Source organism: Sphingomonas sp. GC_Shp_3 (assembly GCF_026540945.1).
Lineage (GTDB): Bacteria > Pseudomonadota > Alphaproteobacteria > Sphingomonadales > Sphingomonadaceae > Sphingomonas.
Map to the genome: position 1 here is coordinate 1 of NZ_JALNUT010000009.1, position 57671 is coordinate 57671.

Annotated in this window: 41 protein-coding genes and 1 pseudogene; 19 read left to right on the top strand and 23 right to left on the bottom strand. The window is 67.8% G+C overall.

The genetic code is table 11. The features are described 5' to 3' along the window. Both OXR00_RS15300 and OXR00_RS15305 read right to left on the bottom strand, forming a co-directional pair. Positions 1-590 (bottom strand): annotated as a pseudogene (locus OXR00_RS15300) (transposase); the annotation flags it as partial. Positions 591-883: 293 nt separating this feature from the next. Continuing rightward, on the bottom strand, positions 884-1750 hold the full coding sequence (locus OXR00_RS15305; protein ID WP_267389143.1) for an NmrA family NAD(P)-binding protein: 867 nt from the start codon (positions 1748-1750) through the stop codon (positions 884-886). Between the two features lie 106 nt (positions 1751-1856). On the opposite strand from OXR00_RS15305, the gene OXR00_RS15310 reads away from it, so the two are divergent. Next, entirely contained in the window at positions 1857-2744 is an 888-nt protein-coding gene (locus tag OXR00_RS15310; protein WP_267389144.1) for a LysR substrate-binding domain-containing protein, read from the top strand. A 30-nt stretch (positions 2745-2774) separates the two neighbouring features. Here the strand turns inward: OXR00_RS15310 and OXR00_RS15315 are convergent, their stop codons facing one another. From OXR00_RS15315 to OXR00_RS15330, 4 genes are read right to left on the bottom strand one after another with little or no spacing between them, the layout of a single operon-like run. Beyond that, a complete protein-coding gene (locus OXR00_RS15315) occupies positions 2775-3641 on the bottom strand; it encodes a BadF/BadG/BcrA/BcrD ATPase family protein (protein ID WP_267389145.1) in 867 nt (288 codons plus the stop codon). After that, positions 3638-3805, bottom strand: a complete 168-nt coding sequence (locus tag OXR00_RS15320) for a hypothetical protein (protein ID WP_267389146.1) — start codon at positions 3803-3805, stop codon at positions 3638-3640. The genes OXR00_RS15315 and OXR00_RS15320 overlap by 4 nt, the downstream gene beginning before the upstream one ends. Further along, positions 3802-4947: an N-acetylglucosamine-6-phosphate deacetylase gene (gene nagA, locus OXR00_RS15325; protein ID WP_267389147.1), complete on the bottom strand. Its 1146-nt coding sequence runs from the start codon at positions 4945-4947 to the stop codon at positions 3802-3804. The genes OXR00_RS15320 and nagA overlap by 4 nt, the downstream gene beginning before the upstream one ends. Beyond that, complete coding sequence (locus tag OXR00_RS15330) at positions 4944-5993, bottom strand: SIS domain-containing protein (RefSeq protein ID WP_267389148.1); 1050 nt, start codon at positions 5991-5993, stop codon at positions 4944-4946. The genes nagA and OXR00_RS15330 overlap by 4 nt, the downstream gene beginning before the upstream one ends. Before the next feature lie 214 nt (positions 5994-6207). Here OXR00_RS15330 and OXR00_RS15335 point away from each other — a divergent pair, with 214 nt between their 5' ends. The 4 genes from OXR00_RS15335 (at position 6208) to OXR00_RS15350 (ending at position 12198) form a co-directional block, all read left to right on the top strand. Next, positions 6208-8919 carry a TonB-dependent receptor gene (locus OXR00_RS15335; RefSeq protein ID WP_267389149.1) on the top strand — a complete coding sequence of 904 codons (2712 nt, stop codon included), beginning with the start codon at positions 6208-6210 and terminating at the stop codon, positions 8917-8919. A gap of 73 nt (positions 8920-8992) precedes the next feature. Beyond that, positions 8993-10576 (top strand): sodium:solute symporter, encoded by a 1584-nt coding sequence (locus OXR00_RS15340; RefSeq protein WP_267389150.1) that lies wholly within the window; start codon positions 8993-8995, stop codon positions 10574-10576. Next, positions 10573-11463, top strand: coding sequence for an N-acetylmuramic acid 6-phosphate etherase (locus OXR00_RS15345; RefSeq protein ID WP_267389151.1), 891 nt, complete (start codon positions 10573-10575; stop codon positions 11461-11463). The genes OXR00_RS15340 and OXR00_RS15345 overlap by 4 nt, the downstream gene beginning before the upstream one ends. 6 nt (positions 11464-11469) lie before the next feature. Beyond that, on the top strand, positions 11470-12198 hold the full coding sequence (locus OXR00_RS15350) for a GntR family transcriptional regulator (RefSeq protein ID WP_267389152.1): 729 nt from the start codon (positions 11470-11472) through the stop codon (positions 12196-12198). Positions 12199-12204: 6 nt separating this feature from the next. On the opposite strand, the gene dacB is transcribed toward OXR00_RS15350, so the two are convergent. The 7 genes from dacB to OXR00_RS15385 form a co-directional block, all read right to left on the bottom strand. Then, entirely contained in the window at positions 12205-13632 is a 1428-nt protein-coding gene (dacB, locus tag OXR00_RS15355; protein ID WP_267389153.1) for a D-alanyl-D-alanine carboxypeptidase/D-alanyl-D-alanine-endopeptidase, read from the bottom strand. Then, entirely contained in the window at positions 13629-14513 is an 885-nt protein-coding gene (locus OXR00_RS15360; protein ID WP_267389154.1) for a LysR substrate-binding domain-containing protein, read from the bottom strand. The genes dacB and OXR00_RS15360 overlap by 4 nt, the downstream gene beginning before the upstream one ends. A 12-nt stretch (positions 14514-14525) precedes the next feature. After that, complete coding sequence (locus OXR00_RS15365; RefSeq protein WP_267389155.1) at positions 14526-15773, bottom strand: dicarboxylate/amino acid:cation symporter; 1248 nt, start codon at positions 15771-15773, stop codon at positions 14526-14528. Beyond that, positions 15770-16762 (bottom strand): N-acetyl-D-Glu racemase DgcA, encoded by a 993-nt coding sequence (gene dgcA, locus OXR00_RS15370; protein ID WP_267389156.1) that lies wholly within the window; start codon positions 16760-16762, stop codon positions 15770-15772. Before dgcA ends, OXR00_RS15365 begins: the two co-directional genes overlap by 4 nt. Further along, a complete protein-coding gene (gene dgcN, locus OXR00_RS15375; protein ID WP_267389157.1) occupies positions 16720-17757 on the bottom strand; it encodes an N-acetyltransferase DgcN in 1038 nt (345 codons plus the stop codon). Before dgcN ends, dgcA begins: the two co-directional genes overlap by 43 nt. Before the next feature lie 92 nt (positions 17758-17849). Beyond that, the gene (locus OXR00_RS15380) at positions 17850-19439 is read right to left on the bottom strand and encodes an amidohydrolase family protein (RefSeq protein WP_267389158.1); all 1590 of its coding nucleotides are present in this window, start codon (positions 19437-19439) and stop codon (positions 17850-17852) included. Beyond that, on the bottom strand, positions 19436-21817 hold the full coding sequence (locus tag OXR00_RS15385; protein WP_267389277.1) for a penicillin acylase family protein: 2382 nt from the start codon (positions 21815-21817) through the stop codon (positions 19436-19438). The genes OXR00_RS15380 and OXR00_RS15385 overlap by 4 nt, the downstream gene beginning before the upstream one ends. Positions 21818-22115: 298 nt before the next feature. On the opposite strand from OXR00_RS15385, the gene OXR00_RS15390 reads away from it, so the two are divergent. Genes OXR00_RS15390 through OXR00_RS15405 form a run of 4 tightly spaced genes read left to right on the top strand, consistent with a single transcriptional unit; the run spans position 22116 to position 28932 of the window. Then, on the top strand, positions 22116-25160 hold the full coding sequence (locus OXR00_RS15390; protein ID WP_267389159.1) for a TonB-dependent receptor: 3045 nt from the start codon (positions 22116-22118) through the stop codon (positions 25158-25160). After that, positions 25157-26413 carry a dipeptidase gene (locus OXR00_RS15395; protein WP_267389160.1) on the top strand — a complete coding sequence of 419 codons (1257 nt, stop codon included), beginning with the start codon at positions 25157-25159 and terminating at the stop codon, positions 26411-26413. The genes OXR00_RS15390 and OXR00_RS15395 overlap by 4 nt, the downstream gene beginning before the upstream one ends. A 9-nt stretch (positions 26414-26422) precedes the next feature. Further along, positions 26423-27931 (top strand): permease, encoded by a 1509-nt coding sequence (locus OXR00_RS15400; protein ID WP_267389161.1) that lies wholly within the window; start codon positions 26423-26425, stop codon positions 27929-27931. Further along, positions 27928-28932 carry a serine hydrolase domain-containing protein gene (locus OXR00_RS15405; RefSeq protein ID WP_267389162.1) on the top strand — a complete coding sequence of 335 codons (1005 nt, stop codon included), beginning with the start codon at positions 27928-27930 and terminating at the stop codon, positions 28930-28932. Before OXR00_RS15400 ends, OXR00_RS15405 begins: the two co-directional genes overlap by 4 nt. Here OXR00_RS15405 and OXR00_RS15410 read toward each other — a convergent pair. Both OXR00_RS15410 and OXR00_RS15415 read right to left on the bottom strand, forming a co-directional pair. Beyond that, positions 28929-29756: a protein phosphatase 2C domain-containing protein gene (locus OXR00_RS15410; protein WP_267389163.1), complete on the bottom strand. Its 828-nt coding sequence runs from the start codon at positions 29754-29756 to the stop codon at positions 28929-28931. The genes OXR00_RS15405 and OXR00_RS15410 overlap by 4 nt on opposite strands. Before the next feature lie 80 nt (positions 29757-29836). After that, on the bottom strand, positions 29837-32881 hold the full coding sequence (locus OXR00_RS15415; protein ID WP_267389164.1) for a diguanylate cyclase: 3045 nt from the start codon (positions 32879-32881) through the stop codon (positions 29837-29839). A 200-nt stretch (positions 32882-33081) separates the two neighbouring features. Between OXR00_RS15415 and OXR00_RS15420 the strand changes: the two genes are divergently transcribed. The 5 genes from OXR00_RS15420 (at position 33082) to OXR00_RS15440 (ending at position 38863) form a co-directional block, all read left to right on the top strand. Next, positions 33082-34089 (top strand): mechanosensitive ion channel family protein, encoded by a 1008-nt coding sequence (locus tag OXR00_RS15420; RefSeq protein WP_267389165.1) that lies wholly within the window; start codon positions 33082-33084, stop codon positions 34087-34089. Between the two features lie 28 nt (positions 34090-34117). Continuing rightward, the gene (locus OXR00_RS15425) at positions 34118-35677 is read left to right on the top strand and encodes a DUF389 domain-containing protein (RefSeq protein WP_267389278.1); all 1560 of its coding nucleotides are present in this window, start codon (positions 34118-34120) and stop codon (positions 35675-35677) included. A 196-nt stretch (positions 35678-35873) separates the two neighbouring features. Continuing rightward, complete coding sequence (locus OXR00_RS15430) at positions 35874-37082, top strand: hypothetical protein (protein WP_267389166.1); 1209 nt, start codon at positions 35874-35876, stop codon at positions 37080-37082. A 113-nt stretch (positions 37083-37195) separates the two neighbouring features. After that, positions 37196-37630 (top strand): pyridoxamine 5'-phosphate oxidase family protein, encoded by a 435-nt coding sequence (locus OXR00_RS15435; protein ID WP_267389167.1) that lies wholly within the window; start codon positions 37196-37198, stop codon positions 37628-37630. Between the two features lie 375 nt (positions 37631-38005). Next, positions 38006-38863: a serine hydrolase gene (locus tag OXR00_RS15440; RefSeq protein WP_267389168.1), complete on the top strand. Its 858-nt coding sequence runs from the start codon at positions 38006-38008 to the stop codon at positions 38861-38863. Between the two features lie 127 nt (positions 38864-38990). Here OXR00_RS15440 and OXR00_RS15445 read toward each other — a convergent pair whose 3' ends face one another. From OXR00_RS15445 to OXR00_RS15465, 5 genes are all read right to left on the bottom strand, one after another. After that, positions 38991-39257 (bottom strand): hypothetical protein, encoded by a 267-nt coding sequence (locus OXR00_RS15445; RefSeq protein ID WP_267389169.1) that lies wholly within the window; start codon positions 39255-39257, stop codon positions 38991-38993. Positions 39258-39502: 245 nt separating this feature from the next. Beyond that, a complete protein-coding gene (locus OXR00_RS15450; RefSeq protein WP_267389170.1) occupies positions 39503-40018 on the bottom strand; it encodes a DUF4142 domain-containing protein in 516 nt (171 codons plus the stop codon). 11 nt (positions 40019-40029) lie between these two features. Continuing rightward, a complete protein-coding gene (locus OXR00_RS15455; protein WP_242153922.1) occupies positions 40030-41016 on the bottom strand; it encodes an SDR family oxidoreductase in 987 nt (328 codons plus the stop codon). 159 nt (positions 41017-41175) lie between these two features. After that, a complete protein-coding gene (locus OXR00_RS15460) occupies positions 41176-42186 on the bottom strand; it encodes a glycosyltransferase family 4 protein (RefSeq protein ID WP_267389171.1) in 1011 nt (336 codons plus the stop codon). A 2-nt stretch (positions 42187-42188) separates the two neighbouring features. Next, entirely contained in the window at positions 42189-43790 is a 1602-nt protein-coding gene (locus OXR00_RS15465) for an alpha-amylase family glycosyl hydrolase (RefSeq protein ID WP_267389172.1), read from the bottom strand. A 115-nt stretch (positions 43791-43905) separates the two neighbouring features. On the opposite strand from OXR00_RS15465, the gene OXR00_RS15470 reads away from it, so the two are divergent. Beyond that, a complete protein-coding gene (locus tag OXR00_RS15470; protein ID WP_267389173.1) occupies positions 43906-45411 on the top strand; it encodes an NAD(P)/FAD-dependent oxidoreductase in 1506 nt (501 codons plus the stop codon). Beyond that, positions 45408-47153, top strand: coding sequence for a hypothetical protein (locus OXR00_RS15475; protein ID WP_267389174.1), 1746 nt, complete (start codon positions 45408-45410; stop codon positions 47151-47153). Before OXR00_RS15470 ends, OXR00_RS15475 begins: the two co-directional genes overlap by 4 nt. Positions 47154-47168: 15 nt before the next feature. Here the strand turns inward: OXR00_RS15475 and OXR00_RS15480 are convergent, their stop codons facing one another. Continuing rightward, entirely contained in the window at positions 47169-48482 is a 1314-nt protein-coding gene (locus OXR00_RS15480; RefSeq protein WP_267389175.1) for a HAMP domain-containing sensor histidine kinase, read from the bottom strand. Positions 48483-48492: 10 nt separating this feature from the next. Continuing rightward, positions 48493-49167, bottom strand: coding sequence for a response regulator (locus OXR00_RS15485; RefSeq protein WP_267389176.1), 675 nt, complete (start codon positions 49165-49167; stop codon positions 48493-48495). Positions 49168-49256: 89 nt separating this feature from the next. Here OXR00_RS15485 and OXR00_RS15490 point away from each other — a divergent pair, with 89 nt between their 5' ends. The 3 genes from OXR00_RS15490 to OXR00_RS15500 are packed head-to-tail and all read left to right on the top strand — an operon-like array spanning position 49257 to position 55125. Next, a complete protein-coding gene (locus tag OXR00_RS15490) occupies positions 49257-50519 on the top strand; it encodes an efflux RND transporter periplasmic adaptor subunit (RefSeq protein ID WP_267389177.1) in 1263 nt (420 codons plus the stop codon). Continuing rightward, positions 50516-53707 (top strand): CusA/CzcA family heavy metal efflux RND transporter, encoded by a 3192-nt coding sequence (locus OXR00_RS15495; protein ID WP_267389178.1) that lies wholly within the window; start codon positions 50516-50518, stop codon positions 53705-53707. The genes OXR00_RS15490 and OXR00_RS15495 overlap by 4 nt, the downstream gene beginning before the upstream one ends. Then, entirely contained in the window at positions 53704-55125 is a 1422-nt protein-coding gene (locus OXR00_RS15500; RefSeq protein WP_267389179.1) for an efflux transporter outer membrane subunit, read from the top strand. The genes OXR00_RS15495 and OXR00_RS15500 overlap by 4 nt, the downstream gene beginning before the upstream one ends. 97 nt (positions 55126-55222) lie before the next feature. On the opposite strand, the gene OXR00_RS15505 is transcribed toward OXR00_RS15500, so the two are convergent. Beyond that, positions 55223-57580 carry a glycoside hydrolase family 31 protein gene (locus OXR00_RS15505; RefSeq protein WP_267389180.1) on the bottom strand — a complete coding sequence of 786 codons (2358 nt, stop codon included), beginning with the start codon at positions 57578-57580 and terminating at the stop codon, positions 55223-55225. Between the last annotated feature and the right edge of the window lie 91 nt (positions 57581-57671).

Below are 57671 nucleotides of genomic sequence, written 5' to 3' on the forward strand. Positions count from 1 at the left end.
ATACGGAACCGCCGGCCGCAGGCCAGTGCATCCGATACGAAGTCGAGCGACCAGCGCTGGTTGGGTTCCTGCGGGATCGCGATCGGCGCTCGCGTCCCCAGCGCGCGCTTGCGGCCACCACGCTTGCGCAGGATCGCCACAGCCGCCGAGTAGCCGAACCGACGGCGCTCATTGGCGATCTCGCACATCCGCTCGCGGACAGCATCGTCCTTCCCGCGAAGCGGCTCATATTGCCACGCCGACCGATTGACCCCGATCAGCCTGCAGGCGCAACGCTCGGAGAAGCCGTGATCGGCCATCAACTTCTCCACCGCAGCGTAGCGCTCCATAGACCGGGTCAGTTTTTTCCCAGCAAATCCTTCAACGCCGACACGTCGAGCATCGACTCCGCCAGCAGCTTCTTCAGCCGCCGGTTCTCGTCCTCGAGCGCCCGCAACCGCGCAGCGTCGGACACCGTCAGGCCACCGTACTTAGACTTCCAGGTGTAAAAGGTCGCATCGCTGATCCCGTGCTTCCGACACAGATCGGCCGTCTTCATGCTCCCGCACCACCCCAATGATCTGATCTTCGGTAAATCGGCTTCGCCGAATCACTCGTCTCCATCTGACGAGCTAACTTACCAATGGCATGAATTCTGGGGAGCACGTCACTTGGCAACTGGTCATCGGGAGCAGAGACGAGGTAATGGCACACAAAGTCCGCGCCTCGCCGAACTGCCGATGTTCTGGCACTATGGCATGAGGCATCGCGAGATGTTTGTTGAAACGCGTGCGGCTTACAAGCGCTCGCAATCATCTCGATGAAATCTAAGCATATGGAGTTAGCCCACCTGTCGTCGGCCGTACCAAGCGATAGGTGGGCGTAGTGATGGGTGGCTGTTAGGTCACACGGCGACGATGCTTGCGGCGGTTTCGCGGTAGGTATGCAGCGGCCGGCCGAGCAATGTCGTCAGGCGCTCGCGGTCGCCGTCTTCAGGGACCATGCCGTCGCTCACGTAACGTTCGGCCATGATCCGCATTTCATACGCCATCCACTGCGGCATGAAGGTCGCCATGGTCTGCTCGAACCCACTGGGGTCATCGCCACCATAAACGACACGGCGCCCCAGCACGTCTGACCAGATTCGCGCCACGTCCTCACCGGTCAGCGTGTCGGGGCCGACGAGGTTGATCGTCTCGTTCGGCAGTTCGCCCGCTGCGCTGTCGCGCCGGATCAACTCGATCGCGGCCACCTCGGCGATGTCGCGCGTGTCCACCATCGCCACGCCCTTGCCGCCGATCGGCATGGGATAGACGCCGTGCTGAAGGATGACGTCCTTCACCATTACCTCGTTGTCGATGAAATAGGTCGGCCGCAGGATGGTCGCGCCAAAGCCCATCTGTTCCAGCATCCGTTCGGCGCCTGACTTTACCGCGAAGTGCGGAACGTTGACAGCGCGTTCGGCTCCGAACACCGACAGATAGACGACCCGGTCCACGCCTGCCTCCCGCGCCACGTTGAGCGTGATGATCGCCTGGGTAAATTCGTCACCCGTCACTGCGTTGAGCAGAAACAAAGTGCTGATGCCGGAGAAGGCGGCCCGCAGCGCGTCAATGTCGAGCAGGTCGCCCTGCACGACTTCGACCTCGGCGGGGAAGCCGGCCTTGGCGCGGTCCCGGGTCAACACCCGCACGCGTGCATCACGCTTCAGAAGTTGGTCGACGACATGGCGGCCGACGCGGCCGGTGGCTCCGATTACGAGAATGGTCATGGTGTTCACTCCTTCGTTTGCTCTTGCTGACGAGGAGAAGATGGTTGATCCACCGCGTTGCAAATAGACGCGCAATCTGGACGCCGCGTCTCACTGGTGGAACGGTATGGACCTGCTTGCGCTTGCCGATTTCGTGCTCGTCGCCCGCCACGGCGGCTTGGGGAAGGCGGCGCGGGCCGCGCGTCGACCCAAGGCGACACTGTCCCGACGTGTGGCGGACCTGGAAGCGGCGCTCGAACTGCGACTGTTCGAGCGTGGCCGGCGCGACCTCAAGCTGACCGAGGAGGGGCGCGCGTTGTTCGAGCGCGCCGGCGCGCTGCTGACCGAACTGGAGGAGACCGCTGCGGTGATCGCCTCGGGCAGCGAGCGGGTGCGTGGTCGACTTCGGATCAGCGCGCCGCTGCTGTTCGCGCAGATGGCGATGGGCCGACTGGCTGCCGAATTTTCGCGCCGCCATCCTGAAGTGCGGCTGGAGGTGACCGCAGACGATCGCGCGGTCGACATGATCGAAGAGGGGTATGATCTCGTGATCCGGGTCGATCCGGCGGCGGACGAGGCGCTGGTCGGCCGCCCGTTCCTGCACGATCGATTGGTGATCGTGGCCGCAACCGACAGGCCGCATCTGGAGGGTGGCCCCGTCGCTGCCGTCGTCCGTGGCGGTGACGGCGCGCAAGAATGGACGCTCACCGCGTCGGAAGCGACCATGGCACTCGCGGTCGATCCAGTGCTGCGTCTGTCGTCGCTCGTCATGATCCGCGATGCGGTGCGCGCAGGGGCGGGGGCGGCGCGGCTGCCGCTATCGCTCGTCAGCCGCGACATCGCTGGCGGGCGGCTGGTGCATTGGGGAGACGTTCCGGGATCGGAGGTCGCGCTGTGGGCGCTCTATCCGTCGCGCAGGTTGCTCAACGCCAGGGTATCCGCGTTCCTCGACCTGCTACGGCAATCCTTTCCACAAGCGGCGCCAGAGGAACTCGCCGCCTATCTTGACGCATAAGCGCATAAAGATGAGGCAATGCGGCGCGTCTCAACCGAGCGCCTGATATCCGGCCAGCCGCAACGCCCCGTCGAGCGGATCGCCGACCGCGTCGCTCAGCCGTTCGACGGTGCGCGCGCGCAGCCACGGGCGGATGCGCGGTGCAAGTCCGCCGACGAGCGAGCAGCGCGTCGCGCCACGTTCAAAGATCGTTTCGATGAACCGCTCGATATGGTTGGCGGCATGTTCGACGATGGAGCGGGCGATCACGTCGTCGGCCTCCGCATATTCCATCACGAGCGGGGCGAGCATGCCATAATCTCGCGGCGTGGCCTGATCCATCCAGGCGATCGCCTGCGCGGTATCGTGATCGAAGCGCTCCGTCACGGCGGCGCTCAAGGGCGTCTTGCGGGTACGACCGTCAAGCGCGCGCAAGGCATGCCGCATCGCCGACAGACCGAGCGCGGCGCCGCTGCCTTCGTCCGAAATCGGAAAGCCGTAGCCGCCGATCGTGAAGTCACGGCCTTGCACGCGAAGCTGCGCCGCGCTGCCGGTACCGATGATGAGGATCGCGCCGTCCTGCCCGGCGTGTGCGCCCAGGTTCGCGATCTGCGCATCGGTTGCGTAGGTCACGCTGGCAAACCCGAAGTCGAGGTCGGCAAGCGCGTCCAGAACGCCGGGGCGGCTGATCCCGGCGATCCCCATTCCGGCATGGATGGTGGCGCGCTGCTCCGCCGTAATGCCAGCGTGGGCGAGCGCTCGGCCAGCAGTCTCTTCCAGCGTTTCGTAAAGCGCCTCGATGCCTGCTCGTGCATTGGCCGGGCCGGAGCGACCTTCGCCGATCACCGTGCCACCCTCATCGATCAGCCGCGCCCGGCAATTGCTGCCGCCCGCGTCGATGCCGAGATAGTAGGTCATGCGGCATCTCCCGTCGCCAGCCTGCGATATACGGTGTTGCCATAGCGGTGAAAGCGGTGACCGGCGGTGGCCCACGTCGGCGCGGTCGGGCCGCGTTCCGTCACCTCCCGAAGGCCGAAGCGCGCTTCGATCAGGCCAGGTTCCGGGCAGCGGGGCACGCTCATTCGGGATGGTCCGCGCGCGCGCCGGCGATCCATGTCGCCGTGACCTTGCGTGCGTCGTCGAGGTGGACGAGATCGGCGCGCAGACCGGAGGCGATGGTGCCGGTGTGCTGGTCGAGGCGCAGGAATCTGGCCGGATTCCCGCTCGCCATGCGGGAGGCGGCAATGATGTCGCACCCCATCAGCTCCATCGCGTTACGGAACGCCTGCGCCATCGTCAGTGCCGAACCCGCCAGCGTGCCGTCCGGTCCGCGGCAGGTGCCACCGACGACGGAGATATCCTGCCCCATCAGCGTAAAGCGATCGCGCCGTCCGCCCACCGGCGGCATCGCATCGGTGACCAGCATGATCCCCTCGACCCCACGCGCCAGCATTGCGACGCGCAGCGTGGCGGGGTGGACGTGCAATCCGTCCGCGATCAGGCCGAAGTGGCTCGCCCGGTCCTCCAGTGCCGCGCCGACCATGCCGGGATCGCGGCTGAGGAACTGCGTCATCGCGTTGAACAGGTGGGTGAAGCCGGCCAAACCGTCCACCAGCGCGGCACGGGTCTGGTCGTAATCCGCCAGCGAATGGCCGGCACAGACCAGCACCCCTGCCTCGGCAAGCGCACGTACCGCACCGGCCGGCGCCAGTTCGGGGGCGAGCGTGACGATGCGGCGCCCGCGCGTGGGGGCGGTCAGCCGTGCCAGCGCTTCAGGATCGATGGCGCTGAAGCGCGCGGCATCGTGGATGCCCTTCTTGTCCGGGTTGAGGTGCGGCCCCTCGATGTGCACGCCGAGCACTCCCGGCACGCCGCCCGCTATCGCATCCTCACCCGCGGCGATCGCCGCTTCGACGACCGGCGCGCGGTCGCTGATGAGCGTCGGCAGCAGGCCGGTGGTGCCGTAACGCCGGTGCGCCTGCGCGATTGTCCGGATGCCGGCGACGCTCGGCATGTCGTTGAACAGCACGTCGCCGCCGCCGTTGACCTGCGTGTCGATGAACCCCGGCAACAACCAGCCGCCGCCAAGATCGTGTCGCTCGCAGGTTCCCGGTACGCTATCGGTGACGCCGACGATCCGCGCGCCATCGACGATCAGCGCCTGCCCATCGACGATCCGGTTGGCCAGCACGATGCGTGCGCCGGTCAGCGCGGTCATCGTCATAGCGTTCTCGTTACCTTGTTGAGATGGGGTGGGTAGTCCGGGTCGAGGCCACGCGCCAGCGCGACCGCTTCGGCAAGGCCGTAGAAACTCTGGATCTGCGCGATCGCGCCCAGCACCGGATGCACGTCGGTCTGGAAGGGCAGCACGGTCGCGGGCGACACCGCGTCCGGTACACCCGCCACGATCAACTCGGCGCCACGTTCCGCGAAGTCGGCAAGCCGCTCGACCAGCCCCGCGCGCGCCACGTCGAGCGGGGCGAGCACCAGCACCGGATCGCCCGCGCCGACCAGCCGCATCGGACCGTGCGCGACTTCGGCGCTGCTGAACGCCTCGGCATGAAGCCCGGAGGTCTCCTTCAGCTTCAGCGCCGCCTCGCCCGCGATCGGCAGCGTCGGGCCGCGGCCCAGCACCAGCATCGTTTTTGCGTCGCGCAGGAGCGGCACAGCCGACGTCCAGTCGGCGTTTGCCGCCTGTTCGAGTACGTCGCCGGTCGTTTGCAGCGCGCCGAGCAGCGCCGCATCGCCGCTCCACTCCGCCGCGAGATGGGTGAGTGCGACCAGCGTACACACGAAGCTCTTGGTCGCGGCGACGCTCGTCTCCGCACCGGCGTGGACCGGGATGACGATCTCGGCGAGATCGGCGAGCGGCGATGCGACGTCGTTCACCACCGCGATCACCACGGCGCCTTGCCGGCGCGCATCCTCGGCGGCGGCGAGCAAATCCGGGCTTCGGCCGGACTGCGAAATCGCGATGAGGGGCGCGCCGTCGAAACGCGGTGAGGTGGCATGGTAGAGTGAGCCGATCGACGGTGCATGGCTGAGCGTCGGCATCGCGACATGGGTTTCGAGCAGGAACTTGGCGAACGCCGCCGCCTGATCCGAACTGCCGCGCGCGAGGGTTGCGGCGAACGGTGGTGAAAGAGCGCGAAGACGTTGCCCTGCGGCACGAACCAGATCGGCATTGCGAAGGAGTTGCTCGGCGGCTCTGGAAGGAGCCTCGCGTGCTTCTTGCGCCATCTTGGTGGTGAGGCGATCCAGTATGGCCATGCGATTGAGATACCACCTCGGCCAAATTGTTCAACTGGTATTGGGGGCAATAGGTCGACGCCCCCTTACCAGCAGTAAACCGGCAAGAAAACCATACCACTAAGCTACCGGTGCTTTACAATGTGTTCCGTCTAAGGGCATCTAGTGCTGCATAAGACAACCACGGCGCTAGCCGGCGGAGCTGTTCAGGGACAAGGCGAACGGAGGGAACCCTATGGCTACATTATACAGAAGCACCGTGGCGTTTGCCGCGCTTGCCGCCGCTCTCCTCCACGCGCCCGCCTTTGCTCAGACCGCCGACGAAACGGCCGGGACTGGTGACATCGTCGTCACCGGCACCCGCATCGCCTTGCCCGGCCTGACGTCGAGCAGCCCGGTCGCCTCGACCAACGAGGAGCAGATCCGGCTTCAGTCGGCGCTGACCATCGAGGATTTCTCGACCAAGATCCCGCAGCTTTCCGGCGGCGTGCGGCAGGGGTCGCAGGGCAGCGATGCGTTCGGTGCACAGGTGCTGGAACTGCGCAACTTCGGCCAGAGCCGCTCGCTCGTGCTGATCGACGGCACGCGCGGCACGCCGTTCAGCTTCCGCAACTCGGTGGACGTCAACGCCATCCCCGCCTCGCTCATCAAGCGCGTCGACGTGCTGACCGGCGGTGCCGCCGCCGTGTACGGCGCGGACGCGGTGGCGGGCGTGGTCAACTTCATCCTCAACGACGATTTCAAGGGGCTGCGCGGCACCGCGTCGACGCGCCTGTCCGAACATGGCGGCGCGCAATATGGCGGCTCGCTGATGCTGGGCGCCGGCCTTGGCGATCGCGGCAACATCGTCATCGCCGCCGACTATACGCAACGCGACCTGATCCGCGCCGGCCAGCGCGACTGGGCGGCGACGCCGAACCAGACGATCCCGAGCATCGGCGGTGTCTTCACCGACGTTGCGAGCGGTCGCAGGTTCGGATTCTCCGATCAGGGCGTCTTCAGCACTAATCCGTCGGCGACCTCGAACATCTCGGACCGCTACCCGCTGGTTTCGCCGCTCAAGCGCATCAACGTGGCGGCGCTCTACAAGTACGAGATCACCCCCGCCGTCGAGATCTACGGCCGCGTGATGTACACCAACACGCGCACGCAGGAGACCGGGACGCCCGGCGCGACGCCCGCCTCGGTCAATCGGGTGGTGTCGATTGCACAGAACAACCCGTTCCTCACCAACGATATCCGCAACCAGCTCACCTTCGTCAACGGCGCGGCGCAGGTGAACGTGTCGCGTTCGCTCGCCGAGCTCGGCCTGATCAATTACGCGACCGAGCGCAACACCTTCCAGGCGCAGACGGGCCTGCGCGGCCCGCTGACCGACAAGATCAAGTGGAACATCTACGCGCAATATGGCCGGTCGACCGAGAACACCGTCATCAGCGGCGATGGCCTCGTCGCCAATGCGAGCGGCGCCAACAACTTCGCGTCGATCGTCAACACGGTGAACATCTTCGGGCCGAACCAGTCCGCGCTCGCCGGGGCACTCGGCAGTGACATCAACGGCTTCAACCGCAAGCGCGACCAGTTCGTCACCGCCGCCACGCTGAGCGGTTCGCTGGAGGAGCTGTTCTCACTGCCGGCCGGGCCGATCGGCTTTGCGGTAGGTGGCGAGTATCGCCGCGAAACCGCCGACATCCGCCAGGACAGCGCGCTGCTCACCGGCAACACCTACCGCGAGGGCGTACAGGCGGCGTATAGCGGCGAGTTCGACGTGAAGGAGCTGTACGGCGAAGTGCTGATCCCGGTGCTGCACAACCGGCCACTGATCCGCAAGCTCGACATCGGCGGCGCGTACCGGCTGTCCGATTACAACCTGTTCGGCACCCACGGCACCTGGAAGGTCGAGGGGAATTGGGAGGTCGACCGCAGCCTGCGCCTGCGCGGCACCTATCAGCGTGTGCTGCGCACCCCCAATTTCGGCGAATTCGCCGGTGGGGTGTCGTCGCTGCCGTTCAGCAACCTTGTCACCGTCGATCGGCTGCGCCCACGCTACGGTGGCGATCCCTGCGTTCTCGGCACCGGCGATGCGGCGCAGTGCGCCCGCTTCGGCGCGCCGGCGGCGGGATCGGCCAACTCGACCGCGCCGGGCTATCTGACCGGCAATTATTATTACGGCGGCAACCCCGATCTGAAGCCGGAGACCGGCTTCACCACCACCGCGGGCGCGGTGTTCACGCCGACGTTCGTGCCCGGCCTAAACGTGACGGTCGACTGGTATCAGCTCGACCTGAAGGGCGCGGTCGGCGTGATCCAGCCGATCGCGGCGATCACCAGTTGCTACGTCACCAACCCGACCGCCGGCAACCCGCTGTGCGCGCTCGTCACCCGCAACCCCAACGGCACCTTCGCCGACGCCTTCGTCAACAACCAAAACCTCGGCCGGCTGTTGCAGCGCGGCTTCGACATCACGGCAAGCTACACGCTGCGACGGGACTGGTTGCCGGGTGCGGGCGTTCGGTTGAGCTATCAGGGCAATATCGTCACCTCGTATGAGATCCAGGCGAACCCGACGGTCGGCGCGGTGCAGTGCAAGGGCACGTTCGGCGCGACCTGTTCGAGCGACGGCACCACGCTGGTGCAGCCCGATTACCGCCACACCGCCGGCATCGGCTGGCTGTTCGACAAGGGCGTGATCCAGTTCGACTGGAACCGCATCGGCAAGGTCCGCTCCAGCACGGTGGGGTCGACCGAAACGATCGCCGCACAGAACACCTTCGACCTGTCGGCGTCGTACACCTTCACCGATACGGTGACGATGAGCGCGGGCCTGTACAATCTGCTAGACAAGGACCCGCCGCGCGTTTCCAGCGGTGGCGTGTTCAACACCTTCCCCGATACCTACGATATCCTCGGCCGTACGATCGGCTTCACGCTGAGCGCGCACCTTTGAGGAACCCACCCCGCCAGACGTCGGTGCCGAAATGGCCGGCAAAGTATCGCCGACGATCCGGAGGCCGTGTGCGATGACGCTGCCTTTCTCGACGGCGGACTGGCTGGTGATCGCCGCCTATCTGCTGCTGCTGGTGGCGGGCGGCTGGATCTTCACGCCGCGCAAGACCACGTCCGCGCGCGAGTATTTCCTGGCCGGTGGCACCGTGCCGTCGTGGCTGGCGGCGATCTCGGTGCTGTCGGCCACGCAATCCGCCGCGACGTTCCTTGGCGGGCCGGATTACGGCTATCACGGCGACCTGACATATCTCAGCGGCACGATCGGCGGGCTGATCGGCGCGATCTTCGTGGCGCATGTGATGATCCCGCGCTTCTACGCGATCCGCGCGACCACGGCCTACGAACTGCTCACGCTGCGGTTCAGCGCGAAAGCGACCCGCTGGGCGGGGGGCATGTTCCTGGTGGGCCGTGTGTTCGCCGGCGGCGCGCGCGTGTACCTCGCGGCGATCGCGCTGGCGATGGTCATCACCGGCCGCGTCGATGCGGGAGGCATCATGATCGCGGCGGCGGTGCTGGTGGTGGCGAGCGTCCTGTTCACCTTCGTCGGCGGGCTGAAATCGGTGTTGTGGAACGACCTGATCCAGTTCGCCGTCTACCTCGGCTCCGCGATCGCGGTGCTGGTGTTCCTGCGGCTGTCGATCCCGGCCTCGAATGCGGCGATCCTCGCAGGGCTCGTGCATACGCCCGAGGGGGTCGACAAGCTGCGGCTGTTCGATCTCTCGCTCGATCTGTCGAAGCCGTTTTCGCTGCTGGCGATCATCACCGGCCTGGCGCTGCTCTACATAGCCAATGCCGGGATGGATCAGGACACCACGCAGCGCCTGCTGGCGTGCAAGGACGCCAGGGCCGGCGCGGGCAGCCTGTACCTGTCGGTGCTGGCGACGGTGCCGGTGGTGGGCATGTTCATCGTCATTGGGCTGCTGCTCTACGTGTTCTACGACCGGCCCGACCTGATGGGCGGCGCGACGGCGGTGGCGGGCAACCGCTTCGGGGATCAGAAGATCAGCATCTTCATGCACTATATCCTGACCCAGCTTCCCGGCGGCCTGCGCGGGCTGGTGACGGTCGGCATCTGCGCGGCGGCGGTGGCGACGACCAACTCGGCGCTGAACGCCATGTCGTCGGTGCTGGTGCAGGATTTCTATCGGCCCTGGCGGCAGCGGCGCGGCGATGCGGCCGAGCAGCATTACGTGCACGCCGGGCGAGTCGGCATGGGGGTGATCGGCGTGGCCATGTTCGCGATGGCAGTCGTGTCCTATTACTGGCAGCGCTACAGCAGCATGGGCCTGCTCGAGTTCGCGCTTCAGGTGATGGTGTTCAGCTATGCCGGGCTGCTCGGCGTGTATTTCACCGCGCTGTTTACCGGGCGCGGGACGCTGGGTTCGGTGATCGCCGCGCTGATCGTCGGGTTCGTCACGGTGCTGTCGCTTCAACCGGCTATTGCCACCGCGATCGGGCTGCCCACCGTGCTATGTGCGCTGTCGTTCCCGTTCCAGTTGTGCATCGCCACGGTGGTCGCCTTCATCGTGTGCGTCGCCCCGGGCGGGCCGGGGCGCGCGATCACGGCCACCGCGTTACCCCTCCAAGGACGACCATGAAGACCGAAGCGCTAGACCCCCGCTATCGCGATCTCGATCGCTGGCCGACCGAACTGACCGTGGAGGCCATGCTGGAAGGGCAGATGGCCGCCATCGCCGCGATCCAGTCGCAAACCCGCGCCATCGCGCAGGCTGCGGAGGCGGCGGCGGTGCGGCTCGGCGACGGCGGTCGGCTGGTCTTCGTCGGCGCGGGCACCTCGGGCCGGCTGGCGGTGCAGGACGGGGCGGAACTGCACCCGACCTTCGGTTGGCCGACGGACCGCCTCGTGTTCCTGATGGCCGGCGGCAGCAGCGCGCTGACGCAAGCGTATGAAGGCGCGGAGGACGACACGGCGGCCGCGCGCGCCGAAATCACCGCGGCGGGCGTCGGTGCCAGCGACGTCGTGATCGGCGTCGCGGCGAGTGGTCGCACACCCTATACGCTCGCCGCCATCGAGACTGCCCGCGCGGCGGGCGCGCTGACCATCGCGATCGCCAACAACGCGGGCTCCGCGCTGCTCGATGCGGCCGAACATCCGATCTGCGCGGTCACCGGCAGCGAGGTGCTGGCCGGATCGACCCGCATGAAGGCAGGCACCGCGCAGAAGGCGATCCTCAACATGCTCTCCACCGCGATCATGCTGCGGCGCGGGCTGGTGTACGATGGCCGCATGGTGGCGATGCGGATCTCGAACGCGAAGCTGCTTTCACGCGGGCGCGATATGGTCGCGCAGATCGCGCGCGTCGATGCCGACACGGCGGCGCGTGCGCTCGAAACCGCGCATAACGACATTCGTCTAGGCGTGCTCGTCGCGCTTGGCACGTCCATCGCCGATGCTAAGCTGCTGCTGGATGCGAGCGGCGGCGACTTGCGCCGCGCGCTTATGGCGCTGGAAGCGCGGGACTGAACGACGATGCGGGACATTGCCTGGACAACGTCCGAGGAGGGGACGCCGCTTTACCTGCAACTTGCGCGCAGCCTGCGCGAGCATATCCGCAGCGGCGGGATCGATCCGGGCAGCGCGCTCCCCTCCGAACGCGACCTCAGCGAGATGGCGGGCCTGTCGCGGGTGACGGTGCGCAAGGGGATCGAGCAACTCGTCGGCGAAGGCGTGCTGCTGCGCAAGCAAGGATCGGGCACGTTCGTTGCGGCGCGCATCGAGACCGCCGGCAGCAAGCTCAGCAGCTTCAGCGACGAGACGCGTGCACGCGGCGAAGCGCCGGGCGTGGTGTGGATCAACAAGACCTACGCGCAGCCGACCGAGGAGGAAGCGGCGGCGCTTCACATCGCCTCCACCGCGCAGGTCGCGCGGCTGGGCCGGGTGCGGCTGGCCGGCGGCGAGCCGCTGGCGATCGAACATGCCATCATCCCCGCCACGTTCCTGCCCGATCTAGAGAGCCTGGGCGACTCGCTGTATCAGGCGCTCGACACGCACGGCTTCCGCCCGACTGCAGGCACGCAGCGCGTCCGCGCCTCGCTGGCGACGCCCACCGAGGCCGGCATCCTGAGCGTGCGGCAGAACTCCGAGGTGCTGCGCATCGAGCGGCTGACGCGGATTGCGGACGGCCGGTTCGTCGAATTCACCCGCTCGGTCTATCGCGGCGACCGCTACGAGATCGTGACGCCGCTCGCCGACATCTAGCGCGGGCTAGTGCGACGCCGCCACCGCGAGCAGCGCCTGGTCAATCGCCGCCGTTGCCGAGGCATCGCCGGGCACGTCATTCGCGAAGGCGGCGAAGGTCAGCACGTGCCCGCTGGCGGCGGTGAGATAGCCCGATACCGCGCTGGTCGCGTTGAGCGAGCCGGTCTTGGCGAACAGCCGCCCGTCGAGCGGGGTGGCGTGGAAGCGCGACGCCAGCGTACCGTCGACACCGCCGACCGGCAGCGTCGCCCGCCACGCCGCGCCCCACGGCTGCGCGGCGATCCAGCGTAGCAGTGTGACGGTGGCACGCGGCGTGACCCGGTTGTAGCTCGACATGCCCGAACCGTCCGCGAACTCATACTGCCAGCGCGGAATGCCGATGCCACCCAGCATCCGCACGACGACGGCGCGCCCGTCTGCGACCGACCCGCTGCCGGTGGTGGCGCCGACGCGGCGCAGCAGCAGTTCGGCGTGGAGGTTCTGGCTCACCTTGTTGGTATGGCGCACGTCCTCGCCCAGCGGCGGCGGCGCGAGCCGGGCGAGCGCGGCGGGCGGGGCAGGGGCGTGCGGCGCGGGCGCCCCGCCGCGCTGGTCGGGATCGTCGGAAGGCGAGGGCGGACGGTGGCGGACGGACACGGTGCCGGTAACGCGCACGCCCTCGGCACGGAGTATCTGCGCCAGTCGCCACGCCGCGCGGTGGGCCGGATCATCGATGCCGACCAGCACGGTTCGTGCCGGCGCCCCGGCGGCGATCGTGCCGCCGATCCGCAGCACGTGGCTACCCGGCTGACGCGTCTCCTCCAGCGCGGTCTTGCCGCCCGCAACGGTGGTCGCCCGGTTCTCGAGTTCGTAATACCCGTCGCCGGTGATCGCGGGCGGCGCGCCTGCCGCGCCGGGCGTGACCGACAGCGCGACCACATTGTCGTCGATCGTCAACGCCGAAATCGCAGTGCCGTAGCGCCCGACCTGATTGTTCCAGCTCATGCCCTGTGGCCAGCGTTCGTCCGGAAGGGCGCTGTCGTCGCCGATCACGTCATGCACAATGCGGGTGCGCGCGGCGACCGCCCGGGCGAGATCGGCGAGGCAGTCGCTGCGGCAATCGGCGGCGCTCGACAGGCGGGCGTCACCATGGCCGCTCAGCACCACGTCGCGCCCCTCCAGCCGCACCTCCGCGCCGCCGCCGCCATCGGGCGCGGTCATGTCGAGCGTGGCGAAAGCGGCGGCGGTCGTGAAGATCTTGGTGTTCGAGGCCGGCACGAAGCGTTCGTCGGGCCGCACCGCGACGATCTCGCGGCCGGTCTCGTCGACCACCATCAGCCCGATCCGCGTGCCCGGTGCGGCGCGCGCGATCGCGGTGGCGACCGGATCGGATGGAGTCGGGGCTTGGGGCGCGGCGGGGGCGGCGAGCAGCAGCGCGAGCAGGATCGGCGTCATGGGGCCTCGATCACGGTGCCGAGCACCGCCAGGAAATCGCTCGCCAGCGCACTCGGCGGCCGGTCAAGCAGGTGCATCGCATTGATGTCGAACGTCAGCGAGGGTTTGAGCGGGCGCATCGCCATGCCGGGGGCAAGACACGCCTCGGCGGTGAGGTTGTCCACCACCGTCATCCCCACGCCCGTGCGCACCAGCGCCGCCGCGATGTAGAAGGTACGGGCAGAGACGATCTCGTCCAGCTCCAGCCCGATCCGCTCGACCTCGGTGGTGAACAGGTGGCCGACCGGGCCACTCGCGGCGAGCGTGATGAACGGCTTGCCGGCAAGCTCGCCCAGGTCCAGCCGGGGCGGCGCATCCGGTAGCTCGGATTCGTTGTAAAGCATCACCAGCTCGCCCTCGCCAAGCCAGATCTGTCCAAGCGGCGCGCCGCGCGGTGCCTGATAGCCGATCGCGATTTCGGTCTCCCGCTCGTACAGCTTGCGCAGCACATCGTCATGGTGGACCGTCTGGAGATCGAAGCGGACGTCCGGATGCGTTTTCAGGAAGCGCGACACGGCAGTAGGCAGCGCACTCAAGGCCAGGCTCGGCAACGCGGAAATGCGCAGCGTCGCACCGCCGCCGGTACGCAGGTTGCGCCCGGCCTCGCGCAGCGCGCGCACGCGTTCCTGAATGTCGGCGACGTCGCCGAACATAGCGTGCGCATCCTCGGTCGGCACCATGCGGCCGGCACTGCGCTGGAAGAGTTCGAAGCCGAGCAGCGATTCGGCGTGGCGCAGCGTCTTGGAAACGGACGGCTGCGAGACGTTCAACGCGCGGGCGGCGGCGCTGACCGAGCCGTTGACGTAGACGGCGTGGAAGATCTCGATATGGCGCAGGTTCATCAGCGCGCCACCCTAGCCGGGTGCCCGCGCGGCGAACACCGCCTTGTCGAGCGCGCCCGCGCGGCGCGCCACCAGCGTGGCGACGGTAAGGTTGGCGGAGACGGAGGGGGTGGTGCGCGTCATGTCGAGCAACCGGTCGAACGGCAGCACGAGGCCGACCACGAGCGCGGTCTGCTCGGGCGCGACGCCCACAGCCGACAGCATCGCCGCCAGCATGAACAGCGAGGCGGACGGCACCGGCGCGGTGCCGAACGCGGCGAGTGCGCCGGTCAGCAGCATGACGACGAGCATGCCGCCATCGGGCGCGATGCCGAGCGCCTGAAGCGCGAACTGGCCCATCAGGCCGACGTACATCGCGGTGCCGTCCTTGCCGATGCTCGCGCCGAGCGGCAGCACCGTGCCTGCAACCGAAGGCGCGATGCCGAGATTGTCCTCCGCCACGCGCAGGCCGACCGGCAGCGTCGCCGAGGAGGATGCGGTCGAGAAACCGACCACCAGCGCATCGAGGATACCGCGAAAGAAGCGCAGTGGCGACAGCCGTGCGACGAACGCGATCAGCGCGCCGTGGAACAGCATCTGCACCAGCGAAGCGATGACGACGCACAGCGCGAGCGCGCCGATGTTGACGAACACCGCAGCACCACCGCTCGCCACTGCGCGCGCGATCAGCGCGAGCACGCCGAACGGGGTCACCTCCATCACGATCCGCACGATGTGGAGCAGGACGGCGGCAAGCCCTTCGAACAGCGCCACCACCGGCCGCCCCGCTTCCCCCGCCGCCACCGCGCCGGTGCCGAGCAGGACGGCGGTGAAGATGACGGCGAGCATGTTGCCCTGCGCAAGCGCGTCGATGATGTTGACGGGGATGATGTCGCGCAACTGATCGGCGGCGGACACGGCGGGGCCGAGCGCATGCGGCGCGACGCCGGCCAGCACGACGCCCGCCCCGGGGCGGACGAGCAACCCGGTCGCCATGCCGATCGTCACGGCGACGATGGTGGTGAACGCGAACAGCAGCACCGTGCGCCCGCCGATCGCCCCGAGCCGGCGCGGATCGCCGAGGGCGGCGATGCCGGCGGCGATCGTCACCAGCACGACGGGGACGACCAGCATGCGGATCAGCCGGACGAACAGATCACCGACGATCGCGACCGCGTCCGCGCCGGCGGGCCATGCCGCACCGAGGATCACGCCCAGCACCAGCCCGCCGATCACGCGTTGCCACAATGGTACGGCAAACCAGCGGCGCACGATGCTCAAGCGGCTGCGCCCCAGAAGCCGGGCTGCGGGGGGTCGAGTACGCCGTCACGGTCAATCACCCCGCCTGGTCGGTCCGCGCTCAGCCACAGCGGGCCATCGAGATCGACGAACGCCGCGTCGCCAGCAAGCAGCATCGCCGGCGCGATGCCGAGCGAGGAACACACCATGCAGCCGACCATCAAACCAAAGCCGCGCGCGCGTGCCGCATCGGCGAGCGCGAGCGCCTCAGTCAGCCCGCCGGTCTTGTCGAGCTTGATGTTGACGTATTGGTATCGGTCGGCAAGCCCAGCCAGATCGGCGCGGGTGTGGAGCGACTCATCCGCGCACAGCGGCACCCGGCTGGCGAAGCCCGCCAGCGCTGCATCCTCGCCCGCCGGCAGCGGCTGTTCGAGCAGATCGACGCGGTGTTCGACCAGCAGATCGTGCCAGCGTTCCAGCTCGGCGATCGTCCAGCTTTCGTTGGGGTCGACGATCAGGCGCGGGTGCGGCGCGGCGGCGCGGACGGCGGCGATCTGATCGGCCGCGCCCGCGCGATCGACCTTCACCTTGAGGAGCGGGACATGCGCGACCCGCGCGGCAGCGGCGGCCATCGCCTCGGGCGTGTCGATCGCGATGGTGATGGCGGAGGCGATCGGCGCGGGTGCCGCGACCCCGGCGAGCGCGGCGACGGTGGTGCCGGCGAGCCGTGCCTCCAGATCCCACAGTGCGCAGTCCACCGCATTGCGCGCCGCGCCGGCCGTGAGCAGCGCGCCAAGATCATCCCGACCTGCACCCGCCTCGATCGCGTGCGTGGCGGCGGCGATCTGCGCGAGCGCATCCGCGATCGTCTCGCCATAGCGCGGGTATGGCACGCCTTCGCCGCGCCCGGTGAGGTCGCCCTGGCGCACGGTGACGGTGACGACGTCCGCCGCCGTCTTCACGCCCCGCGCAATGCGGAAGGGCGCGCTCAGGCCGAAGCGGTCGTGGCGGGCGTCGAGGGTGCGAAGCATTGCAGCAGCCTATCAACAATCGGCTCGGCGCCGAAGCGATATGGGTCGGTACAGGGCAGGCCGAGTGCGTCACCGGTCGTGGCACACAGCCGGCGCGCGGTATCCTCATCCAGCTTGACCGTGTTGAGCGCGATGCCGACCGCCTGCACATCCGGGCTGGTGAGCCGCGCGACCTGGAGGTTGGCGGCGAGGCATTCGGCCAGATCGGGAAGCTGGTAATGCGGCAGCCCGCGCATGTGCGCGCGCGAGGGATCGTGGCACAGCACGATCGCTGCGGCTTGCGCACCGTGGAGCAAGCCGGTAGATACGCCCGCGAATGACGGGTGGAATAGCGATCCCTGGCCTTCGATCAGATCCCAGCCATCGTCTTCGCGTGGCGGGGTGAGCATCTCGATCGCGCCCGAGATGAAATCGGCCACCACCGCATCGAGCGGCACGCCCTCGCCCGCGATCAGGATGCCGGTCTGCCCCGTCGCGCGGAAATCGGCGGTGACGCCCCGGCGTTGCAAGGCGTCGCGCATGCTCAGCGTGGCGTACATCTTGCCGACCGAACAATCGGTGCCGACGGTGAGTAGACGCTTACCCGCGCGGCGCTTGCCGGTGCCGACCGGGAGCGTCGCCGGGGGATCGCGCACGTCGAACAACTGCACGCCCGCTTGCGCTGCGGCAGCCACCAGCCGGGGTTCGTCGCGCAGCCGCTGATGAAGACCGGAAGCGACATGCATGCCCTCAGCGATGGCGATCAGCGCGTCCGCGATCAGCGCTTCCTCCAACCGACCGCCCGCATTGGCGATGCCGAGCACCAGCGTGCGCGCGCCTGCCGCACGTCCGGCGGCGGCATCCATACGCGGCAGGCCGAGCGTGAGCGGGCAATCGTCGTGTCGCCATTCGCCGACGCACTCATCACGGCGGAAGGCGGCGAGCCCGCGCGAGGTCTTGATGCCGACGTCATCGTCGGAGTGCCCGAGATAGAGCAGGAAGGGTCCGGGGATCATCGCGGTCCTGTGGGAAACGGGGTGGTGCGTCCGGTGTACACCCGCCCGCCGATCCGCCAACTAACACGCGCGCGGCAGGTCATAACCGCCGGCTATGCCCCGCAGCCGGCGGGGCGCGGGCGTAGCAGCACGCGGCCCGCCGCGACGCCGGTCGCGGCGCTGTCCCGCAACGCGAGCTTGCCGTTGACGAACAGCGCGGTCACCCCGACGCTCGTCACGCGCGGGTGGATATAATCGGCGCGGGGCGCGTAGTGGGCCGGGTCGATCACCACCACGTCGGCATAATAGCCGGGGCGCAGATAGCCGCGATGATCGAGCCGGTAGATGTCCGCCGTCAGCCCGCTCGATCGGCGGATGAAGTCGGCCAGCGTGATGACCTTACGCTGCTGCACGTACACCCGGTATTTCTGCGGCATGGTCGCATATTGGCGCGGGTGGCCGTCCGACCCGTCCGAACTGGTCACCACCCACGGCTGCTTCATGATGAGATCGACGTCGCGGTCCGCCATGTTGAAGCTGGCGACGCCGACGCCGGAGGGGCCGGTGCCTGCTGCGTCCGGCGTCTCGAGGATGCGGATCGCCGCGTCGATCGGCGAAACATGCCACTGCGTCGCCATCTGTGCGAGCGTGCGGCCGGTCCACGGTACGCCTTCCGAGGTAAGCAGCAGCGACGCCGCGCCGCCGCGACGGCGCAGGTTCTCCGTCATCTCGGTCTTGATCCGAGCAAGCGTCGGGGCGTCCGCAAACCGCGCGAGCATCGCCTTGTAACCCCCCGCGACCGCCCAATTCGGGACCAGCGACGCATCCACGCTGGAGCCCGACGCGAGCCAGGGATATTGATCCGCCGTCACGTCCTGTCCGGCGGCCCGCGCGGCCTCGATGGTGGCGATCAGCTCGGGGGCATGGCCTTGCAGATCGACGCCGAGCGCCTTCAAGTGCGCGAAGTGGACCGGCATGTGCGCGCGCCGGCCGATCTCGATCGCTTCCTTGGTGCTGGCGATCAGGCCGATCGTGTAATCCGATTCGTCGCGCTGGTGCGTGTCGTATAACCCGCCGCGCTTGCCGGCTTCGGCGGCGACGGCCGCGACTTCGTCGGTGGTGGCGTAGCTTTGCGGGGCGTAGAACAGACCCGTAGACAGGCCCAGCGCGCCTTCGCACATGCCCTTGGCGGCGAGCGCCTTTTCCTGCGCCAGTTCGGCGGGGTTGGGGGCACGATCGGCCTCGCCCAGCACGCGCTGGCGGATCGCGCCGAACCCGACGAACGGGACGACGTTGGTGCCGATCCTGCTCGCTTGCAGCGTCTGCGCATCCGCCGCCACGTCGGGCGTGCCGCCGCCGTCAACGCCAGTGATGACGGTCGATACGCCCTGCGCGAGCCACGGCAGGTTGAGCCGGGCCTTGGCATCCTTGGAGCGAATGTACGTGTCGGGGTGGGTGTGCGCGTCGATCAGGCCGGGCGCGACGATCTTGCCGGTCGCGTCGATCACGCTGGCAGCGGCGGTGCGCCGGACCGGGCCGACATAGACGATGCGGTCGCCCGCGATCTCGACCTGTCCGGTCATCGGCGGGGTCTGCGCGCCGGTGTAGATCGTGCCACCCCGGATCACGACATCGACCTTCGCCAGCGTAGACGGCGCAGCACCGACCAGCAGCAGCGCGGCGAGAATGGGCAGGCGTGTCATGGCCGGGATCCTTCAGGGCTGAGGGTGAGGCGAGCGACCGCGTGCGCCGCGACGGCGGCGCGGCTGTACAGCATCGGCTGAAGCTGGCCGACGCTCCACGTCGCGACCTGATCCTGATAATGCAGCGAGCGCGGGTCGTTCGACTGGCCGGGCAGGTTGAGCATCAGCGAATTGTCCCATGCCCCGACGTCGATCACCTGTAGGTAGCTCGCCCCGCCCCCCGCTGACCAGCCGGGACCGTTGCCGAGCCAGCGCGCCTGCACGGTATAGCTGTCGCCGCCGGTCGGACCGACCTCGATCGGCGGAAAGGCGGCGGCGATCGCGGGGATGCGCGCGAGCGGGTGCTGGATACGCAAGGTGTGCAGCGTGCCCCAGCGCCACTGCGCGGGATCCGTGCCGAGCTGCGCCTGGGCCGAGCGCCATGCGGCGACGAGGGCGGCGTCGAACATCGCATCGCGCGCGGCAGCCGGGTCGGCGCCGAGCCGTGCGTCGGGGTGGGCGAGCAGGCCGAGCAGCACCGATGGTCCGATCGACGTCACGATTGCCTTCGCCCGCTCGGGCACGATCAGGCCAAGCATCCGGTGGCCAAGCTCGCGCCACAAAATCTCGAACAATGCCGCCGCGCCGCTCGCCGCGTCGAGGCGACAGTCCCAGCCGCGCAGCATCGTCACCGCCGGGCGCGCCGCCTCGGAAGCGGCCGCAGGCAGCAAAGCGACGAGCTGGCGCGCGGGCGTGGAAAGCGTGTCGTGCTGAAGCGCGACGCTGTCGGCAAGCGTGTGGTGGTTCTGGTGCGAGAGGACGTCGGCGACGCGTTGGTAGCGATAGGGGTCGCGGAAATCGAATGCGGGTATGCGGTCGGCGGGCCAGTCCGGCGGCAGATTGTCCTGATTGGCGGAGGCGAACCAGCCCTTCGCCGGATTGTATTCGTGCGGCAGCGCGCGGTGGTCGCGCATCCCCGTCCAGTCGTAGCGGCCGTCGCCCGGTACCGGCATCAGCCCCTCGCCACGCTTGCGCACCGGCATGAAGCCGATCACCTGCCAGCCGGTGTTGCCCGCCGTGTCCGCATAATGGAAGTTGGTGGGCGAAGGGTGGATTTTAAAAGCCTCCTGCAACCCGGTCCAGTCCCGCGCGAGGTTGATCGCGATCATCGCGAACGATCCGCCGCCGCCCGGCTGCATCGCGATCGAGGCGATCGCGGTGGCGCGGCGTCGGGCGGGATCGTGCGAAACGACCGGGCCTTGCACCGCGTAGCGTAGCACCTCGGTATGCGGTGCGGCATCCTTGACCGGAATGTCGATCTCGACGCGGGTGAAGCGTTCCCAGCGTCCTGCATGCCGGTAGCGTTCGGGGTCGCTCGGATGCAGTTCGAGGACGAACAAATCCTCCTGGTCGATATGGAAATTGGTGCGGCCGAATGCGAAATGATCGGTATGGCCCTGCATGATCCCGGCAAGGCCCGGCGCGCCGCCGCCGATCACGTCCAGTCCGGGCGCCATGAGGTGCGCAACATGGCGCGGACCGAACCCGCCGATGCCGAGATGCGGATCGTTGGCGAGGATCGGCCGCCCGGTCGCGGTACGCGACGGCGCGACGGTCCAGGCGTTGCTGCCGGCGTTGGCGCGCTCCAGCCGGCCGGAGCGCTCGTCGGGATCGGTGACGGGCGTGTTCGGCCCGAACGGCAGCCGCCCGAGCCTCAGCACGCCGAGATCGTCGTCCGACACCTTCGACACGTCGAGCCCGTCCGGCACGCTGAGCGGGTGGGCGGGCATCAAGGGGGCGATCACCGCGTCGAGTTCGAGCAGCCCGAGCGCTGCGAGTTGCGCACGGCGGACCTCGTCGTCGGTGTTGCCCGACGCCGCACCGCGCGCCAGCACCATGTCGCGGATATCCCAGCGGATCGGCGCGACGCCGAGGATACGGTACTCCAGCGGCAGCAGCGTCGGGTCCGCCGTCACCTCGTCGATGCGCGCGTTGATGCCGGCGATGTACGCGCGGCCGCAGGCGAGCACATCGGCGGGCACGCGGGCGAGTTCCGCATCGAGATCGCCGCGATAATGGAACAGCCGGGCCTGCGCGTCATGCGCCACGAATTCCGCGCCGAATGCCTCCGCCATGCGGCCGAGTTCGCGGCGATGCCCGAAATCGATCTGGAACAGCCGGTCGCGTGCGACGACATAGCCTTGCCCGAAGAAGGCATCGGGGATCGACTGCGCGCGGATATGCGGCACGCCGTAGACATCGTCCACGATCTCGATCGCCGATGTCAGCCCGCGCATGCCTATCCGTCGCACGCCCGCCTCTGCCGCGTGGCAGGCCGGGCCAGCGGCGAGCGCGGCGACTGCGACCGAACGCAGCAGAAAGGATCGGCGGTCAATCATCATCGGGCTTTCCTGGCGTACACGAAGCCGTAAGGCTAGCCGCGTGCTGCGATGCGGGGGCATGAATAGCACTGGCTGAGGCATAGCGATAAGTTATGGCACGCCGCCCATAGAGGCAGGCTATGGGAGAGTGACTATCCGGCTCTTGACGCCTTCGCACAAGACCGCTCAACCTCCCGCATTGAAGCAGGTGGAACTGACCCACAGAGGTCGGGGGTACAACAGCCGAAGTTCACAGGTGATGGAAAGCGTCGAGAAACGCGCCACGGCTGCGGGACCGGTCAGGGAAGGAACAGATATGACGACTTCGGATCAGGCCCGGCGCCGGATGGCGATGACGGTCGGGTGCAGCCTCGCGGCCTTGGTGCTGGCGGGCGCGTCGGCTGTTCCCGCTGCGGCGCAGACGACCACGCCCCCCGTGGCGGGCGCGTCGGGGCAGGAGGCTGCACCGTCGAACCGTGCGGACCTCCAGACGGAAAATCAGACCGGTGACGAAGCCCAGGAGGTTACCGTCACCGGATCGCGCGTGGCGCGTGACGGTTTCCAGTCGCCGTCCCCGCTGACGGTGCTGACCCAGGCCGAAATCCAGAACCAGTCGCCGTCGAACAATATCGCCGATTTCGTCAACCAGCAGCCCGCGCTGGCGGGATCGACCCGGCCGTCGAACTCGCGCCTCAACCTGTCGAGCGGTCAGGCCGGCATCAACGCGCTCAACCTGCGCAACCTCGGCGAGATCCGCACGCTGGTGCTGGTCGACGGGCATCGCTCAGTCGGCTCGACCATTACCGGGCTGGTCGACGTCAACACCATCCCGCAGGGGCTGGTGAAGAGCGTCGAGGTCGTCACCGGGGGCGCATCCGCCGCTTATGGGTCCGACGCGGTGGCGGGCGTCGTCAATTTCATCCTCGACAAGAAGTTCGACGGCTTCCGCGTCACCGGCGATCAGGGCATCACCCAATATGGCGACGGCCACAATTATTCGGCGACGCTGACGGCGGGTACCGGCTTCGCGGATGGTCGCGGCCATATCGAGGTGGAGGGCGAATACGCGCACCGCGACGGCATCTTCCAGGTCGATCGCGACTGGAACGCGACCGGCTATGTCCGTATTCAGGACCCGAACTGGACCGCGAACAGCACCACGCCGCAGTTCATCACCACCCAGCGCCAGATCGGCGCGGCCAACTCCGCGCCCGGCGGCCTCATCACCGGCAGCACACCGATCGCCGGACGCGGCATCGCTGCGAACAGCCTGCGCGGCATCTATTTCACGTCGGGCGGCCAGCCGCAGCAGTTCCAATACGGCGGGCTGACCTTCCCGTCGCCGACCGGCAGCGCCGCGCCGACGCTGACGCAGGGCGGTAGCTGGCAGGTCAACGATTCGGGTCGCAACATCGGCCTAGACCCGCAGGACGATCGCTATGGCGTGTTCGGCCGGGTGAGCTACGACGTGGCCGATCAGGTCGAAGTGTACGCCGAAGCATCGTACAACCGGCAGCATATCCTGTTCAACGCCGGCCCGAACCTTCAGACCGGCCTGACCATCTCCGCGACCAACCCGTACCTTGTCGCGGCGCTCGGCGCGTCGCGGCTTGCCGGCATCAGCAGCGTGACGCTGGCCACCACCTCGGTCGACCTGCCGTACCGGATCGTCGATAACCGCCGCGCCGTACAGCGTTACCAGATCGGCGTCGACGGCAAGTTCGACCTGTTCGGCAAATCGGTGGCGTGGGACGTTTACGGGCAATATGGCCGCGCCGACCTGCGCGAGCAGCTCCGCAACGTCCAGAACATCGCGCGCATCACGAACGCGACCAACGCCGTCACCGCACCGGCCGGCAATCCCGGCGGCTATGCGGCGGGATCGATCCAGTGCGCGATCAACGTCGATGCGGGCACCGCCAATGACGACAAGGCTTGCGTGCCGCTCAACCGGCTCGGCATCGGCGTGGCCGATCCGGCGGCGGTCGCCTATGTGCTGGGCGCGCCGTACCGCGACGAGACGACCGAGCAGAAGACAGCGGGCCTCAACCTGCGCGCCTCGCCGTTCCGCACCTGGGCGGGGGACGTCAGCGTCGCGATCGGCGGCGAATGGCGCGAGGAGAGTATCCGCGGGTATGTGCCGCAGCAGTTCCAGCCGGTCTCGACCGTCAACGCGCAAGGCCGGCCGACCGTGACCAATACCTGGTCGGTCGGCAACTACCTGCCCACCAACGGCCGCTACAACGTCAAGGAAGCGTATCTCGAAACCGTCGTGCCGCTCGGCCTCGGGCTGGAGTTCAACGGCGCGGTGCGTGGTACGGACTACTCGACCTCGGGCAGCGTCGCGACGTGGAAGCTGGGCGGAACGTGGCAGCCGATCCCGGACATCCGCTTCCGCGTGGTGCGCTCCCGCGACATCCGCGCGCCCAACCTGAACGAATTGTATCAGGCGGGCTCGGCCAACAGCGATGCGGTGCGCAACCCGCTGTTCACCGCCGATGGCGCCAATGGTCCCGCCAGCTACAGCTATTCGGGGATCGCGACCGGCAACCCGAACCTGCGGCCGGAAATCGCGAATTCCTGGACGATTGGCGCGGTAATTTCGCCGCGCTTCCTGAAGGGGTTTAACGCCTCGATCGATTACTGGCGGATCAAGATCGCGCAGGGAATCACCAGCTTCAGCGCACAGGACATCGAAAATCTGTGCAGCCTTGGGCAGCAGCAGTTCTGCGATGCGATCACGCGGGATGAGTCCCGCTCAACGCCAGGCCAGCCCTACCTGCTGATCCGCACCCAGCCGTTCAACGCCGCCAACCAGCTTGCGCGCGGCATCGATTTCGACACCAGCTACCGCCTGCCGCTTTCCGGCAAGACCGTGCTGACCCTGCGCGGCGAGGCGACACGGTATCTCGACAACATTCTCGACACCGGCGTGCAGGGTGCGGTCGTCGTCAATACGGTGGGCGTGAACGGCGGCCAGTCGACGACGCCGACCTGGATCTTTCGGGGCAGCGCGACGCTCGACCTGCCGACCACCTCGATCACCGTGGTCGGCCGCGGCGTCAGCGCGGGGCGGTACGCGAGCACAGGCATCGAGTGCCAGACGAGCTGTCCGCTTTCGACCACGAACGCGCCGACCTATGACAACAATCAGGTTTCGGGGCTGTTCTACGCCGACGTGAACGTGACGCAAAACGTTATGGTCGCCAACAAGGTGCAGGCGCAGTTCTTCGTCAACGTCACCAACGTGTTCAACCGCGCGCCGCTGCTGGTGCCGGAGACCGGCCTCGCCGCGAACAGCACCTATTCCGACCTGCTCGGGCGCGCCTTCCGCGTCGGCATTCGCGTGCAGACGCGATGAGGCGGCTGATATTCGCCACGCTGGCGCTCGCCGCGCCGGTGGCGGCGCAGACCGAGCCAGCGCCGGGGCAGGCCCATGTGGCGCGCGCCGAACGCGTGCTCGCCCGCGCGCCGGTGGTGGACGGGCACAACGATCTCGCCTGGGAGATCGCGCACTACAATGGCGGTCGGGTCGCGGTTGTGCGGGAGAATGGCGCGGACCTGCCGCGCCCGCTCCAGACCGATCTCGCCCGGCTGAAGGCCGGCCATGTCGGCGGGCAATTCTGGTCGGTGTGGATCCCGGCGGACGTGACCGGCCCCAAGGCGGTCGAGATGACGCTGGAGCAGATCGACGTGGTGCGACGGCTGGTCGCGGCGAACCCGGATCGCCTGGCGCTCGCCACCACCGCCGCCGACGTGCGACGGATCGCCGCGAGCGGCCGCACCGCCAGCCTGATCGGGGTGGAGGGCGGCCACCAGATCGACGGGCGGCTGTCGGTGTTGCGCGACTACCGTGCGCTCGGCGTCGCGTATATGACGCTCACCCACACGCGCAGCCTGGACTGGGCGGATTCCTCTACCGACGATGCGGTGGCGGGCGGCCTGTCGCCGTTCGGCAAGCGCGTGGTCGCCGAGATGAACCGGATCGGCATGCTGGTCGACGTCAGCCACGTCGCGGATACGACGATGCGCGCCGCGCTCGCGGTTTCGAAAGCGCCGGTTATCGCCTCGCACTCCTCCGCCCGTGCACTGGCGGGCGTGCCGCGCAACATCCCCGACGATCTGCTCGCCGCGATCGGCGCGAACGGGGGCGTGGTGATGGTGAACTTCTACCCGGCGTTCCTTTCCAACACCTGGAAGCAATGGGACGTGGCGCGCACCGCCTATGCCAAAACGCTCGGCGTGCCCGGCGACGTGTACGGCCCGCGCGCCGCCGCGCCGCTGGTCGACTGGGACCGGGCACACCCGATGCCGCATGTCACGGTGGCGACGGTGGCCGATCATATCGAGTATGTCGCCAAGGTGGCGGGGCACGACCATGTCGGGCTCGGTGGCGATTTCGACGGGATCGACGGGACCGCGCCCGAAGGGATGAACGGGGTCGACGGCTATCCCAAGGTGATCGCGGAACTCGCCCGCCGGGGCTGGAGTGACGCCGACCTCGCCAAGCTGACCAGCGGCAACATCCTGCGCGTGCTCGACCGCGCACAGGCGGTGGCCGCATCGATGGCGAACCTGCCGGCGGACGACGCCACGGACCGTGGTGCGCGCTAGCGCGGGCCGATGGCTGTGACGGTCGCCGCGCCCGCCCACGGCACCGTCCCGCCGCGTCCGGATCGCCCGGCGCGGCGGCTGATGGCGATCTTCGTCCTGCTCGGGTTTTCGGCGGGGCTGCCGTTCTACATGTTCTCGACCGTGCTGTCGGCGCGGCTGGCGAAACATGGGCTGGATATCGTCCTGATCGGCTTCTTCGGGTGGGTGGCGCTGCTGCCCACCTTCAAGTTCGCCTGGGCACCGCTGCTCGATGCCTTTCCCGTGCCGGGCCTGTCGCGGCTCTACGGCAAGCGCATGGGCTGGATCATCACCGCGCAGATCGGGATCGTCGCGGCAATGGTGGCGATGGCCTATACCTCCGCCGATACCAACCTGCCGCTGGTCGCGCTGCTCGCGGTGCTGCTCGCCTTCTGGACGACGACGCTGGAGGTGGCCGCCGACGGCTGGCGCATCGAACTCGCGCCGACCGCGGCGGAGCAGGGGCCGCTCGCCGCTGCGAACCTGTGGGGGTACCGCACCGCCATGGCCGCCTCGTCGCTGGTCGCGCTGACGGTGGCGGATCGCGCCGGCTGGGTGTGGAGCTACCTCGCCGTCGCGCTGCTCGCGGCGTTGCCGCTGCCCTTGCTGCTCGGCCTCACGCCGGCCGCGCGTGACGCCCGCCAGCGCGCGGGCGCGCTGGCAGAGGGGCTGGTGGCGGTGGTCGTGTTGCTGATCGGTGCGCTGATCGTGTTCGGTGCGCTCGGCTGGGTCGCGCTGCATCTCGCTACCGCCGCCGGCGTCACCGCGAAGAGTAACGCCACCGTTGCGGTGCTCGTGCTGTGCCTGGTGCCGTTCGTGCTGATGGCGATCGCGCTGCCGAAGATCGTGCGGTTGCCGGCGACTGCCTGGGCGCGGCGTTCCACGTGGCTGGGGCCGTACGTCAACATCTTCTGGCGGTTCGGCTACCGGGTGCTGCCGCTGCTCGGCTTCGTCACCTTCTACCGGATGGGGGACGTGCTGACCTTGTGGGGCGTCAAGCCGCTCGAAATCGCCGCGCACTATGATCTTACCACCATGGGGATCGCCGACGGCTTCGTGACGACACCGTCGAGCATGGCGGGCGTGGTGGTCGGCGCGGCGCTGGCGGTGCGGCTACGGATGAGTCGCGCGCTCGCGCTGGGGGCGATCGGATCGGCGCTCGGCAACTGGATCTTCGTGTGGCTGTGGCATGTGCCGCCCAACCCGGTCGCGATCTATACAGCCACCGCCGTCGACCAATTCGCGCACGGCATGGAAGGCGCGATCTTCGTTGTCTACCTGTCGCTGTTGGTGAACCCGCGTTACGCGGGCGCACAATATGCGTTCCTGTCGGGCTTCGCGTTCCTGCTGCCACGGCTGCTGCAAGGCGCTGGCGGCGATATCGTCAAGAGCATTGGCTATGACGGCTTCTTCTGGCTGTCCGGCTCGCTCAGCCTGGCGGCGGTGCTGTTCCTGCCGGTGATCGCCGGCGTCCGCCCGCGCGACGAGGAGACACCATGATGGACATCGATGCCGCCTTCGCGCCTGCCGCCGCCGCTGTCGCCGCCGGGCAGATCCCCGGCGTGACGCTGGGCGTGGTCACCCGCGACGGCCACATCGCCACGCGCACGGCGGGGCTGGCGCAGAAAGAGCCGGAAGCGGAGCCGCTAACGGCGGCGCACTGGTTCGATCTCGCTTCAGTCTCCAAGGTAATCGCGACCACCAGCATGATCCTCACGCTCGCCGATCAGGGCCGCATCGACCTCGACCGGCCGCTGACCGATGCGATCCCCGACCTGCGCCAGTATGACGTCGCGAATGCGGCCGAGCGGCGGCTGACGTTCCGCGACTGTCTGGTCCACCGGACGTTTCTACCTGCGGTGGAGCCGATCTACACCTATGGCGACGATCCCGCACGGTTGCGGGCGTTCGTGCTGCAGCGAGAATGGCGGGATGGGCCTGCGGTCTATTCGGACATCAACTTCATCCTGCTCGGCATCGCGATCGAACGGATCACCGGTGCTTCGCTGGCAGACTGGCCGCTGGGACCGGATCTCTCCTTCGGGCCGCCGCCAGGGCCCGCGGTCGCGACCGAGCGGTGCGCCTGGCGCGGGCGGGTGCTGAAGGGCGAGGTGCACGACGAGAATTGCGCGGCGATGGGCGGGGCGACCGGACATGCCGGGCTGTTCGGTACGGTGGCGGGGGTGCTTGATTTCGCGCGAGGGGTGCTGGACGGCAGCGGCCTGTCACCGGCGGCGCTGGGCGCGATCCTGACGCCGGTGAACGGCCCGCGCACCTGCGGCTGGGAGGTTCGCCATGCCGACTGGTCGGGTGGTCAGCGCTGCTCGCCCGCCACCATCGGGCATACCGGCTTCACCGGCACCGGCCTGTGGATCGATCCGGAGCGGGGGCTTGCCTGGACGTTGCTTACCAATCGCGTCCACCCGACCCGCCACCGCGACAGCGGCATCTTCACGCTGCGCCCGGCGGTCGGCGATGCGGTGATCGCGGCGGCGCGCTAGGATGCTCCGGCGATGCGCAGCCACAGGCCGGTCGCGTCGTCGGACGGTTTGAAGCGGGCGAACCGGGTAGCATCTGGATCGTCCCCCTCAATCGCGCGCAGCCGGGTGACGAGACCGTGCAGACCGTCCCGGCGCAACCCCCGCGCGAAGTCATCCGCCGGCAGGCCGTAATCGTCGATCATCGCGGCGAGGCCGTCGGTCATCAGCACCAGTTCGTCGCCGGGCGCGACCACGACCGCATCATAGTGGACCGCCTCGGCATGGTTCGGCTCCACGCCGAGGATGCGCCGTTCGGCGCGGGCACGGTGGCGGCGCAAGTGGTCGAGCGTCGGCGCGCTGCGGGCCGGCAGCAGCGCGAACCCGGCGGCGCGGATCGCCTCCGCCTCCTGCGTTTCGGCCAGGCTCGGCTGCGGACCGAGGCGCCGTACCAAATCGCCGCGCAGGTGCAGGCAGGCGCAGTCGGCAAGCCAGGCGACGTTCAGTCGTGTTTCCTCGAGCGCGACGCACAGGAAGGCGGCGCTGGGTAGTTCCCACCGCTCCAGCGGCTCGCGAAGGCGAGCGCGGTGGAAGGCATCCAGCAGTGAGGAGAATACGCCCGCCACGATGTCGGGCAGCGCGGCCGCCGGCGCGGAGGCGAAGGCGCGGTCTGCCATGGCGGCGATCCACGCGGCGCCACCCTGTTCGCCCAGCAGTCCGGGCGGCGCGAGATCGGTCGCCCCGTCGATCACCCACGCCAGCCGGATGCTTGCGCCGGCGCGATCGTCGTTGGCGACGGCGAAATTACCGGCGAGGCAGATCGACTGCACGAGATCGAAATGCAGCATGTGGCGCTCCCTCAGACCGTGATGGCGGGATCGGCGCGGCGGTGCGGGAAGTCAACCGGGATCGGCGCCCGTCGGGCGGATCAGGGTACGGCCGGCGACGCGATGCGCCACGTGCCGCGTCCGGCGTTCTTGGCTTCGTACAACGCCTGATCCGCGCGGCGATACACCACCTCCATCGCCTGCTCGTCACGGTCGACGATGACCGCGCCGATGCTGAGCGCCACGCGCAATCTGTGCGCGCCCGCCGAGACCGGCTTCGCGAAGGTGGCGTAGAGGCGGCGGCACACCTCCCCGACGGCGTGCGCATCGGCGACATCCGCAACGACGATCGCGAATTCGTCACCGCCCAGCCTGAAGATGGTGTCGCGCTGTCGCATGGCATCGCTCAACCGATCGGCGACCGCGACCAGCAAGGCGTCACCCGTGTCGTGGCCGAGTTCGTCGTTGACCTGCTTGAAGCGATCGAGATCGATCAGCAGCAGGGCGAACGGCTGCCGGCGTGCCTGCGCGAGTTGTCGGCCGACCACCTCGCCATAGCGCCGCCGGTTGCCGAGACCGGTGAGCGTATCGGTATAGGCGAGCTTTTCCAGCTCCGTCTGGCTGACGAGCAGTTCGGCGGTGCGCTGCGCGACGAGGTGTTCCAGTCTCCGCTGGCGGCTGCGGGCAGCGCGCATGCGCAACTGGAACAGGGCGACGACGGCAGCAATCAGGGCGAGGACGGTGAAGACGCGGAACACGGTCGTCTCGAACCACTTGCGCTGCACATCCAGCTTGAGCACCAGCGGCGTGCCAACCGGCCGCAGCCTGCCGCCGGCAGACGGGGCAAGTGCCCACACCACCAGCGTCGACGTGCCCGGCGGCAGATTGGTGTAGCGCGCCACGCGGTGCTGCGCGTCGACCCGCGTCCAGCCCTGTTCCAGCGGCGACAGCCGGTAGGCGAAGGTCTGATCCCGGCCCGCGTAATCGAGCAGCGCGAATTCGGCGGTGACGCTGCGTTCGGCCGAGGCGATGGTCAGCACAGCGCCGGGCTGTGGCGGTGGAACGGCATGACCGCCCGCGTCGATGGCGGTGAACCGCAGCGGCGCGGCGACGGTGGGGCGCGCCGGGACCGCCGGGTCGACCAGGGCCAGCCCGCCGAAGCTGGCGAACACCAGCCGGCCGTCGGGCAGAACGTCTCCGGCTCCGGTCCAGTTGGCAACGAAGGGAACGCCGTCGGCCGCCCGGAGCGGGGTAACCGCCCACGTATCGGGATCGATCCTGACGATGCCGCCGTCGGTGCTTGCCCAGATCGCAGCGCCTGGCACGCGGAGCAGCTTGTCGATGGTATCGTGCGGCAATCCGTCAGATCGGCCGAGGTGGCGAACCGAGCGCCACGTCGTGCCGTCGCGCTGGAAGATCGTTATCCCGCCACCCAGCGTCCCCGCCCACAACCGTCCGTGATGATCGACGAGCAACGTGCTAATGTAATTGGCCTGCAACTCCGGCGCGGCGGCGGAATGCGGTTGGAACGCAGTGACCTTGCCGCTCGCCAGATCGACGCGGTTGAGCCCGCGCGCCGTTCCGACCCACAAGGCGCCGTCCGGCGTTGTCGCCATCGATCGGACGCGAGGGTCGCTCAACATCTTTGACCATGCCACATGTGTGAGCGTCGTCGGATGGCGCACGTCGACTGCGCCGACGCCATCACCGCCGACATAAAGCGTCGTACCGTCGAGCAGCAGGCGCGACCAGCGCGCCGACGACAGCGTGATCGGAGGGCGACTGTTCGCGGGCGTGAAGAACAGCCCGTCCTCACCCGCGGTGAATGCGCCGCCGCCCGGCGTGAAGGCGAAGGCGGTGACGCCACGCCGCGCGCCGGGCACCGTCGATTGCCGCACTGGCGCGCCGTGCGCGTTTCGGTTCGGCGTCAGGCGTCGGGCCGGGGCATCCGCCGATCCGTACCAGATGCTGCCGTCCGGTGCCGCACCGACCGACCATGCCGCCTCGGGCGCAACGTCGGCGCGCGGACGCAGAATGCTGACGAGGCCGAGCACCCGGTGCGGAACCGGATCGACGTAGGATAACGTCGCGTCCCCCACTACCCAGATCATCCCGGAACGGTCGCGGAACAGCTGGTTGAGCCCGTTTTCGGGCAAGCTGCCGGGGATGGCCGGATCATGGGTCAGATGCCGCACGTCTCGGGTCGACGCGTCAACTTCCACAATCCCGTCCCGCGATCCGACCCATAGCTGATCGTCCCCGGCGTCGATCATCGACGTCACCACCGGCGCGCGACCATTCTGCTCGATCCCGAAGCGACGGGAGCCGCCTGCCGGATCAACCACCACCAGACCCGACGTATCGGTCGCGACCCACAGCCGACCCTGCCGATCCTCGACCAGGGATTCGATCGTGCCCGTCGTCAGGCCGAGCGCGATTTCCGTAAAGCGGCGGCTGCCCCGCTCGCGCCGGAACAGACGTACCCCGCTCGCCACCCAGAGCGCACCGTGGCGGTCGGCCATCACCGCGCGGACCGTACCAGCAGGCAGACCGCTCGCGCTGCCTGGCGCAACCATCGTGACGTGATAGTCGGGACCACCAACGACCGCGAGGCCACGGTCGCTTCCCACCCACAGATTGCCCGCGTCGTCGTCATCGATCGCCTGCACGTGGGCGTGATCAAGCGCGGTGCGATTGGCAGGCCGGCGAAACGTCTCGGTAGCGGGGTCGTGCCATAACAGGCCTTCGGCATTCATGCCGAGCCACAGTCGCCCACCGCGATCCGCGAACAGCGTGCTGACCATCAGCTCGGGCAGTGCGCCGGTCGCCGGGCCGGGTTCGGTGGTATAGGACTTGAACCCGACCCCGTCCCAACGCGCAAGCCCACCGTCGGTCGCCAGCCAGATGAAGCCTTGCCCGTCCTGCGCCACCGCGCGCGGCAATCCGGCATCGGGGATGGCAGCGTCCCGCGCTGCGACCTTGAAGAACAGGTCGGCGACGGATCGCCAGGGATCATGTGCCGCAACCGTGAAAACAGACGCGGCCGGAGCGGGAGGATGCGGACGATCGGGATTGATCGCGGCGGCGCCAAGCACGCTTGCGGCGGCGATCAACATCCATCCAAGACCATATCGCAGCCACCGCATCGCCATCCTATAACAGCCGCATATTGAAGATCTTTTAAGCTGTTCCCTGATGCGCGATTGGCACGATTCGAGAGGGTGAACGTACAGGCCTGCAACCTGGCGTCGCCCGCACCGGTTGGCTGATGTCCGCTGAAGCTCCATCCGAGCCGTCGCGTCATGAACCGTAGGTCATCCGCGTGTCGCGATTACACGGATGGTTCATGACAGCACCGGAACAAACCGACCGGGCAACCCGTTCGCGGATCATGCAACCTGTCACGCCACCACCGGTCAAAAACCCGCTCGACCTGATCACGGCTAAGCTGCACGTCGTATCCAACGACTTCTTCCTGCAATTGCCCAACATCGTCGGCGGCCTGCTTTTTGTAGTGCTTGCGTGGTTTATCGGAAAGCTGGTGGCGGCCGGTGTGCGCAGGGCCTTCCACCACAAGAACCTGATCGATCTCGGCGGTGTGCTTGCATCCTTGACGTTTGGCCTGGTGGTCGCCGCATCGGTGATGATCGCAGCGGTTATCATCTTCCCGAGCGTGAAGCCGGCGACGATTATCTCCAGCCTCGGCATCGGCTCGGTCGCGATTGGCTTTGCCTTCAAGGATATCCTGCAGAACCTGCTCGCGGGCATCCTGCTGCTCGTCAATCGGCCCTATCGGCGCGGCGACCAGATCGTCGTCAAGGATTTCGAGGGCACGGTGGAGCACATCCAAAGTCGCGCGACCCTCATCAAGACCTATGACGGACGGCGCGTCATCATCCCCAATTCCGACGTCTATACCTCGCCGGTGACCGTCAACACCGCGTTTCCGGTGCGCCGCGACCAGTTCGATATCGGCATCGGCTATGGCGACAAGCCCGATCGCGCGATCACCATATTCACCGAAGCGATCGCCAAGGTCGACGGCGTGGAGGTCGATCCCGCACCGGAGGTGCTGCCCTGGGGCCTGGATGCGAACTGGGTGACGCTGCGGGCGCGGTGGTGGTCGCAGTCCAAGCGCACCAATATCGTCCACCTGCGCGCCCGCGTGATCCTGGCGATCTGGCACGCCGCAGCGGAGAACGGCATCGACCTGCCGTTCCCGACGCAGCAGATCCTGTTCCACGACCAGACCGAAGAGACCGACGGCGACCGCACCCGGCAGCGCGAGGGATGGCCGGCCGGCTCCCATCCGCCGCGCGCGCGTGCTTCGGTGCGCTCCGGCGATGACGGCTGATGACGGTTGCGAGGCGCTGGTGAACACGATGTCTGACGCACCTGCCATCGACGGCGACCTCAGTCCTCGACTGGCGCAACTGGCGCTCTATCGCTGGTGGCGTCGCGCCATCGTCGCGGACATCGATCACGAAGCGGTCGTGGCCCGCATCGTCGAAGACAGCGGCTGGTCTCCCCGGTTCGCGTTCATGACCATGATGTCGGCGGGCATCGCCGTGCTTGGCCTGCTTCTGTCCTCGCCGGCCGTGGTTATCGGTGCGATGCTGATTTCGCCGTTGATGAATCCGATCCTCGGCTTCGGCTTCAGCCTTGCCCTGTTCGATTTTCGGGAGCTTCGGCGATCGTTGAAGGCGCTTGCGATCGGATCGGTCGCCGCGGTGATCTTTACCGCCCTGATCGTGCTGATCTCACCGCTTCAGGCCCCGACCGCGGAAATCGTCGCGCGTACCAGGCCCAATCTGTTCGATCTTGCCGTGGCGCTGTTCGCGGCGCTCGCCGGTACCTTTGCGATCATACGCGGGCGCGGCGAGACCATCGTCGGCGTCGCTATCGCCACGGCGCTGATGCCCCCGCTCGCGGTGGTCGGTTACGGTCTCGCCACGCATAATCTCCCCGTCGGGGCAGGGGCGCTGGCGCTGTTCGTCACCAACTTCATCACGATCGCACTATCCGCCACGGCGATGGCGCGGTTCTACGGCTTCGGTCACTATCTGTCGCGCCGCCAGAGCCTTACGCAGACGGTCCTCCTCTTCATGGTGTTCGCGATCATGGCGGTGCCGCTTGGCATTTCGCTGAACCGGATCGGACGCGAAGCGCTGGCGACGTCGCAGACCCGCACGCTGCTGAACGACAAGTTCGGCGCAACAGCGCGGGTGACGCAGCTCGATCTGGATTTTTCCGCCGACCCGCTGCTGATCCGCGCGGTCGTCATCGCACCCCGAGCAGCCATGCAGAAGGTTGCGGCACTGCAAAGCGCGTTGTCCAGCCGTCTTGGCCGCCCGGTGAGGCTGAACCTCGATCAGATCATGCTGGAGCCCGGTGCTGGTGCACTGGAGGCGCAGCGTGAGGAACTGCGTCAAGCCGGAGACTTCGCCAAGCAGGAGACGGAGCGCAGCGCCTCGCTCGCACGCATGGTAGAACTCGTCACCGGCGTCTCCGCTGACGATGTGACGATTGATCGCGATCATCACCGCGTCACCGCGGCGGCCGCGGCGCTGCCCGGGGCCGCGCTCGACACCTACCGGGTTCTCGAAACGCGCATAGCGGCAGAAGATGCGGGCTGGAGCGTATCGGTCGTGCCGCCGCAGTCCGGGCTTCCGCAAATCGCATTCGCCGACAATGTCGACACGCTCGATCCAGCCGCGCGTGACGCGGTCGCCACCTCGATCTGGGCGGCAAAGCGTTGGAACATGCCGGCGCTTGGGGTTCCCGGGCTGCCGTCCGGCGAACCGCCGGCACGGCCCAACCTTTCACAGCGCCGGGCACTTGCGATCGCGACCTTACTCAAGGCGCAGGGTATCGTCCCGATCGCAACGCCATCAGCGGGGCAGCGTTTCGCGCTCGTTCCGGGCGCGGCGGTGAACCCTTGAACGTCCGGGGGCTATCGACCTCCGCGCGTCCTGGCGCTGCACCGCCGAACCCGACGCTAGCCGCGACGTACATCGCAGTGGGCGATGTCCCGCGCGTCATGGTACTTCGGTGTGTCGACAAACTGTGCGACCGGTTCGCCACCACGGATAAGGAAAGGCGGCTGCGCGACGGGCCCGCTTGTATCGGAGAAACCGCATGATCGTCGCCATTGCCCTGATCGTCGCGCTCGTCGTGACGCTTGCGCTGACCTTTGGGCGGTTCGCACGCAGCGACGGGTGGCGCGCCACCGTCACGCCGCTTGCATCGATCATCGGTTCCGGGTTCCTGATCTGCGGGCCGCTGCTCGCTCGGGAGTTCGGCAGCGCCGCGTTGCTGGCGATGGCGGCGCTGCTCGCCATCGCCTATGCGGCAGGCTGGGTGATCCGGTTCAACATCGTGCATGTCGAGAACCATCTCGCGCAGGCCCCGTTCAATGATCCGATCGCCTGGACGGCACGGATCACGCAGGGCGTGCTGGCGCTCGCCTATGCCGTCTCGGTCGCCTATTACCTCAAACTCCTCGCCGAGTTTTCGCTGAAGCCGATCGCGATTGATCCGGCGTGGGAGCCGCTCGCCGCCAACGTCATCGTCACCGTCCTGATCGCCCTGATGACGTTGCTTGCGCTCGGCGGCAGCCTGCGTCGTGTCGAGCATCTCGCGCACGGTACGGTATCGATCAAGATCGGGATCATCGCCGGGCTGCTGGTGGCGCTGGGGATCGCCTGGGCGACGGGCGGCATGGCGGGCGAACTGCCACCGGCGCGGCTGTCCTGGGCAAGTATTCCGATGCTGCTCGGTCTTATCATCACGGTGCAGGGTTTCGAAACGTCACGCTATCTCGGCCATGCCTATCCGCCCGAGCTGCGGATCAAGACGATGCGGCACGCGCAGTGGATCGCATCGGCGATCTACCTCGCGTTCATCGCGCTGCTCACGCCCTTCCTGTCGCGCGCTGCGGCGACCGAGGGGGTTGCCGGCATTCTCGATATCATGGCGTTGATCGCACCCGCACTCGGCGTGTTCGTGCTGATCGGCGCGGTGTCGAGCCAGCTCAGCGCGGCGGTCGCGGACTCGATCGGGTCGGGTGGTCTGGTCAACGAAGTATCGCACCGCAAGATCAGCGTCCCGCTGGCGTTCACGCTTGCCGGCGCGCTTGCCGTGCTCGTGGTGTGGCTGACCGATCCGTTCCAGGTCGTTGCCCTGTCGTCGCGGGCGTTTGCCTTGTTCTACGCGATGCAATGCCTGCTCGCCGTTCTCGTGTCGGTCAAGCGTGGAGCCGGCTCGCTTGCGCATCGGGCCGGGTTCGTCGTCATCGGCCTGATCTGTCTGGTGGCGGTGTTCGTGGGCGCACCGGCCGAGGGCTGAGGTTGCGGGCGCTCGGAGGCCGGCGCCCTGCAAAGCATCATGCGCCCGATCCGCAGGTCCGGACGTTATCCCTTCCCGGTACACGCCGACCTGTCAAACCAAAGGAGCCGCCGATGTCGGACCTCAGCCTGCACGATCTGTCCAAGAAGATGGCGAAGCTTGATTTCACGATGATGGCGACCCGCTCGTCGGATGGGACCATGACGGCTCGTCCGATGAGCAACAACGGTGATGTCGAATATCGCGGCGACAGCTACTTCTTCGCCTACGATTCGTCGCGCAAAGTAGCGGATCTGCGTGCCGACCCGCAGGTGACGCTAAGCTATACCGGCGCGGCTGGCATGCTCGGCGGCCCTCCGTTGTTCGTGACTGTCTCGGGGACCGCAGCGCTGGTCGACGACAAGGCGGCTTTCGCCGATCACTGGACCAAGGACCTCGATCGGTATTTCCCGCAAGGCATCGATACACCGGGTGTGGTGATGATCCGTGTCGAAGCGAAGGCAATCCGCTATTGGGACGGCGGCGACGAGGGCGAGATCGCCATCTAAATGCCCTGAACGGACTTTCGCGCGGTGTCGCGGAAGTCCGTTGCGACAATCACGAGCCAGCATCCCGATCGACTTCTGATCGCCCGGGTGCTTCACCATCGGCAATCCTCGATGCCGGATGAGCAGCGAGTGCATGCCAGCGTTGCTCTGCGCCTGACGGTCACTGCGGATGCTCGGCATCGGCGTCAGACGGCGCCTGTTTCTGATCGTCGTGCGATGGCCACGCGGTGTTCGGTCAAACGGGGCGCATAGCCCTGTCTGTCGCACTCGCCTGCGACCAACGGTTGGTCGCACTTCGGTGGCATGCAAATGACGTGTTCACGTTTTCGAGCTATCATAAGTACGTCGCTGAAGGGCAATACTCGAGGACGATTGATGCGCGTACCGCTGCTTTCCCGCCTGCTTCTTTCCGGTATGGCGGCAAGCCTCCTCGTTCCGATGCCGGCGGCGGCAAGTTCTCCGCATCTGACCGGGCTCGAGCGCGAGCTGAGCATGCTGGTGGCTGGGCGCTCCGGCGAATATGGCATCGCCGCGCTCGATCTTCGCGACGGCTCGATCGTCGCGGTCAACGGCGAGGTCCCATTCCCGATGGCGAGTACGGTCAAGCTCGCCATCGCGGCCGCTTATCTTACCGAGGTCGATCAGGGTCGACGCAGCCTCGCCGAAAACATCTCGGGCCGTCCCGCCGCGCAAGTGCTCGATCAGATGATCGTGCACAGTAACAATTATGCGGCCGACCAGGTCCTCGCCACGGTGGGCGGGCCGGTCGTCGTCCAGCAGTGGTTGTCCTCGCACGGGCTGACCGGCATCCGGGTGGACCGGACGATCGCGCAGTTGCTGCGCGAACACGGCCATCTTGCCGACAGCAGGGATGTCGCCACGCCGGTCGCCATGGTCGCGCTGTTGAACAAGCTCAGCAGCGGCACCGTCCTCAGTGCACAGAGCCGCAGCTTCCTGCTCGACCTGATGAGCCGGTGCGCGACGGGTACGCGCCGCATTCGCGCCCTGCTTCCCGCCGGTACCCTGGTCGAGGACAAGACCGGGACGCTCGACGGGGTCACGAACGACGTGGGGTTCATCACCATGCCGGACGGGCACCGCGTGGCGGTCGCGGTGTTCGCGCGTGGTGGGCGCGATCGCCAGCCCGGCATCGCCGAGGTCTCCCGCATGATCTACGACAGCTTCGCCGACAGCGCCCGCAGCGCGCTGTCGTTCTTCATGCGAATGCGATGATGGGTGCCGGGTCGTCTTGCTGATCGGCAGGCGAACCGCGCAGGCGCGGCCGGCCGGGCGACGCGTGCGTACATAAGTGCAGCTACGAACGGCGGTCCGCATTGGCAACGATGGAGGTCAGCCCAAGTTAGCCGTCGGCATCGGTTCCCCGCCGCGTCAGGGCGGATGCAAGGAGGATACCTGCGCCGATCTGGAGCAGCCCGTAGGCGCGACGGCGGGTTGGGTGGCCAGCAAAGGGACGCACCAGAACGTCCACGGCGCTGACGTCGGAGCGCCAGAGGTCCACATGACGTTCCGGTTGCAGCAAACCCAACAGCCCGTCGCCGATCATGAACACTGCGGCCATCTCCGCTGATCGTCGGATGCCAAGCTGCAATACGGTCGTCTCTCTCATGTCGGGTCTCCAGCGGCTTTCAACGCATGCCGGTCAGTCCAGCCGCATGTCGACCTGATGCCGCTCGCATCCAGCAGTACGCCCAGTTCCGCGAGACAGATGGCTGTACTCTACGCCTGCGCAAGCACCGCCTTGCCCGCTACTGTGGCGAGGAGGAAGATTACCGGCACCAACGCATTGCCGTCGATTGCCTCCGGGCATTCCGGCCTGCCAAGCGCCACATCAAGGACGCTCGCCAGTACATTTTATTGTCCCTCGGACTGCGCTTCCATCTGCTTGGCCATGTCGAGATGCGCGGTGATGATCGGCACTGCGGACGCGGCGGCCTGACGCACAGGCGCGCTGTCTCCGGTCGTCGCGTAATCTTGCGTCACCGTCAGCGCGGAGCGATGCGCGAGCGCCTGATGCTGCCAATAGGCATGGTCGAAATCGGCACCGTTCAGGCTTTGCAGCGCCGCAAGCAGAGGCGCCTGATCGGCGCCTACGATCATCGGCGGGGGCGCCACACCCGCGCTCGCGGCCGCCTGACCGAGTGTCTGGCTGAGCTGAGCATGATCTTTCAGCATCTGCTGCGCGAACGCGCGAACCTTGGGGTCCTTGCTCTGGGCAAGCGCCGTGTCCGCCTCCAGCATTTCAAAAGCGTCCGACTGACCGGCGGCGGCGACGTAGTTGCGCGTCTGTGCCGAGCCCGGTGCCTGCGCGCCGGCCGGAGCGGCGAACATGACCAGCGCCGCTGCGCCAAGCGTGGCGGGGGTTCGCATGACGATGCTCCTCATGGCTGACCCTGACCGCCGCCAGCACCGTAGATGTTGCCGGTGGTGTAGCTGCCGTCATCCTCAGCCAGTCGGACGTAGATGCCGGCAAGCTCCGCCGGCTGGCCGGGACGGCCGAGCGGTGCGGTCGCGCCGAACGTCACGACCTTGCCCGGTTGTGCGCCGCCCGAGATTTGCAGCGGCGTCCAGATCGGCCCGGGTGCGACGCCATTCACGCGAATGCCCTTGGGTCCGAGCTGCTTGGCGAGCGACTTGATATAGTTCATCGTCGCAGCCTTGGTCTGCGCATAGGCGTAAAGATCGGGCGAGGGATCATAGGCCTGTTCCGACGTGGTGCCGATGATGACCGATCCGGGTTCGAGATGCGGCAACGCCGCCTTGATGATCCAGAACGGCGCGTAGATGTTGGTCTTCATCGTCCGGTCGAATTCCTCGCTGGTGAGGTCGAGGATCGAGGGGATGGACTGCTGCCGCGCGGCGTTGCAGACCACGATGTCGAGGCCGCCCAGCGCGCTTGCCGCGCGGTCGACCAGTTGCTTGCAGAACGCCTCCGAGCGGATATCGCCGGGCAGCGGCGCAGCTTTCTGGCCGGCGCGGCGGATCAGATCGACCACCTCGCGCGCATCGGGCTCTTCCTCGGGCAGGTAGTTGATCGCGACGTCGGCGCCTTCCCGCGCATAGGCGATCGCGGCGGCGCGGCCCATGCCGGAATCACCGCCGGTGATGAGCGCCTTACGACCGCGCAACCGGCCGCTGCCGACATAGCTCGTCTCACCATGGTCCGGTCGCGGGTCCATCCGGCTGGCGAGTCCCGGCCAGGGCTGCGACTGCGACTTGAAGGGGGGCTTGGGATATTTGCTGCGCGGGTCCTGCTTGCCGCCACGCGGTTTCGCCGCATCCTGTGCAGCGGCTGGTGCGGCAATGGTCGCTGCGGCACCGAGCGCTGCGGCCCCGCTCATCACCTGGCGTCTCGTCGTATCGGTCATGGCAGCATCCCTCAAGTTACCGGTAACAACGACGTGCTTGCGGGTCGGTTGCGCGGCTGGCGGTGGGAGCCGCGAATAACTTTAATCATGGAACCGGACGGTCGGATCACGCGAGGACGGGTGACTGCTCAGCCCACATACCGACCGGAAAATCGGCGCCTATGTACCGAGGATCTGCCGGTACAGCGCGAGATAATCGTCCGCCATCCGCTCGACCGAAAAGCGTGCGATAACGGCGCGGCGGACGGCGGCGCGGTCGATCTCGCCGATCCGGTCGATGGCGGCGACGGCACCCGCCACATCATCGACGAGGAAGCCGGTTACGCCGTGTTCGATCAGCTCGGGCATCGACCCGCGCCGGGTGGCGATCACCGGCGTGCCGCAGGCCATGGCTTCGATCACCGACAGGCCGAAGGGCTCGTCGAAATTGATGAGGTGCAGCAACGCGCGGGCATGGCCGAGCGCGCGTACACGCGTTTCACCGCCGACGGCGCCGTTATAGCAAATGCTGGCGCCGTCGTGCGCCGGCGCAACCTCGCGTTCGTGATAGCCGGCATCCTGGACGATGCCGTAGAGATGCAGCGCGCGACCGCTCGCGCGGGCGGCGGCGATCGCCTCGGCCGCGCCCTTGTCGGGGTGGATGCGTCCGAAGAACAACAGATCGTCGCTGCCGACCGGATCGAACGGGAAATCGCCGATCGGGATGCCGTGGTAGATGCGCGCGGCGTAGCGTAATGCCGGATGACGATCGGCATCGCTGATTGCGACATAGTGCACCCGGTCCTGGTACGGCGCATACATCGGCAGGATCCGGTCCGACGAAAACCCGTGGATCGTCGTCACGATCGGCGTGCGGACCAGCCCCGCGAAGGCATGGGCGGGGAAGTCCGCCTGGTTGTGGATCAGGTCGAACCGGTCCGCCTGATCGAACAGATGGGCGAGGTGGCGGAACTCCCAAACCTTCGCGTCGATCGACGGATCGTCATTATACGGTGCGGGTACGACCCCGTCGAGCGTGGCGGCGGTCACGCTGTCGCACGTCGCGAACAGCGTCACGTCCACGCCGCGCGCGACCAGCGCCTCGGTCAGCAGGCTGGTGACCAGTTCCCACGGGCCATAGTGGCGCGGCGGGGTGCGCCATGCGATCGGCGCCAGCATTGCAATACGCATGGTCAGCGTGCCTCCTCCAGCCGCAGGACCAGCCCTTCGTCGGGGGCGAGCGATCCGTCAAGCACGCGCGGCGGCAAGGTCGAGGCGAGGACCGCACCGATCGCGCCGTGTGCCGGCAGCGGCAGGCGCCGCCGCTGCGTGCCGAGGTTGAGTGCGACCAGCAACCGGTCGTCACCATGCCACCGCTCGAACGCGAGCACGTCTTCGTCGGCGTCGACCAGCGCGAAATCTCCGATTGAAAGCGCATCCTGCGCGCGGCGCAGCGTCAGGAGCGATCGGTACAACGTCAGCAGCGAATCCGGATCGTCAGACTGGGTGGTGACATTCCGCGTCGGCCAGTCCGGATTGAGCGGCAACCACGGCTCGACAGCGCTGAACCCGGCGAAGGGTGATCCGTCCCACGGCATGGGGGTGCGCGACCGATCGCGACCGATGCCGAGGCCGGGCTGGCGCAGATCCTGCGGATCGCGGATGCGCTCCGGCGGGATCGGGACGTCGCCGATGCCGATCTCGTCGCCCTGGTACAGCGTGGGCGTGCCGCGCAGCGTGAGCAGCAGCATCGCCGCGACGCGGGCCTGCGCATTGCCGATCCGTGCGGCGATGCGCGGCGCGTCGTGGCTGCCGAACACCCAGTTCGGCCAGCCATGCGCCGGCAGCGACGCCTCGTAGTCCGCGATCACCCGGCGCAGCACGGCGGCGTCCCACCGGTTCTCAATCAACTGGAAGTTGAAGGGCAGGTGGACCTGCGGCCGCTCGGGCGTGCCGAACCAGCGGGCATGGCGGTCGTTCGGCAGGAAGATCTCGCCGACCAAAACCCGCTCGCCATAGCTGTCGGCAAGCGCGCGGAAATCGGCGGAGATGGCGTGCGCTTCCGGCTGGTCGGTGGAATGCCGCTGGATCAGGCGGTCGCGCTCGGTCCGGTCCGGTGTCCAGTCGACGTTGACGGGGTTGTCGGGGAAACCCTCCGCCTTCACGATGTGCCACAGCACGTCGATCCGGAAGCCATCCACGCCGCGATCCAGCCAGAAGCGCAGCACGTCCATCATCGCGGCGCGCAAGGCCGGGTTGCGCCAGTTGAGGTCGGGCTGCTGCTTCAGGAAGGCGTGCAGGTAATATTGCCCGGTCGCCACATCCCATTCCCACGCCGACCCGCCGAAATCGCTGATCCAGTTGTTGGGCGGCCCGCCGTCCGGCGCCGGGTCGCGCCAGATGTACCAATCGCGTTTCGAGCTGTCGCGTGAGGCGCGGCTTTCTGCAAACCAGGGGTGCTGGTCTGAGCTGTGGTTCGGCACGAAATCGAGCAGCAGCTTCAGCCCCCGCGCGTGTACGCCCGTGAGCAGGCGGTCGAACGCAGCAAGATCGCCGAACATCGGCTCGATCCCGCAGTAATCCGCCACGTCATAGCCGAAATCCGCCATCGGCGAGGGGAAGACCGGCGACAGCCAGATCGCGTCGACACCCAGGGTCGCGACATAATCCAGCCGCGCCTCGATACCGGCGAGGTCGCCCACGCCGTCGCCATTGCTGTCCTGAAAAGAGCGCGGGTAAATCTGGTAGATCACCCCGCGCTGCCACCATGGGCAATCGGTCCGCTGTCGCTGCATCGGCGTGTCCTACGCGCTTTTTCGCGCCCGCACACCTGCGGCGCCCGTGGTTAACCGCAGTTTAGGGTTTGGTTGGCATAGCCGCACGTGGGTTTCACACAGGAGACGGCGTTCCATGCACCGCGACCATAATGTCGACGTGGCGATCATCGGCGCGGGGCCTGCCGGGCTGACCGCCGCCTATCAGCTGACCAAGCTCGGTTTCTCGGTCGTCGTGATCGAAAAGGACCCGGTCTATGTCGGCGGCATCAGCCGCACCGTCGAACACGAAGGGTTCCGCTTCGACATCGGCGGGCACCGCTTCTTCTCCAAGTCGCGGGAAGTGGTCGATCTCTGGAACGAGATCCTGCCGGACGATTTCATCGAGCGGCCGCGGATGAGCCGCATCTTCTACGGCGGCAAGTTCTACAGCTATCCGCTGCGCGCGTTCGAGGCGTTGTTCAATCTCGGCATCTGGACCTCGACGCTGTGCATCGCGAGCTATGCCAAGGCACGGCTGCTGCCGAAGAAGGACGTGAAAAGCTTCGAGGACTGGGTGGTCAACCAATTCGGTCACAAGCTCTATTCGATCTTCTTCAAGACCTATACCGAGAAGGTGTGGGGCATGCCGTGCGACGAGATGTCGGCGGACTGGGCCGCGCAGCGGATCAAGGGGCTGAGCCTGGGCAAGGCTGTGATCGACGGCCTGAAACGGTCGCTGCGCCTTAACAAGAAACCGAATGACGGCATGGCGACCAAGACGCTGCTGGAGAGCTTCCGCTACCCGCGCAAGGGCCCCGGCATGATGTGGGACGCGGCGCGCGACCGGGTGGTCGCGGGCGGCAACCGCGTGCTGATGGGCCATGCCCTGAAGGCATTGCGGTTCGACGACGCGACGCAGCGCTGGAACGTGCAGGCGACGCATGAGGACCAGACCGTCACCATCAACGCCGCCCACGTCATCTCTTCCGCGCCGATGCGGGAACTGGCGGCGCGTGTCCAGCCGACCCCGGCGAGCATCCCGGCGGCGATGGACCTGAACTACCGCGACTTCCTGACGGTCGCGCTCATGATCCGGTCCGAAGACCTGTTCCCGGACAACTGGATCTACATCCACGAGGAGGGGGTGAAGGTCGGTCGCGTCCAGAACTTCCGGAGCTGGTCGCCCGAGATGGTGCCGGACGACACCATCGCCTGCGTCGGCCTCGAATATTTCTGTTTTGAGGGCGACGGGCTGTGGAATGCGTCGGACGCGGACCTCGTTGCGCTCGCCACGCGGGAACTCGATCTGCTCGGACTGGCCAAGCCGGAGATGGTAACCGGCGGCGTAGTGGTACGGCAGGAGAAGGCTTATCCGGTCTATGACGATGCCTACCGCGAGAACGTCGAGGCGTTGCGCCGGGATCTGGAGGATCGCTACCCCACGCTCCACCTGGTCGGCCGCAACGGCATGCACCGCTACAACAACCAGGATCACGCGATGATGACCGCGATGCTGACGGTCAAGAACATCGCGCACGGCGCGCGCGTCTACGACATCTGGAACGTCAACGAAGACGCCGAATATCACGAATCCGGCAACGAGGGCGCGGTCGCCGCGCTGGCCAGCGTCCGGCACGTTCCCGCCCGCCGCGCGGCATGACGCGGGAACGGCTCTGGCCGGTGGTCCTCGCCGGCTGGGCGCTGGCGGCGGCGGTGCTGGTGCTGGTGTCGGCGCGCGCGATCGCGCACCTGTGGTTCCCCGATCCGGACGACGCCATGCGGCTGGCGCAGGTCCGTGACTGGCTTGGCGGCCAAAGCTGGTGGGACGTTAGCCAGCATCGGCTGTGGGACGGGCATTTCGCGATGCACTGGTCGCGGCTGGTCGATCTGCCGCTCGCGCTGATGATGGCACTGCTCGACCCTGTCTTTGGGCAGGCGCTGTCGACCCGCATCACGGCTACGACGGTGCCGCTGCTGACGTTACTGGCGGTCATGGCGCTAGGCGCGGAACTCACCCGGCGGCTGAGCGGCATGGAGCAGGCGAAATCCGCCGTTCTGCTGGCACCGCTGTCGGTGCCGCTCCTCTATCAGCTTCGTCCGTTGCGGATCGACCATCACGGCTGGCAGATCGCGTTCGCGCTGCTCGCCGTGGTCGCGCTGGTCGGCAGACCGGACCGGCGGTCCGGCGCGGTGATGGGGCTGGCGCTGGCGGTCCTCCTCACCATTTCCCTGGAAGGCCTGCCGGTCACCGCCGCGATTGTCGGCGTGACGATGCTTGCCGGTGCGCTCGTGCCGGCCCGCCGCGAGCAGGCGCTGGTCGCGATCTGGACGGTGGCCGGCTTGACCCTGATCCTCCACGTCGCGACGCGCGGGCCGGCGATGTTCAGCCCGGCGTGTGACGCGATCGCACCCGCCTGGATCGCCGCGCTGGCCGTCGCCGCACTCGGATCGACGGTGCCGATGCTGTCGTACCGCATGCCGCTGATCGTGCGCCTGGCCATGCTGGCCGCGGCGGGTGGTGCCGCGCTGGCGACGCTGGCTGCGATCAGCCCGCAATGCCTGAGGGGGCCGTTCGCGGGGCTCGACCCTTTCGTTCGGCGCTTCTGGTATGAGAATGTGGCGGAGGGCCTGCCGGTCTGGAAGCAGGTTCCATCCTGGGCGGCAATGACGGTAGGCTTCCCGATCACCGGCCTGATCGGAGGCGCGCTGGCGTGGCGCGCAAGTACCGGCGAGGCGCGGATCCGCTGGACCATGCTGCTGGCGTTGGCGGCTTCGACTTTCGCGTTGTCGCTGCTGGTGATCCGGACCGGCGCGACCGCCAACGCGCTGGCGTTGCCGGGTGGCGCATGGGCGCTGCATGCGATGCTGACGCGCGCGCGTGCAGTACGGATGCTGCCGAAGCGGATCGCGGCGACGGCGGGCGCATTGATGGCGGCGACCCCCGGGTTGGCGGCGGCCGCGCTGTTCGGGTTTGCGCCCGCTGCCACGGTGCGCGGGGCACCTTCGGTCGCGCTGACGCGCCCGCCCTGCGACGGAATGCATGAGATTTCCGATCTCGCCGCGCTTCCCACCGCCAAGCTGTTCGCCCCGGTCGATGTTACCCCGCAGATCCTCGCCACGACGACGCACAGCGCGATCGCGGGCGGATACCACCGCAATCTCGCCGCGATCCACCGCGCGATGGCGACGTTCATGGCCGATCCCGCAACGGCGCACCGCTGGGTGCTGGAGAGCGGCGCGTCCTATGTGGTCGGCTGTCCGGGTCCGAACGAGACGGAGATGTACAAGCACTTCGCTCCGCACGGATTTTGGGCAAGACTAGAACGGGGCGATACCTTCCCCTGGCTGCGTCCGGTCGTCATCCGCAACTCGCCGGTGCTGGTCTGGGAAGTGGTCAGATAGCGTCGCTACGCCAGATCAGGCCGCCGGCTCGCCGAAGAGCGTGATGCGGGCGGTGAGACCCGTACCGCCCGGTCCGCGTTCCACCGCAAGACCGCCGCCATGGGCCCGCGCGATCCGGTCTACGATCGACAGGCCGATGCCGGAGCCTTCGATGCGCTCCGGGCTGCCGCGCCACAGGCGGTCCTTGAGGCGGCTCAGGTGCGCGTCGGGTACGCCGATCCCATCATCGCTGACGCTCAACTGCGCGCCCGGCCCGACACACACGACAATCGCGGTGCCGGTGGGTGTGTATTTGGTGGCGTTGTCGATCAGGTTCCCAAGCGCGAGTGCGATAGCCTCGCTGTAACCTTCGATTGGCGGCACGTTTGCCGCTGCGTCAAGCGCGATCGTCCGCTGCCCCGCGAAGATCGCCGGCGCCCGGTCTGCCACGACATTTTCGGCGAGGCGATCGAGCGCGACCGCCGTCATGCCGAGCGCCGATGGTTGCTCCAGTTCGGCAAGCACCAGCAACTGCGTGATGACGCGCGCGGCGCGATCGACCGCGCGGATCATCTCGCCCTGCACGGCGCGGTTTTCGATCGCGTCGGCGCGCAGGCGGATCACGGCAAGCGGCGTGCGCAGCTCATGCGCGACGTCGGCAGCAAAGGCTGTCTGCACGTGCAACGCGTCGGCCAGCCGGTCGAGCGCGGCGTTGGTCGCCTCCGCCAGCGGCTCTGCCTCCAGCGGCAGCAGACCGATCGGCAGGCGGATGTCGGAAGACGACGGCCCGATCGCGGCGGCGGTCGCGGACACCCTGCGCATGCGCAGCGTGAGGCGGCGGGCGAGCACCACGCCGATCAGCGGCACCAGCGCGGCGATCGGCACGGTGATCAGCGCGAACCGCTTCAGGAAACTGCGCACGATGTCGTCGGTCACCACCTGCGGATCGGTGTCGTCCTGCGAGGCGACGATCCAGCCGCCGCCCACCGGTTGGCTGAACCCTTCGACATCACCGTGCCGAAAGAAGCGCGGGTGGTGGCTCAGCGGTGCGGCGGCGAGGACGTCGGGTCGCGCCGGCCCGCTGGCGCCATCGATACGGCGATCACGGTCGATCACGGTGACCGCCATGCCGGCGCTCAACACCGTGGGCGAGATTTTCTGTTCGCCGCGCTGTCGGGCGGCGGCGACGATCTCGACCTGCTGGCGCAGCAGGTTGCGCTGGAAATGGTCAGCGGTCTGGTGAAGCAACGTCGTCGCGCTCCACAGCAGCACGACCGTGGCCACCACGGCCACCGCGACGTGCAGCACCACGAACTGCGCGAGCAGCGATCGCGGTGCCGCGATCCTCATCGAGCCGCCTTCATGCTGCGGGGACGATCATATATCCGACGCCACGCACCGTCTCGATGCGGGTTCCGGTCGCGGCTTCGTCCAGCCGCTTACGCAGGCGGTGGACATAGACTTCGATCGCATTCGAGCCGAGATCGGTGTCGAGGCCGAACAACTGATCCTCCGCGATTCGCTTGGGCACGACGCGGCCGGCACGGCGCAGCAACAGTTCGAGCAGTTCGGTTTCGCGCACCGATAGCGACAGCGGCGTCTCGCCGACAAACGCCACTCGGCTGTCGACCGCGAAACGAAGCCCCCCACAGCATAGCCAACGCCCGATATGGCCGTCGCGGCGCCGCAGCACCGCCAGCAGCCGGGCGTAGAGTTCGTCGACATCGAACGGCTTGACCATATACTCGTCGGCGCCCTCGGTCAGGCCCAGGATGCGCGCGTCGATCGAGCCCCGCGCGGTCAGCACCAGCACCGGCCGGGTGTCGCCACGCGCGCGCATGCGGACGAGCAGATCCATGCCGTCCGCGTCGGGCAGGCCGAGGTCGAGCAGGACGGCGGCATAGTCGATCGCGGCGAGGTACGCCTCCGCCTCCGCTGCGCTCCGCGCCCGGTCGACCGCGATGCCACGCCGCGACAGCGCCGCGCCGAGCGCCGCCGCCACTGCCTCTTCATCTTCGATAAGCAGGATCCGCATTTGGTCGATTTCGTGGCGCTTTATAAAATGTAAGCGCGCTGTAAGCCAGTCGGCCTAGCGGCGCGAGTCCATCCCGAACAGGGCGACCGATGCACGCTTCTTCAACGCCTCAATCCTTGCCCGCTGCTCCAACCCTGTCCCGCGCCGGCCAATTGCGCTGGCTGGGCATCGTCGTCGGCGCCGCTGTCGCGATCTCCATCGTCTGGATGATCGTCGCCGCGTTGACCCGCCCCGCGCCGGTCGTGCCGGTCACGACGCCGCCGGGCACCTTCCGCCCGACGCACGACCAGATGGCGGCCATGGCGACGATCCGGGTCGGCTATCAGGCATCGGACGCGCATCTGCTGGCAAGCGGCGCGATCAGTGTCGATGGCGATCGCAGCACGCCGGTGCTGCTGCCCTATTCCGGGCAGGTCGTTCAGGTGCTGGCCGACGCGGGGCAATATGTGAAGCAGGGCCAGCCGCTGCTGCTCATCAAGACCGGCGATTTCGTCGATGCACGCAGCGGGCTGTTCTCGGCGCGGGCCGCGTTCCAGAACGCGCAGGCGCAACTCGCCACGGCGACGCGCAATGCTGAACGCCAGCGCCAGATCTTCGAGACGGCAGGCGGCGCGCAGAAGGATTATCAGCAGGCGCAGACCGACCTGATCGCCGCGCAGGCGACCGCTCGCACCGCCGCCGCGGCACTGGGCGCGGCGCGCGACAAGCTCTCGATCCTCGGCAAGTCGGCTGGCGAGATCGACAAGCTCGAGGGCGCGGGCGAGGTGTCTGGCATCCATGACCGCACCACGCTGCACGCGCCGATCGCGGGGCTGATCGCATCGCGCGACGTGTCGGCCGGGCAGTTCGTCTCGCAGGGCGGCGACAAACCGGTGATGACGATCACCGACCCCTCGCGCGTGTGGCTCATCGCGCAGGTCGCGGAGGGAGACGCCAGCGCGGTTCACCTTGGCGACGAGGTGACGGTGACGACGCCGGCGCTCCCCGGCCGCAGCTTCCACGCGACGATCGACCTGATAGGCGCGGCGCTCGACCCGCAGACGCACCGCCTGCCGGTGCGCGCGACCATCGCCAACCCTGGCGGCGCGCTCAAGCCCGAGATGTTCGCGAGCTTCTCGATCCAGCGACCGCAGGCGGGGCAAGCGTTGCGTGTGCCGGCCGCCGCCGTGATCCATGAAGGCGATTCGGCGCGTGTGTGGGTAGTGCGGCCGGATGGCCTGCTCCAGTCGCGCAGCGTCGTCGCAGGGGACGAGCAGGACGGACAGGTCGTCATCCAGAGCGGCTTGAGCGCGGGTGAGCGGATCGTCACGACCGGCGCGCTGTTCGTCAACGAGGCGGGGCTGGGCGCGTGAACCGCATCGTCGCGTTCTCGCTGCGGTCGCGAATCCTGATCGTCGGCATTTTCGCCGCCATGCTGCTGGCGGGCGGCATCGGGTTCTACAACCTCAACATCGAGGCGTATCCCGATCCCGTCCCGCCGATGGTCGAGGTCATCACCCAGACGCAGGGCCTCTCCGCCGAGGAGATGGAGCGTAACGTCACCATCCCGATCGAGGTCGGCATGGCGGGCATCCCGCACCTCACCGCGATCCGCGCGATCTCGCTGTTCGGCCTGTCCGACATCAAGATCCAGTTCAGCTACGATTTCACCAACGATCAGGCCAAGCAGCAGGTCATCAACCGCCTGTCGCAGCTCCCGCCGCTACAGGGCGGTGCGCAGCCGACGCTGTCGCCGACGAGCCCCGTCGGTGAGATCTACCGCTACAAGCTGACCGGCCCACCGGGCTATTCGGTGATGGACCTCAAGACCTTGCAGGACTGGGTGCTGCAACGCCGCTTCAAGCGCATCCCCGGCGTGATCGACGTGACCGGCTGGGGCGGCAAGCTGCGCGCCTATGACGTGGTGATCGACAGCGACCGGCTGGCGGCGCACGGCATGACGGTGCCGCAGGTGCTCGCCGCGCTCTCCAAGAGCGACGGCAACGTCGGTGGGCAGACGATCAACTTCGGGTCGCAGGCGGCGATCGTGCGTGGCGTCGGCCTGATCCAGTCGGTTGCGGGAATCGAGAACGCGTTGGTCGGCACCGCCAATGGCCAGCCGATCCTCATCAAGGATGTCGCGCATGTCGTGATCGGCAACGCGCCCCGGCTCGGTATCGCGGGTTATAACGATCAGGACGATATCGTGCAGGGCATCGTGCTGATGCAGCGCGGCGCGCAGTCGATGCCGACGATCAAGGCGGTGCAGAAGGAAGTCGCCGACATCAATGATTCCGGCATCCTGCCGCCGGGCGTCCATCTCGACCGGATCTACGATCGCTCCGACCTGATCGAGCTGACCATCCATACCGTGCTGGAGAATCTGGTCGCCGGTATCGTGCTGATCTTCGTGCTGCAGTGGGTATTCCTCGGCAATCTGCGCAGCGCGATCATCGTCGCGGCGACGATCCCGTTCGCGCTCGCGTTCGCGATCCTCATCCTGGTGATCCAGGGCGAGAGCGCCAACCTGCTCTCGGTCGGCGCGCTCGATTTCGGGCTGGTGGTGGATGCCAGCGTCATCATGGTGGAGAACGTTTTCCGCCACATGGTCGAACGCTCCGCCCATGTCGAAAGCGGGCGCGGCCATTACACGATGGCGACGCGCTTCTCGGCGGTGCTGGGGGCGAGCAGCGAGGTCAGCCGCGGCATCTTCTTCGCGGCCGCGATCATCATCGCGAGCTTCCTGCCGCTGTTCACGCTCACGGGCGTGGAGGGTCACATCTTCGGCCCGATGGCGAAGACCTATGCCTATGCGATCAGCGGCGGCCTGATCGCGACCTTCACGGTCGCGCCGGTGCTGGCGACAATGCTGCTGCCCGACAAACTGTCCGAGGTCGAGACGCGGGTGGTGGCGCGCCTGCGCCGCGCGTACGAGCCCGCCGCCGCCTTCGCGCTCGGCAACCGCGTGCTTGCGGTCGGCGGCGCGCTGCTGCTGCTGGGCGCGGCGATGATCGGCATGCGCACGCTCGGCATCGAGTTCCTGCCGCATCTCGAAGAAGGCAACATGTACATCCGCGCGACGTTGCCCGCCTCGATCAGTCTGGAGGCGGGTCAGCCGGTGGTGAATGAGGTGCGGCGCATCATCGCCACCTATCCTGAGGTCGAGGCGGTACTGTCCGCGCATGGCCGCCCGGATGACGGCACCGATTCGACCGGCTTCTTCAACGCCGAATATTTCGTGCCGCTGAAACCGTTCGGTACCTGGCCGGCGGGCGTGACCAAGGAAACGCTGACCGACGAAATGTCGAAGCGGCTGTCCGCGAAATTCCCCGGTGTCGACTTCTCGTTTTCGCAGATCATCGAAGATAACGTGGAGGAGGCCGCATCGGGCGTGAAGGGCGCCAATTCGATCAAGCTGTTCGGCCCGGATCTCGAAACGCTGGAGAAATACGCCGACCAGATCAAGAATCGCATGGCAAAGGTGCCGGGTATCGTCGATCTCGGCGTGTTCCAGTCGCTTGGCCAGCCGACGGTGCGGATCGACGTCGATCGCGCGCGCGCCTCGCGCTACGGTCTGACGCCGGATGACGTCAACGCGACCGTCGCCGCCGCGATCGGCGGGCAATCCACCGTCGACCTGTACGAGAAGGGCACCGACCGCCACTTCCCGATCGTGGTGCGGCTGCGCCCCGAGCAGCGCGACGGCATCGATGCGATCCGCCGCATCACCATCGGCGCGCCGGCCCCGAACGGCACCGGCACGATCCAGGTGCCGCTCTCCGAAGTTGCGGACGTGCGCCTGACGTCTGGCGCATCGTTCATCTACCGCGAGCATCAGGAGCGCTACATCCCGATCAAGTTCTCGGTGCGCGGGCGCGATCTCGGCGGCGCGGTCGAGCAGGCGCGCGCGGAGATCACTCGCAGCGTGCATCTGCCGTCGGGCTATCACCTCGAATGGGCGGGCGAACTCGACAACCTCAACAATGCGGTCGCCCGGCTCGAGGTGGTGGTGCCGATCAGCCTGCTGCTGATCCTGCTGCTGCTGTACGGCAATTTCGGCTCGATCCGTGACAGCCTGCTGGCGTTCTCGGCGATCCCGATGGCGATCATCGGTGGCGTGCTCGCGCTGGCGGTGTCGGGCACGGCGTTCAGCATCTCCTCCGCGATCGGCTTCGTCGCGCTGTTCGGCATCGCGGTGATGGACGGCATCCTCGTCGTCACCACGTTCAACCATGCGATCGACGAGGGCAACACCCGTCAGAGCGCGCTGGCGACCACGGTGAAGCACAGCCTGCGCCCGGTGGTGATGACCTGTCTGGTCGCCGCGATCGGGCTGCTGCCCGCCGCACTGTCGAACGGCATCGGCAGTCAGGTGCAGAAGCCGCTCGCGCTGGTTGTGGTCGGTGGGATGACGCTCGCGCCGATCCTGATCCTGCTGGTGCTGCCGGTGCTCATCGACATCTTCTCGCGGCGGGTGCCGCCGGAGGATCGCGGCGCACACGGCCGTGACGTGGGGCATCACCCGCATGGCGAAGCCGGTACCGGGGAGATCCTGGCATGAAGCGTCCTCTTGCCAGCCTGCTCGCATTGTCGGCGAGCGCCTGCACGCTGGGTCCGCGCAACCCGCTGCCGCCCGTCTCGCTCCCGCCGGTCACCGCGCCGCAGGCGTTCGCGCCGGCGCAGGGGCCGGATCAGGTAACCAGTTTGATGCCGGTCCCCGCCGAGTGGTGGCGCAGCTTCGGCAGCGGCGATCTCGACGCGCTTGTCGCGGAGGCGCAGACGCACGCCACGGATATCATGGTCGCCGACGCGACGCTCCGGCAGGCGCGGGAACAGGCGGCCGGAACCGCCGGCAGTCGGCTCCCGCAGGCTGATCTCAGCTACCAGGCGCAGCGCGTGCGCGTGTCGAACGCGCTGTCGCCCGCTGTCGCCGACCAGAACCAGCAGCTCTACACGCTCCACACCGCGCAGGTAACGGTCAGCTACAATCCCGATCTGTTCGGCGGCACGGGCGCGCGCATCCGTTCGGCTCGGGCGGCGGCGGACGTCGCGCGGCACCGGTTGGACGCGGCCCGCACCACGGTGATCGCCAACCTCGTCCAGGCGGTGATCCAGCGCGCCGCGCTTGCCGATCAGATCGCCGCCGGACAGACCAGCGTGGCGGTCAATCGCGATATCCTCGCGACCTTGCTGCGGCGCCAGCAACTCGGCGCGGTCGGTGCCGCCGACATCGCCACGCAGCAGGCCGCGCTTGCCACCGCGCAAAGCGCGTTACCCGCGCTAATTCGTGCCGAGGCGCACCAGCGCGTCGTGATCGGCACGCTGATCGGGCGGGCGGCCGGAACGCCGCTGCCCCCGCTACCGGCGCTATCCGCGCTGACGCTGCCGCACGACCTGCCGCTGCTGCTGCCGTCCGATCTGGTGGCGCGGCGGCCCGACGTGAGCGCGGCCCGCGCCCAACTGGAAGGTGCTGCCGCCGATGTCGGTGTTGCTATCGCGGCACGGCTGCCCGCGATCCAGCTGAGCGCGCAGGCCGGCGGCGCGGCACAGCACCTGTTCGACATCTTCCAGAGCGGCAATCCGTTCTGGGCGCTGCTCGGCGGCGTGACGCAGCCGATCTTCCATGCCGGCACGCTGCGGCATCAGCAGCACGCCGCGGAGGCCGCGCTCGACGGCGCGAAGGCACAGTATCGCGCAACCGTGTTGCAGGCGTTCGGCGACGTTTCGGATGCGCTGACGGGCTTGCGCACGGACGCGGATGCGCTCGACGCGGCGGCGCACGCGGGCGATGCTTCCGCACGCGCGCTCACCTTCATTCGCCGCCAGCTGGCGCTTGGCGATGTCGGCACGCTCGCGCTGCTCAATGCGACCGGCACCGACGCACAGGCACGCTCGCTGGTGATCCAGGCACGCGCGGCGCGGTTGACCGATACGGTCGCGTTGTTCCAGGCGGCGGGCGGCGGCGTAGGAAGCCGCTGACCCGCGTTGGCCTATCGACCATCGACGCACCTCGAACCGCCGCCTGCCGCTCACAATCTTGCGCTCGACACGCCAAGCGGTCGCCCGCCGCTTCGCCTCAGCGCGCGTCAGGCTGGACCACCTGCACCAGCTTTGCCGCGTCCTGACCGGTCGGCAGCCGTCCCGACGCGGTAAGCCGCTTGTTTGCATCGTCCCAATGCAGCGTCGCGGATGTGCCGCCGCCATTCCGATAGGCGTTGGTCACGCCGTCATCGTCGTACAGCGTGAAGCTCGCGTCGCGGCCGGGATAGACGCGGATGCTCTCCAGCGCCTGCTTGGTCGCGGTGCTCGGCACCTGCACGCCCATCGGCACGATCGATCCAGCGCGCACGAACAGCGGGATCTTGTCGATCGGCGCGGCCGCCTTCACGGTCTGCCCGCCGGTGTAGCGATGGTTGGTCCAATAATCGTACCAGTCCGCGCCGGCTGGCAGATACACGTCGCGGCTGGTCACGCCCTGCGTGGTGACGGGTGCGACGAGGAAGGCCGGCCCGAACATATATTCGTCGCCGATCGTCGCGACGGCGGGGTCGTTCGGGAAATCCATGAACAGCGCGCGCATGAATGGCGCGCCGGTCTTGTGGGTCTGATACCCCAATGCATACAGATACGGCACCATCGCGTAGCGCAGCTTCAGGAAGTTCGCGAGCACCGGCTCGGCCGCCGTTCCGTAGTCCCACAGCGCGGTCGCCGGGCGCTGGCCGTGGATGCGCAGCGTCGGCGTGAAGCTGTTGTACGCGAACCAGCGCGTGAACAGTTCGGGATAGTCGGTGTACGACGGCGGCATCGCTGTCGCGCCGGCGGGGTCGAGCAGCGGCGCACGTTCCGCCTTGGGGCCGTTCGGATATTGCCAACCGCCGGTGTCGCTGCTCCAGTAGGCGAGGCCCGTCGCGGTAAAGCCGAGGCCGGCGGGTACCTGCCGGCGTAGCGCCTCCCACGTCGATTGCACGTCCGACGACCAGAACAATGCGCCGTTGCGCTGCGTGCCGAGATAGGCGGCGCGCGCGAGGATCAGGTTGCGCAGGTTCGGCCGGTCGCGCGCGGAGCCTTCGGCCACACCGCCGGTGTGCAGCAGCGGGAACAGATTGTGGTAGCGGTCGCCCGATCCGATCGAGAAGAAGTGCCCGTCCGGCACCAGATCCGGCTCGGTCTCGTCGAGCCAGAACCAGTCGAAGCCCTGCGATGCGATATTGTCGCGGATCTTGCCCCAGAACCAGGCGCGCGCCTCCGGGTTGGTCGAATCGATCAGCGCGCCTGCCCGGTCGGAGCGGACCGGCAGACCGTCGACCACGCTGCCGTCCTTGTCGTGCAGCAGCCAGCCCTTGGTGGCGAGGAAGTTATAGTAACGCGATTCCCGCTCGAAGCGCGGCCATACGCTGACGATCGAGCGCATGCCCATGCTGTGCAGCGTGTCGTTCATTGCCTTGGGATCGGGGAAATAGGTGTGATCGATGTCGAGCTGCCCCATCCGCGTCCAGTAGAACCAGTCGAGCACCATCACATCCAGCGGCAGGTTGCGCTTGCGATACCCCTCCGCCACGCCGAGCAGCTCGGCCTGGCTCTCGTAGCGCGCCTTGGACTGGATCAGCCCGAACGCCGCCTTGGGCGGGAGCGGGGTGGCGCCGGTCAGCTTGGCGTAGCCGGCATAGAGCTGATCGGTGGTGTCGCCGGTGATGACGAAGAACGACACGCGCTCGCCGACGTTCGACTGCCAGTGCGTCGCGTTGTTGAGGCCGGGCGACACGGTGGTGGCGGAGGGGTTGTCCCACACGATGCCATAGCCCTTGTTCGTCACCATGAACGGCACGCAGACGCTTTCACCCGCCGGCGCGTCGTAATTGTGCCGACACTCGATGGTGCGGCCCTTCAGGTCGAGCACGCCCTCCTGGTTCTGGCCGAGCCCGTAGTAATGCTCGCCCGGCTGCACCGCAAAATTCGCGCCGACGTGGAAGGTATGTTCGCCGTTCACGTCGGCCGGGGCCATCTCCCAGCCGGTCATCTCGGCGATGGTGTGGCCGTCCGCCCCGCGCACACTGATGCCGACGTGCGGCAGCGCCGGCGCGAAATAGCGCTGCATCTGCGTCGGCGCGGTCGGCCACGGCTCGGCATTGACGGTGAGCGAGACGGCTGCGGACGTGAACACGTCGCCTGCGGTGCTGGTGGTGTGCGTCCAGCCGGTCGCATCCGGCTTTGCGTTCGGGCCGTCGCCCGGCGGGGCGTCGGCGAGCGCGGGGTCCATCGCGATGGTGACGCGCACGATGTTGGGTGCGTACGGCTCCACCGATACGCGTGCGCCGTTACGATCAAGCGAGGCGAGCGGGGCAGCGAGGGCGGGCAGGGCGATCAGCGCGAGCAGCGAGGCTCCGGCAGTGAGAACGGCACGCGCCACCGCTCGGGTTTGCAGCACCGTCGTCATCGTTTCTCTCCCGAGCCTAGCTTGTTCGTCTGTAATTTTCACTTATGATATCTTCATTCACCAGCGCAAGTGGCGTGACGTGTTCGTTGAA

Excerpts from the sequence above, each read along its gene's own strand:
- dacB (WP_267389153.1), bottom strand. The coding sequence starts at position 13,632 with ATGACGCCGATCCTGCTCGCGCTGCTGCTCGCCGCCCCCGCCGCGCCC.
- dgcA (WP_267389156.1), bottom strand. The coding sequence starts at position 16,762 with ATGCTTCGCACCCTCGACGCCCGCCACGACCGCTTCGGCCTGAGCGCG.
- OXR00_RS15400 (WP_267389161.1), top strand. The coding sequence starts at position 26,423 with ATGGCTGTGACGGTCGCCGCGCCCGCCCACGGCACCGTCCCGCCGCGT.
- OXR00_RS15420 (WP_267389165.1), top strand. The coding sequence starts at position 33,082 with ATGACAGCACCGGAACAAACCGACCGGGCAACCCGTTCGCGGATCATG.
- OXR00_RS15345 (WP_267389151.1), top strand. The coding sequence starts at position 10,573 with ATGAAGACCGAAGCGCTAGACCCCCGCTATCGCGATCTCGATCGCTGG.
- OXR00_RS15305 (WP_267389143.1), bottom strand. The coding sequence starts at position 1,750 with ATGACCATTCTCGTAATCGGAGCCACCGGCCGCGTCGGCCGCCATGTC.
- OXR00_RS15465 (WP_267389172.1), bottom strand. The coding sequence starts at position 43,790 with ATGCAGCGACAGCGGACCGATTGCCCATGGTGGCAGCGCGGGGTGATC.
- OXR00_RS15415 (WP_267389164.1), bottom strand. The coding sequence starts at position 32,881 with ATGCGGTGGCTGCGATATGGTCTTGGATGGATGTTGATCGCCGCCGCA.
- OXR00_RS15410 (WP_267389163.1), bottom strand. The coding sequence starts at position 29,756 with ATGCTGCATTTCGATCTCGTGCAGTCGATCTGCCTCGCCGGTAATTTC.
- OXR00_RS15320 (WP_267389146.1), bottom strand. The coding sequence starts at position 3,805 with ATGAGCGTGCCCCGCTGCCCGGAACCTGGCCTGATCGAAGCGCGCTTC.
- OXR00_RS15425 (WP_267389278.1), top strand. The coding sequence starts at position 34,118 with ATGTCTGACGCACCTGCCATCGACGGCGACCTCAGTCCTCGACTGGCG.
- OXR00_RS15470 (WP_267389173.1), top strand. The coding sequence starts at position 43,906 with ATGCACCGCGACCATAATGTCGACGTGGCGATCATCGGCGCGGGGCCT.
- OXR00_RS15440 (WP_267389168.1), top strand. The coding sequence starts at position 38,006 with ATGCGCGTACCGCTGCTTTCCCGCCTGCTTCTTTCCGGTATGGCGGCA.
- OXR00_RS15405 (WP_267389162.1), top strand. The coding sequence starts at position 27,928 with ATGATGGACATCGATGCCGCCTTCGCGCCTGCCGCCGCCGCTGTCGCC.
- OXR00_RS15445 (WP_267389169.1), bottom strand. The coding sequence starts at position 39,257 with ATGAGAGAGACGACCGTATTGCAGCTTGGCATCCGACGATCAGCGGAG.
- OXR00_RS15485 (WP_267389176.1), bottom strand. The coding sequence starts at position 49,167 with ATGCGGATCCTGCTTATCGAAGATGAAGAGGCAGTGGCGGCGGCGCTC.
- OXR00_RS15350 (WP_267389152.1), top strand. The coding sequence starts at position 11,470 with ATGCGGGACATTGCCTGGACAACGTCCGAGGAGGGGACGCCGCTTTAC.
- OXR00_RS15490 (WP_267389177.1), top strand. The coding sequence starts at position 49,257 with ATGCACGCTTCTTCAACGCCTCAATCCTTGCCCGCTGCTCCAACCCTG.
- OXR00_RS15475 (WP_267389174.1), top strand. The coding sequence starts at position 45,408 with ATGACGCGGGAACGGCTCTGGCCGGTGGTCCTCGCCGGCTGGGCGCTG.
- OXR00_RS15430 (WP_267389166.1), top strand. The coding sequence starts at position 35,874 with ATGATCGTCGCCATTGCCCTGATCGTCGCGCTCGTCGTGACGCTTGCG.
- OXR00_RS15385 (WP_267389277.1), bottom strand. The coding sequence starts at position 21,817 with ATGATTGACCGCCGATCCTTTCTGCTGCGTTCGGTCGCAGTCGCCGCG.
- OXR00_RS15380 (WP_267389158.1), bottom strand. The coding sequence starts at position 19,439 with ATGACACGCCTGCCCATTCTCGCCGCGCTGCTGCTGGTCGGTGCTGCG.
- OXR00_RS15360 (WP_267389154.1), bottom strand. The coding sequence starts at position 14,513 with ATGAACCTGCGCCATATCGAGATCTTCCACGCCGTCTACGTCAACGGC.
- OXR00_RS15460 (WP_267389171.1), bottom strand. The coding sequence starts at position 42,186 with ATGCGTATTGCAATGCTGGCGCCGATCGCATGGCGCACCCCGCCGCGC.
- OXR00_RS15390 (WP_267389159.1), top strand. The coding sequence starts at position 22,116 with ATGACGACTTCGGATCAGGCCCGGCGCCGGATGGCGATGACGGTCGGG.
- OXR00_RS15435 (WP_267389167.1), top strand. The coding sequence starts at position 37,196 with ATGTCGGACCTCAGCCTGCACGATCTGTCCAAGAAGATGGCGAAGCTT.
- OXR00_RS15340 (WP_267389150.1), top strand. The coding sequence starts at position 8,993 with ATGACGCTGCCTTTCTCGACGGCGGACTGGCTGGTGATCGCCGCCTAT.
- dgcN (WP_267389157.1), bottom strand. The coding sequence starts at position 17,757 with ATGATCCCCGGACCCTTCCTGCTCTATCTCGGGCACTCCGACGATGAC.
- OXR00_RS15455 (WP_242153922.1), bottom strand. The coding sequence starts at position 41,016 with ATGACCGATACGACGAGACGCCAGGTGATGAGCGGGGCCGCAGCGCTC.
- OXR00_RS15450 (WP_267389170.1), bottom strand. The coding sequence starts at position 40,018 with ATGCGAACCCCCGCCACGCTTGGCGCAGCGGCGCTGGTCATGTTCGCC.
- OXR00_RS15480 (WP_267389175.1), bottom strand. The coding sequence starts at position 48,482 with ATGAGGATCGCGGCACCGCGATCGCTGCTCGCGCAGTTCGTGGTGCTG.
- nagA (WP_267389147.1), bottom strand. The coding sequence starts at position 4,947 with ATGACGATGACCGCGCTGACCGGCGCACGCATCGTGCTGGCCAACCGG.
- OXR00_RS15335 (WP_267389149.1), top strand. The coding sequence starts at position 6,208 with ATGGCTACATTATACAGAAGCACCGTGGCGTTTGCCGCGCTTGCCGCC.
- OXR00_RS15310 (WP_267389144.1), top strand. The coding sequence starts at position 1,857 with ATGGACCTGCTTGCGCTTGCCGATTTCGTGCTCGTCGCCCGCCACGGC.
- OXR00_RS15505 (WP_267389180.1), bottom strand. The coding sequence starts at position 57,580 with ATGACGACGGTGCTGCAAACCCGAGCGGTGGCGCGTGCCGTTCTCACT.
- OXR00_RS15315 (WP_267389145.1), bottom strand. The coding sequence starts at position 3,641 with ATGACCTACTATCTCGGCATCGACGCGGGCGGCAGCAATTGCCGGGCG.
- OXR00_RS15500 (WP_267389179.1), top strand. The coding sequence starts at position 53,704 with ATGAAGCGTCCTCTTGCCAGCCTGCTCGCATTGTCGGCGAGCGCCTGC.
- OXR00_RS15395 (WP_267389160.1), top strand. The coding sequence starts at position 25,157 with ATGAGGCGGCTGATATTCGCCACGCTGGCGCTCGCCGCGCCGGTGGCG.
- OXR00_RS15330 (WP_267389148.1), bottom strand. The coding sequence starts at position 5,993 with ATGGCCATACTGGATCGCCTCACCACCAAGATGGCGCAAGAAGCACGC.